General features: G+C 33.4%; 61 protein-coding genes (1 of these 61 running past the window's edge). 27 read left to right on the top strand and 34 right to left on the bottom strand.

The genetic code is table 11. The features are described from left to right. Positions 1 to 224 precede the first annotated feature (224 nt). From BKH45_RS07890 to BKH45_RS07960, 15 genes are all read right to left on the bottom strand, one after another. Positions 225 to 1,139: a lipid A biosynthesis lauroyl acyltransferase gene (locus tag BKH45_RS07890; protein WP_095274940.1), complete on the bottom strand. Its 915-nt coding sequence runs from the start codon at positions 1,137 to 1,139 to the stop codon at positions 225 to 227. After that, the gene (gene waaC / locus BKH45_RS07895; RefSeq protein WP_095274941.1) at positions 1,136 to 2,149 is read right to left on the bottom strand and encodes a lipopolysaccharide heptosyltransferase I; all 1,014 of its coding nucleotides are present in this window, start codon (positions 2,147 to 2,149) and stop codon (positions 1,136 to 1,138) included. Before waaC ends, BKH45_RS07890 begins: the two co-directional genes overlap by 4 nt. Further along, entirely contained in the window at positions 2,146 to 3,624 is a 1,479-nt protein-coding gene (locus BKH45_RS07900) for a Ppx/GppA phosphatase family protein (protein WP_095274942.1), read from the bottom strand. The genes waaC and BKH45_RS07900 overlap by 4 nt, the downstream gene beginning before the upstream one ends. Then, entirely contained in the window at positions 3,624 to 3,875 is a 252-nt protein-coding gene (locus BKH45_RS07905) for a YfhL family 4Fe-4S dicluster ferredoxin (protein WP_095274943.1), read from the bottom strand. Before BKH45_RS07905 ends, BKH45_RS07900 begins: the two co-directional genes overlap by 1 nt. Positions 3,876 to 3,935: 60 nt before the next feature. Further along, positions 3,936 to 4,562, bottom strand: coding sequence for an indole-3-glycerol phosphate synthase (locus BKH45_RS07910; RefSeq protein ID WP_180675710.1), 627 nt, complete (start codon positions 4,560 to 4,562; stop codon positions 3,936 to 3,938). Positions 4,563 to 4,624: 62 nt separating this feature from the next. Further along, a complete protein-coding gene (locus tag BKH45_RS07915; RefSeq protein WP_095274945.1) occupies positions 4,625 to 5,896 on the bottom strand; it encodes an ATP-dependent nuclease subunit B in 1,272 nt (423 codons plus the stop codon). Then, positions 5,884 to 6,264 (bottom strand): YkgJ family cysteine cluster protein, encoded by a 381-nt coding sequence (locus BKH45_RS07920; protein ID WP_095274946.1) that lies wholly within the window; start codon positions 6,262 to 6,264, stop codon positions 5,884 to 5,886. Before BKH45_RS07920 ends, BKH45_RS07915 begins: the two co-directional genes overlap by 13 nt. A gap of 30 nt (positions 6,265 to 6,294) precedes the next feature. Beyond that, positions 6,295 to 7,710 carry a hypothetical protein gene (locus BKH45_RS07925; protein ID WP_095274947.1) on the bottom strand — a complete coding sequence of 472 codons (1,416 nt, stop codon included), beginning with the start codon at positions 7,708 to 7,710 and terminating at the stop codon, positions 6,295 to 6,297. A gap of 105 nt (positions 7,711 to 7,815) precedes the next feature. Next, positions 7,816 to 9,225, bottom strand: a complete 1,410-nt coding sequence (locus BKH45_RS07930) for a major outer membrane protein (RefSeq protein WP_180675712.1) — start codon at positions 9,223 to 9,225, stop codon at positions 7,816 to 7,818. 260 nt (positions 9,226 to 9,485) lie between these two features. Next, a complete protein-coding gene (locus tag BKH45_RS07935) occupies positions 9,486 to 10,064 on the bottom strand; it encodes a hypothetical protein (RefSeq protein ID WP_095274949.1) in 579 nt (192 codons plus the stop codon). Further along, positions 10,054 to 10,596: a hypothetical protein gene (locus BKH45_RS07940; protein WP_095274950.1), complete on the bottom strand. Its 543-nt coding sequence runs from the start codon at positions 10,594 to 10,596 to the stop codon at positions 10,054 to 10,056. The genes BKH45_RS07935 and BKH45_RS07940 overlap by 11 nt, the downstream gene beginning before the upstream one ends. Then, the gene (locus BKH45_RS07945) at positions 10,593 to 11,603 is read right to left on the bottom strand and encodes a hypothetical protein (protein ID WP_095274951.1); all 1,011 of its coding nucleotides are present in this window, start codon (positions 11,601 to 11,603) and stop codon (positions 10,593 to 10,595) included. The genes BKH45_RS07940 and BKH45_RS07945 overlap by 4 nt, the downstream gene beginning before the upstream one ends. 52 nt (positions 11,604 to 11,655) lie before the next feature. Continuing rightward, positions 11,656 to 12,282, bottom strand: a complete 627-nt coding sequence (locus BKH45_RS07950; protein ID WP_095274999.1) for a lysophospholipid acyltransferase family protein — start codon at positions 12,280 to 12,282, stop codon at positions 11,656 to 11,658. Next, a complete protein-coding gene (gene miaB / locus BKH45_RS07955; RefSeq protein ID WP_095274952.1) occupies positions 12,279 to 13,586 on the bottom strand; it encodes a tRNA (N6-isopentenyl adenosine(37)-C2)-methylthiotransferase MiaB in 1,308 nt (435 codons plus the stop codon). Before miaB ends, BKH45_RS07950 begins: the two co-directional genes overlap by 4 nt. Positions 13,587 to 13,603: 17 nt before the next feature. Beyond that, complete coding sequence (locus BKH45_RS07960) at positions 13,604 to 13,846, bottom strand: HP0268 family nuclease (RefSeq protein ID WP_095274953.1); 243 nt, start codon at positions 13,844 to 13,846, stop codon at positions 13,604 to 13,606. Positions 13,847 to 14,044: 198 nt separating this feature from the next. Here BKH45_RS07960 and nusA point away from each other — a divergent pair, with 198 nt between their 5' ends. Together nusA and BKH45_RS07970 are read left to right on the top strand one after the other, a co-directional pair. Beyond that, positions 14,045 to 15,181, top strand: a complete 1,137-nt coding sequence (gene nusA / locus BKH45_RS07965) for a transcription termination factor NusA (RefSeq protein ID WP_095274954.1) — start codon at positions 14,045 to 14,047, stop codon at positions 15,179 to 15,181. Between the two features lie 25 nt (positions 15,182 to 15,206). Further along, the gene (locus tag BKH45_RS07970) at positions 15,207 to 15,746 is read left to right on the top strand and encodes a phospholipase D-like domain-containing protein (protein ID WP_095274955.1); all 540 of its coding nucleotides are present in this window, start codon (positions 15,207 to 15,209) and stop codon (positions 15,744 to 15,746) included. Here BKH45_RS07970 and BKH45_RS07975 read toward each other — a convergent pair. Next, entirely contained in the window at positions 15,740 to 16,186 is a 447-nt protein-coding gene (locus tag BKH45_RS07975; RefSeq protein ID WP_095274956.1) for a GatB/YqeY domain-containing protein, read from the bottom strand. The two genes, BKH45_RS07970 and BKH45_RS07975, sit on opposite strands and share 7 nt — an antisense overlap. Before the next feature lie 88 nt (positions 16,187 to 16,274). On the opposite strand from BKH45_RS07975, the gene flgH reads away from it, so the two are divergent. The 5 genes from flgH to pseI are packed head-to-tail and all read left to right on the top strand — an operon-like array spanning position 16,275 to position 20,104. Continuing rightward, complete coding sequence (gene flgH / locus BKH45_RS07980; RefSeq protein ID WP_095275000.1) at positions 16,275 to 16,970, top strand: flagellar basal body L-ring protein FlgH; 696 nt, start codon at positions 16,275 to 16,277, stop codon at positions 16,968 to 16,970. Beyond that, a complete protein-coding gene (gene pseF, locus BKH45_RS07985; RefSeq protein ID WP_095274957.1) occupies positions 16,971 to 17,657 on the top strand; it encodes a pseudaminic acid cytidylyltransferase in 687 nt (228 codons plus the stop codon). A gap of 1 nt (position 17,658) precedes the next feature. Beyond that, positions 17,659 to 18,582: a glycosyltransferase gene (locus tag BKH45_RS07990; protein ID WP_095274958.1), complete on the top strand. Its 924-nt coding sequence runs from the start codon at positions 17,659 to 17,661 to the stop codon at positions 18,580 to 18,582. 3 nt (positions 18,583 to 18,585) lie between these two features. After that, a complete protein-coding gene (gene pseH / locus BKH45_RS07995) occupies positions 18,586 to 19,098 on the top strand; it encodes a UDP-4-amino-4,6-dideoxy-N-acetyl-beta-L-altrosamine N-acetyltransferase (protein WP_095274959.1) in 513 nt (170 codons plus the stop codon). Next, the gene (gene pseI / locus BKH45_RS08000) at positions 19,091 to 20,104 is read left to right on the top strand and encodes a pseudaminic acid synthase (protein ID WP_257874539.1); all 1,014 of its coding nucleotides are present in this window, start codon (positions 19,091 to 19,093) and stop codon (positions 20,102 to 20,104) included. The genes pseH and pseI overlap by 8 nt, the downstream gene beginning before the upstream one ends. Here the strand turns inward: pseI and BKH45_RS08005 are convergent. Continuing rightward, positions 20,101 to 20,556 (bottom strand): transcriptional repressor, encoded by a 456-nt coding sequence (locus BKH45_RS08005; protein ID WP_095274960.1) that lies wholly within the window; start codon positions 20,554 to 20,556, stop codon positions 20,101 to 20,103. The genes pseI and BKH45_RS08005 overlap by 4 nt on opposite strands. 194 nt (positions 20,557 to 20,750) lie before the next feature. Here BKH45_RS08005 and BKH45_RS08010 point away from each other — a divergent pair, with 194 nt between their 5' ends. From BKH45_RS08010 to carA, 5 genes are all read left to right on the top strand, one after another. Then, positions 20,751 to 22,064 carry a methyl-accepting chemotaxis protein gene (locus BKH45_RS08010; protein WP_095274961.1) on the top strand — a complete coding sequence of 438 codons (1,314 nt, stop codon included), beginning with the start codon at positions 20,751 to 20,753 and terminating at the stop codon, positions 22,062 to 22,064. Further along, on the top strand, positions 22,065 to 23,168 hold the full coding sequence (locus BKH45_RS08015; RefSeq protein ID WP_095274962.1) for a pyridoxal phosphate-dependent aminotransferase family protein: 1,104 nt from the start codon (positions 22,065 to 22,067) through the stop codon (positions 23,166 to 23,168). Next, a complete protein-coding gene (locus BKH45_RS08020) occupies positions 23,162 to 25,165 on the top strand; it encodes a PBP1A family penicillin-binding protein (RefSeq protein ID WP_095274963.1) in 2,004 nt (667 codons plus the stop codon). The genes BKH45_RS08015 and BKH45_RS08020 overlap by 7 nt, the downstream gene beginning before the upstream one ends. A gap of 78 nt (positions 25,166 to 25,243) precedes the next feature. Next, entirely contained in the window at positions 25,244 to 25,795 is a 552-nt protein-coding gene (locus tag BKH45_RS08025; protein WP_095274964.1) for a DUF507 family protein, read from the top strand. Further along, positions 25,795 to 26,916: a glutamine-hydrolyzing carbamoyl-phosphate synthase small subunit gene (gene carA, locus BKH45_RS08030; protein ID WP_095274965.1), complete on the top strand. Its 1,122-nt coding sequence runs from the start codon at positions 25,795 to 25,797 to the stop codon at positions 26,914 to 26,916. Before BKH45_RS08025 ends, carA begins: the two co-directional genes overlap by 1 nt. Positions 26,917 to 26,955: 39 nt before the next feature. Here the strand turns inward: carA and murG are convergent, their stop codons facing one another. Together murG and fliW are read right to left on the bottom strand one after the other, a co-directional pair. Next, positions 26,956 to 28,011, bottom strand: a complete 1,056-nt coding sequence (gene murG, locus BKH45_RS08035) for an undecaprenyldiphospho-muramoylpentapeptide beta-N-acetylglucosaminyltransferase (protein WP_095274966.1) — start codon at positions 28,009 to 28,011, stop codon at positions 26,956 to 26,958. 22 nt (positions 28,012 to 28,033) lie between these two features. Continuing rightward, positions 28,034 to 28,429: a flagellar assembly protein FliW gene (gene fliW, locus BKH45_RS08040; RefSeq protein ID WP_095274967.1), complete on the bottom strand. Its 396-nt coding sequence runs from the start codon at positions 28,427 to 28,429 to the stop codon at positions 28,034 to 28,036. 78 nt (positions 28,430 to 28,507) lie between these two features. Here fliW and BKH45_RS08045 point away from each other — a divergent pair, with 78 nt between their 5' ends. The 8 genes from BKH45_RS08045 (at position 28,508) to BKH45_RS08080 (ending at position 38,100) form a co-directional block, all read left to right on the top strand. Beyond that, a complete protein-coding gene (locus BKH45_RS08045) occupies positions 28,508 to 31,174 on the top strand; it encodes a valine--tRNA ligase (RefSeq protein ID WP_095274968.1) in 2,667 nt (888 codons plus the stop codon). Positions 31,175 to 31,250: 76 nt separating this feature from the next. Next, positions 31,251 to 32,489, top strand: coding sequence for a hypothetical protein (locus BKH45_RS08050; RefSeq protein WP_180675716.1), 1,239 nt, complete (start codon positions 31,251 to 31,253; stop codon positions 32,487 to 32,489). After that, positions 32,479 to 33,030, top strand: a complete 552-nt coding sequence (locus BKH45_RS08055) for a hypothetical protein (RefSeq protein ID WP_095274970.1) — start codon at positions 32,479 to 32,481, stop codon at positions 33,028 to 33,030. Before BKH45_RS08050 ends, BKH45_RS08055 begins: the two co-directional genes overlap by 11 nt. Next, a complete protein-coding gene (locus tag BKH45_RS08060) occupies positions 33,030 to 33,332 on the top strand; it encodes a hypothetical protein (RefSeq protein WP_095274971.1) in 303 nt (100 codons plus the stop codon). Before BKH45_RS08055 ends, BKH45_RS08060 begins: the two co-directional genes overlap by 1 nt. Beyond that, positions 33,329 to 34,852 (top strand): pilus (MSHA type) biogenesis protein MshL, encoded by a 1,524-nt coding sequence (gene mshL / locus BKH45_RS08065; protein WP_095274972.1) that lies wholly within the window; start codon positions 33,329 to 33,331, stop codon positions 34,850 to 34,852. Before BKH45_RS08060 ends, mshL begins: the two co-directional genes overlap by 4 nt. After that, positions 34,839 to 35,312 carry a hypothetical protein gene (locus BKH45_RS08070; protein ID WP_095274973.1) on the top strand — a complete coding sequence of 158 codons (474 nt, stop codon included), beginning with the start codon at positions 34,839 to 34,841 and terminating at the stop codon, positions 35,310 to 35,312. Before mshL ends, BKH45_RS08070 begins: the two co-directional genes overlap by 14 nt. Further along, positions 35,309 to 36,907 (top strand): GspE/PulE family protein, encoded by a 1,599-nt coding sequence (locus BKH45_RS08075; RefSeq protein ID WP_095274974.1) that lies wholly within the window; start codon positions 35,309 to 35,311, stop codon positions 36,905 to 36,907. The genes BKH45_RS08070 and BKH45_RS08075 overlap by 4 nt, the downstream gene beginning before the upstream one ends. Beyond that, entirely contained in the window at positions 36,904 to 38,100 is a 1,197-nt protein-coding gene (locus BKH45_RS08080) for a type II secretion system F family protein (RefSeq protein WP_095274975.1), read from the top strand. Before BKH45_RS08075 ends, BKH45_RS08080 begins: the two co-directional genes overlap by 4 nt. Position 38,101: 1 nt before the next feature. Here BKH45_RS08080 and BKH45_RS08085 read toward each other — a convergent pair whose 3' ends face one another. Next, complete coding sequence (locus BKH45_RS08085; protein WP_095274976.1) at positions 38,102 to 38,518, bottom strand: Fur family transcriptional regulator; 417 nt, start codon at positions 38,516 to 38,518, stop codon at positions 38,102 to 38,104. A 262-nt stretch (positions 38,519 to 38,780) separates the two neighbouring features. On the opposite strand from BKH45_RS08085, the gene ffh reads away from it, so the two are divergent. Next, positions 38,781 to 40,112: a signal recognition particle protein gene (ffh, locus tag BKH45_RS08090; protein ID WP_095274977.1), complete on the top strand. Its 1,332-nt coding sequence runs from the start codon at positions 38,781 to 38,783 to the stop codon at positions 40,110 to 40,112. A 54-nt stretch (positions 40,113 to 40,166) separates the two neighbouring features. On the opposite strand, the gene BKH45_RS08095 is transcribed toward ffh, so the two are convergent. Together BKH45_RS08095 and BKH45_RS08100 are read right to left on the bottom strand one after the other, a co-directional pair. After that, the gene (locus tag BKH45_RS08095; protein ID WP_095274978.1) at positions 40,167 to 40,769 is read right to left on the bottom strand and encodes a type II restriction endonuclease; all 603 of its coding nucleotides are present in this window, start codon (positions 40,767 to 40,769) and stop codon (positions 40,167 to 40,169) included. Positions 40,770 to 40,772: 3 nt separating this feature from the next. After that, complete coding sequence (locus BKH45_RS08100; RefSeq protein ID WP_095274979.1) at positions 40,773 to 41,741, bottom strand: DNA adenine methylase; 969 nt, start codon at positions 41,739 to 41,741, stop codon at positions 40,773 to 40,775. A 226-nt stretch (positions 41,742 to 41,967) separates the two neighbouring features. On the opposite strand from BKH45_RS08100, the gene rpsP reads away from it, so the two are divergent. From rpsP to rplS, 5 genes are read left to right on the top strand one after another with little or no spacing between them, the layout of a single operon-like run. Continuing rightward, complete coding sequence (gene rpsP / locus BKH45_RS08105) at positions 41,968 to 42,198, top strand: 30S ribosomal protein S16 (RefSeq protein ID WP_095274980.1); 231 nt, start codon at positions 41,968 to 41,970, stop codon at positions 42,196 to 42,198. Positions 42,199 to 42,210: 12 nt separating this feature from the next. Further along, positions 42,211 to 42,459 carry a KH domain-containing protein gene (locus BKH45_RS08110; protein ID WP_095274981.1) on the top strand — a complete coding sequence of 83 codons (249 nt, stop codon included), beginning with the start codon at positions 42,211 to 42,213 and terminating at the stop codon, positions 42,457 to 42,459. Further along, positions 42,449 to 43,012 carry a ribosome maturation factor RimM gene (rimM, locus tag BKH45_RS08115; protein WP_095274982.1) on the top strand — a complete coding sequence of 188 codons (564 nt, stop codon included), beginning with the start codon at positions 42,449 to 42,451 and terminating at the stop codon, positions 43,010 to 43,012. The genes BKH45_RS08110 and rimM overlap by 11 nt, the downstream gene beginning before the upstream one ends. Next, positions 43,012 to 43,725 carry a tRNA (guanosine(37)-N1)-methyltransferase TrmD gene (gene trmD / locus BKH45_RS08120; protein ID WP_095274983.1) on the top strand — a complete coding sequence of 238 codons (714 nt, stop codon included), beginning with the start codon at positions 43,012 to 43,014 and terminating at the stop codon, positions 43,723 to 43,725. The genes rimM and trmD overlap by 1 nt, the downstream gene beginning before the upstream one ends. Next, on the top strand, positions 43,715 to 44,071 hold the full coding sequence (gene rplS, locus BKH45_RS08125; protein WP_095274984.1) for a 50S ribosomal protein L19: 357 nt from the start codon (positions 43,715 to 43,717) through the stop codon (positions 44,069 to 44,071). Before trmD ends, rplS begins: the two co-directional genes overlap by 11 nt. A gap of 24 nt (positions 44,072 to 44,095) precedes the next feature. Here the strand turns inward: rplS and traF are convergent, their stop codons facing one another. From traF to flgB, 12 genes are all read right to left on the bottom strand, one after another. Continuing rightward, a complete protein-coding gene (traF, locus tag BKH45_RS08130) occupies positions 44,096 to 45,361 on the bottom strand; it encodes a conjugal transfer protein TraF (RefSeq protein ID WP_257874540.1) in 1,266 nt (421 codons plus the stop codon). A gap of 39 nt (positions 45,362 to 45,400) precedes the next feature. After that, complete coding sequence (locus BKH45_RS08135) at positions 45,401 to 45,817, bottom strand: universal stress protein (protein ID WP_095275003.1); 417 nt, start codon at positions 45,815 to 45,817, stop codon at positions 45,401 to 45,403. Positions 45,818 to 45,827: 10 nt separating this feature from the next. Continuing rightward, positions 45,828 to 47,054, bottom strand: a complete 1,227-nt coding sequence (locus BKH45_RS08140; protein WP_095274985.1) for a molybdopterin molybdotransferase MoeA — start codon at positions 47,052 to 47,054, stop codon at positions 45,828 to 45,830. Positions 47,055 to 47,063: 9 nt separating this feature from the next. Further along, positions 47,064 to 47,828, bottom strand: a complete 765-nt coding sequence (gene fliR, locus BKH45_RS08145) for a flagellar biosynthetic protein FliR (RefSeq protein WP_095274986.1) — start codon at positions 47,826 to 47,828, stop codon at positions 47,064 to 47,066. Further along, positions 47,829 to 49,061: an HD domain-containing protein gene (locus BKH45_RS08150; RefSeq protein WP_257874541.1), complete on the bottom strand. Its 1,233-nt coding sequence runs from the start codon at positions 49,059 to 49,061 to the stop codon at positions 47,829 to 47,831. A gap of 40 nt (positions 49,062 to 49,101) precedes the next feature. Then, positions 49,102 to 51,228, bottom strand: coding sequence for a TonB-dependent receptor (locus BKH45_RS08155; RefSeq protein ID WP_095274988.1), 2,127 nt, complete (start codon positions 51,226 to 51,228; stop codon positions 49,102 to 49,104). A 77-nt stretch (positions 51,229 to 51,305) separates the two neighbouring features. Beyond that, positions 51,306 to 53,441 carry a TonB-dependent receptor gene (locus BKH45_RS08160; protein ID WP_095274989.1) on the bottom strand — a complete coding sequence of 712 codons (2,136 nt, stop codon included), beginning with the start codon at positions 53,439 to 53,441 and terminating at the stop codon, positions 51,306 to 51,308. A gap of 146 nt (positions 53,442 to 53,587) precedes the next feature. After that, positions 53,588 to 54,301 (bottom strand): hypothetical protein, encoded by a 714-nt coding sequence (locus BKH45_RS08165; RefSeq protein ID WP_095274990.1) that lies wholly within the window; start codon positions 54,299 to 54,301, stop codon positions 53,588 to 53,590. Between the two features lie 53 nt (positions 54,302 to 54,354). Beyond that, complete coding sequence (locus BKH45_RS08170; RefSeq protein WP_095274991.1) at positions 54,355 to 56,118, bottom strand: penicillin-binding protein 2; 1,764 nt, start codon at positions 56,116 to 56,118, stop codon at positions 54,355 to 54,357. An 8-nt stretch (positions 56,119 to 56,126) separates the two neighbouring features. Beyond that, positions 56,127 to 56,432: a flagellar hook-basal body complex protein FliE gene (gene fliE / locus BKH45_RS08175; protein WP_095274992.1), complete on the bottom strand. Its 306-nt coding sequence runs from the start codon at positions 56,430 to 56,432 to the stop codon at positions 56,127 to 56,129. Between the two features lie 22 nt (positions 56,433 to 56,454). Next, on the bottom strand, positions 56,455 to 56,949 hold the full coding sequence (flgC, locus tag BKH45_RS08180; RefSeq protein WP_095274993.1) for a flagellar basal body rod protein FlgC: 495 nt from the start codon (positions 56,947 to 56,949) through the stop codon (positions 56,455 to 56,457). Positions 56,950 to 56,962: 13 nt separating this feature from the next. Beyond that, entirely contained in the window at positions 56,963 to 57,400 is a 438-nt protein-coding gene (gene flgB / locus BKH45_RS08185; protein ID WP_095274994.1) for a flagellar basal body rod protein FlgB, read from the bottom strand. A gap of 150 nt (positions 57,401 to 57,550) precedes the next feature. Between flgB and BKH45_RS08190 the strand changes: the two genes are divergently transcribed. Continuing rightward, on the top strand, positions 57,551 to 57,671 hold the 5' portion of the coding sequence (locus BKH45_RS08190) for a putative peptidoglycan glycosyltransferase FtsW (protein ID WP_095274995.1). The gene runs 1,040 nt beyond the window's last position; 121 of the gene's 1,161 nt are visible here — the first part of the coding sequence; its start codon is at positions 57,551 to 57,553; its stop codon lies beyond the right edge, outside the window.

A 57,671-nucleotide genomic window follows, 5' to 3' on the forward strand; every position in this document is an offset into this window, starting at 1 on the left:
ACTATGAAGTAATCAAACTGCCATATAACCCAAGAGATAAAATTGAATCAACCGGAGAGTTTTTATGAGGCTCACCTGAATGGGAGTGGAATATTACATGTATCTAGCTTAAGGTTGGCTTAGGAGAAAAGGGAATAGAAAAAATAAAGCAATTTTAAACATTCAAAAATCATCTTTTAAGCATGTAACCAACCTCTAGGCTTCCTCCGGAAGTTATCATTTAATCAATGCTGATAAATATCGCTATATTTTGCCTTCCACCTTTTATGAAACCAAAACCAACTTGAAGGATTCTTTCTAATAACTTCTTGGGTTAAATCTGCTTGAGCTTGTGTAGCCTCATAAATATCTGCTTGAGAATTTTGTGTTATTTTGGTGCGGATTGGAGGATAAAATCGAATTTGAAATTTTGAATAATCTTTATTGAAATCAATGAAAACAGGGACAATATTGACTTCAAACCTTCTTGAGAGAATAGAAGTAATCGTAGTATGGGTAGCTTCTTTACCAAAAAATTTTATCCATATCCCTTCATTTGATCCAATATTTTGATCTACCAATATTCCGGCCATTGCATTTCCCTTGGTATACATTTTGAGTAAATGTTTAAAAGCACCTTTTTTATCAATCAATTTTACACCACAAGCCTCTCTACGATTAATAATCAATTGATTGATAGCCTCATAATCTGTCAATCTCCCCAAAGATGCCAAATGGAATGAAGCATATCTTTCGGGCAATATAGTTGCCATCGCTTCCCAATATCCAAAATGCCCTCCCATCAGCACTGCCCCCTTATCTGCATCTAAAGAATCAAGAATATAGTGCTCATCAATAATTTCAAATTTTTGTTTGTATTTTTGCTTTGGTAAATAAATCACACGAATCCCTTCAAGAAGAATAAATGCAAAATTCCTGTAACACTGCTTGATAATCTGATATTTTTGAATTTTGGGCATATCCTCACCATAGACAAAATCTAAGTTTGCCATCGCATCTTTGAAGCGTTTTTTATCTAATTTTCTCATCACAAATGCGACAAAATCAATCGAGGCTAAAAACATTTTGTGGGGCATTTTGGCTAAAAAAAATCCAAAAAAATTAACAACCCATTCAATAAGCTTAGCAACAACTTTCATAACAATCCTCTGATTTCTTTATCAATAGTTTTTGGTTGAATTTTACTAATTGAAAAATCATTTTTATGATAATTAGCGCAGATATTGCCACTAAGTGAAATATTTTTAGTGCCAAATAATTTAAAACGTTCCATTGGAGTATTTCCGTATAAAGTAATAGAAGCCCTCTGCATAGCCCATGCTAAATGTGTTACACCCGTATCGCCTCCAATAACTATATCTACTTTTTTTATTAAAGCTTTCAGCTCATCTAAATTTAATTGGGGCAACAAAAAAACATCATTAGATGTGTTGATAGCATTAAAAATTTGTTGTGCTTTTTGAGGGTAGGCATGCCAAAGCAAAAGGATTTTTACATTTTCATCTCGCATTAGTTTTGCAAGCTCTATGTATTGTTGTACAGGATAGGTTTTGTTCTCTTTGGAAGCCTCCAAAACAAATAAGATTGTTTTTTTGTTCCCTTCAAAACAATCCAAAGCATCAATTTTGTTTTTTCCATTTTGAGTGCAACCAAAAACACTTTTTCTATCTTGCAAACAAACTTCAAGTCCGGCTTGTTCCCCAAATGCTCCATAAAGCAAACTTGCATTGCGTTCTAAAATATTTCTTTCATAAGGGATACAAATACCTTGATCATAGAATATTGAAGCCATTTTTTCACGAATAGAATTTTTATCAAACCCTACAAACTTGTCTTTTTTTAACAAACTTCCAATAACACTGGATTTTACAAGACCTTGCATATCAATAAGAATATCATATTTTTCATGAGATTTTAAATCCTGGTAAAGCCGATAAATATTAAAGGGATTAAAAGATTTTAACAATTTTTTCAAGGGTATTTTATGTAGTTTTTTGATACAAGGAGAATCATCTAAAATACCTCCAAATCTCTCATCCACAAACCAATCAATCTCGCAATTCGGATATAAAGTCTTCAAATAAGGCAAAAAAACTGCGCTAACAATAATATCTCCTAATGCAGAAAATCTAAGAATGCCTATTTTCAAATACAACCCTTATGAAAAAATTTAATCTCCAAAGCTATAGGCTTCACTAAACGCATCACAACCTCCTTGGATAAATAAATCTCATCAGGACTTGTGATTTGAAGTTGATTATTTTTATAGCAATAATCAATATGTCCGGAACTATCTGCAATGCACATAGCCTCTGCCATGCCTAAAATAAAGCTTAACCATTGCAATGTCAAAATAGGAGGCATAATATCACTGATGTGGGCGATAGAAATATCTTTTGGAATTTTTTTATTACTAAATTGCGCTAAAAGACAAATGATTGCTTTATCTTGATGAGAAAATCCATAATCTAATGCGTGGAGCAAAAAATAAGCGCTATGTTCATGAGCATCAAAAAAACTTAAAGTTCTCCCGATACTGGAAAATTGTCCGGCAATAGCTAAATGATATTGATATTTATCATCGATCTTATGTAAGGGTTTGAGAGCATCAAAAATTTTAAGACATTGAATCTTTACGTTTTTTCCATGTTTTGGGTGAAATAAAAATCTGTCTTTTAAGGAACTCAAAGAAGGATTTAAATTTGAAGGGAATGAATAGTTTTGATGGCGTAACAAATCACTCAAAAATACTCCTTCTCGCACACCTACACCGCTTGTAGTAAGCATATTAGACTCAAATTTATCAAGCAACATAGACAAAATCAACGCCCCACTGCGAATATTGTCTTTTCTATCCTCTGTAACTCCAAGCAAAACAAGCTTGTCTTCTTTGGTATTATAAATTTTTTCTATAAAATTAAAATGTTTTTTTATATCAACCTCATAACCATGAAGGACATCAATAGGGTATTTGGTATTTTTCATAATCATTTTTGAAATAGCACGAATCGTTCCCCCTACTCCAAAAACATTCTCATGCTTATAAAATTCAGGAATTTTTTCAAGTTCTTTTTTGATAAATTCTTTTGCATATTTTATATCTTGTTTTTTATCAAAAAAAAGCTCTTTTAATCGTATTGTCCCAATATCTAAAGAAATCAAATCAATAATTTTGCCCCCTTGGATAAAAGCGCATTCTGTGCTCCCTCCTCCAATGTCAATTGTAATCCCATCTTTTCTATGTGAAAGATTAGCACAAGCAATGCCTCCATAAAATGCCTCTTTCTTCCCATCAATAACTTTTATTCCGATCCCGCAAGCCTCTCTTACACGTTTAATAAAATCTCCGGCATTTGGTGCATCTCTAATAGCGCTTGTTGCTACACACAAAAGCTTCCTACTACCATACTTTTGCGAAATCTGCTTAAATTCTATCAGAGTTTTTAAGGCCCTTTGCATAGGAATTTCTTGTAACATTCCATCAAATTGATAACTACCTTCTGAAATTCTAACTTTGGATTTAATCTCAGATAAAAGATAAAATCCAAAACGGCTTGTCTTTTGAAAAATAGCCATTCTTGCAGAATTAGAACCTATGTCGATCACGGTAGTTATTTTAGCCATTATTCACCTTCTTGAAGCTGTTCGTATTTGTATTTTAACTCTTCAAAGCTTTCAATATTATCCGGATCAGGAATAATCGCATCAACAGGACATACACCTACGCAATTAGGCTCATCATCATAACCAACACATTCTGTGCATCTATCCGGATCTATCAAATAAATCGGATCGCCCTCATCGATAGCTTCATTGGGGCATTCCTCTCTGCAAGCATCACAAGCAATACATTCATCATTTATTAGCAAAGACATTTTTGACTCCCTAAGTTTTGAATTCTAAGGGATATCTTTTAACCAAAATATTCTTAACATTTATTTAATTCTTGATAAAGACATAAAAAATATATCCACACCATAAGAAATTTTTTCATCCAAAGAAGTTATATTTGAAGATAAATCACAAAAAATAATTTTAGAATTTGGTACATAAGAAATAAGATTTGAAAAATCTTGCGCAATATAAATCATTTGCGCTTTTGCAAGGATTGCTTTTTTTAACTCTTGTAGTGAATAAATTTTGACAATAGGCAAAAGCCCTAATCTCAAAGCAAATGCACACATATTTTTAAGCTCTTTATTGAGAACATTTACTTCCAAAATAACACAATCGCTTCCATAAATAACTGATTCAAGCAATTGATAAGGACTGATAAAAATATCATTATGGATAATTAATTTTTTGGTATAGCGGCGTAAAAGTGTGAGTGAATCAAATATATTTTTATCCGGTATATTTTGCTCATATATTGAAGTAAAATCAATCATAATAGCTTTTGCATCTAATGTATCTATCAAAAAAAGTTCTTCTTCAACCAAAGGAGGAGAAATAATTGCTTTTTTGGCAATTAATTCGTTTTTTTTTCTTGCAAAATCATGCGCTTGCGCTCTTGGAATATAAGGATTATAAGACAAACTTCTCCCCAAAAGATCAAAAGACAAAAAATCTTCTCTAAGCCGGATGCTTTCATTTAGATTTTTAAGACTTTTTGAAGAATATTGCATTATTTTGTGCAAGAATTAATGCTATCAAAATGGGATTTTAATTCAGTCTCTATTTCTATTTGTTCTTTAGGAATAGTAGCAAATATTTTTTTAGCTTCAATACATTTACCTAACTTATAATATCCCCATGCAAGTGAATCCACATAAGAAACCGACCCGGGATCAACCTCTAGGGCAATTTTTACATAATGGATACCTTTTTTTACATCTAAATTATAATCAATAAGCATATAACCCAAAAAATTATAAAAAAATGCATCTTGAGAATTCAAGTTCTCTTTAATAGAGACAATTTCTTTTTGACGCTCACTTAAAGAGTGTTCAAGTTTTTTGATGATCTCTTCAATAGTCTGTTTTTTAGGAGTTTCCATAGATTGATAAAGATAAATAGCTTCCAAAGCTAAATATTTAGGGTTTTTTTGTTCTTTGTAGATAAGGCTAGCTTGCTTGGATGCAGCAGAAAATTCCTTTTGTGCGACATATAATTCTAACAAAAGATGCCTATTGAGAGGAAAAGTTTGAGCAATTTCTTGGGCTTGTTTATACTTTTTTTGATAAGCAAGAATACGGATCAAATATCTGGCATTTTCAATTGTAGGGGATTTGTTATATATCATTTGAAAAACCTCTTGAGCATCGCTTAAATCATTAAGCCGGACAAAAGCATCAAAACTCTTTTGGCATAAATCCTTTGAGCAGCCATATTTTTCCAAATGCGATTTAAGCAAACCGGTAGCTGCCGGTTTGTCATTTTTAGCTAAATAAATCATTAAAATCTTACTCAAAGCCTCTTCATCATGAGTTTGATTATAAACATTATCTAACAACCCAAATGCTTTATCAAAATTTTTTTCACTCAAATAAAGTGTTCCCAAAACATTATCTACAGGCAAAGAATCCTCTTCTTTTTTGATAGACTCAAGCAAAGAAATAGCCTTTTTGATATCTCCCATACGAATGTAACTATCAGCCAAAATCTTACTTGTGGGTAAGTCTTTAGTATTCTTGGTTACATTTTGATAAAGCAAGGCAAGTTTAGCTGCTGTCTGCATATCTCCCATATTAGCAGCAGATAGGGCTGCTTCTTTGGCATAAGCAATATTTTTTGTCTCTTCATATAATGTTAAATATCCATCCTTAGCACCCTTAAAATCACCTCTATTAAATGCATCCGAACTCAACATCAAATAATAATCTTCAGAAAAAGTATTTGCATCCAAGATAGCACACACCATCAATCCACAAATAATTCCAAGAATTACTTTAAACATTTTATACCTTCGCACAATTTGCATAAATTCTCCAACTCCTTATTATTAATATTATTTCTTTTAAAGCTCTCCCAAAATGGAAAATTCACACATTGCTTAGGTCTTACCTGATAAATCAGACATTTTTTAGCTACATCATCAAAAAATATACAAGCAACCCCATCCTCACTTGGCTTTTCTAAAAATGAAAATTTATACCCTACCTTTTTAACATATTTTTGTGTAAATTCATTAAACGCCATAGCCAAAAAATCACTGATTTGAGATAATTCATTTATACTTGCAAAAATATACCCGCTCTCTCCGGTACAACATTTTCCCCCGCATGTTTTACAAGCATTCCCATCAAATCCAAAATCAAAGTCCATTTTAACTCCTCAATGATGGGAAATATAAGATTAAAAAGTATATTTTAAAGTAACTACCATTCTACCCATCAACATATCCCCAACCATTTGCGAATAAGTTAGCGAACCATTAAAATCTTTTGTAAAAGCATAGCTAATTTGTGGAGAGATTTCAACAAGTTCGGAATCAGCTGTTAGATTAGTCTTTCTGGCAGGAATAACCGGTCCTCGATTATGCCCTTCATGGTAACCATTATTAACAGGATCAGGATACTTATCGCCAATTCGTTTTGATCCTTTTTTCATATAAGGGTATCGATTTTTACCTCCTACCCATGCTACATCAAGTCCAACCCCAAGCCCATTATGCCATTTGTATCTATGAGTAAAATAAACAACCTTGAGGCTTGTATTTTTCACCCCACCTGCTCCTGTCCAGCCAAATCCCATAATCCCCCCTGCAATAATCCCATTCCAAAGTTGTCCCCCTACATCAAAACCACCTTTGCTATCAAGCATTGTGCCATACCCTTGTCCAAAACTACCGACATAACCCAGCTTAGAACTATAACCACCTGCTTTTAGATTAACTTGTAAGTTATAAATCCCTCTTGTTTTTGCCATACCCCCAAATTCAGGAGCATTAAGATCGGCAAAATAAGCGGCCAGATTTGAACCACCTGTATGGAATCTTGCCTTGCCATTCATGATAGTCCCGGCAATTTGCCCCAATACACCCAGACTAAGCCCATTATCAAATTCGTATTTATAATGAATATCCCCAAACAACATCATATCATAAAGTTGTTGCGCCCAACTATAATAAAGTTTAAACCCTAATCCTTTGGGTGCAAAATCTTTATTGCTTTCAATCCCTAAAATCACAAGGTTGTTTCCAATCCCATAAGTTTTAACTTGATTCATTGCAAGCATAATGTTATCAGTCATCCAGCTATCATAAGCAGAGGCATAAAGTCTAATCCCCTTAATATCTTCATTGCTAATCATTCCTCCCAAACCTCTATCCCCATAAGAAGTCCCTGCATTGAGGGCTGAAACAATATTCATTTGCCCTAAACGAACTGTTGTCTTGCTGCCTAAGGCTTCAAAATTTTTATTGATATACAAATTACTGATGTTAAATACATCCGGAGCAGAATGTTGATCAATTCTTGGCGCTCTGGATCCTCCAATGGAATCATCTGTATTTACAGCATCCGGAACACCCGGACCATAAGCAGCAAAAACGCCTACTGTCAAACTATATCCATTCACTTCTCCGGAATGAATATTGGGCAAGAAAAACATTTGGTAGCCCTGACCTGAACCATCTCTACCATCACTATAAAAATACTTTCCTCTCAGCCAACCATCCAGGGTAGCATTTTCTACCATCTCTTTCAGAGAAGAGGCACCTAAAATCCCTGTGACCACGAAAGTTAAAAACGCAATCTTTAAAATTTTCATTAAACACTCCTAAGTTTTTATCAGTTTGCAATCTGATTTACCATAGATTATAGCTATAAAAATATAAAAACTTAATAGAAAAATCTTTGTTCATGCATTAAGATATTAAAAATTATAAGTTATCTGAAATCTTGTCCGATTAAGGGATATATCTCCAAATATACTTGCATAATAAAGTTGAGCTGATATTTTCTTGCTAATTTTATAAACAACACCCGGAGTAATCTCCACAAAAGAAGCATCCATGGTTTTTTTGTTTGGATAAGCAGAGACTTTTCCGCGATAGTGGTAATTTGGATTATTTGATCCTGCCACCAATAGAGGATAATTATTTTTTCCACTCACCCATGCGCCCTCAAGAGACAAAATAAATGAACCTATACGATAATCTGCTCCCCAATAGAGTGCTGTAATATTTGTATTTTTAGTTGCTCCGGACCCCAAAAATCCAAACCCATCTGCGCCATGCCCTTGCGATCCATTCCAAAGCTTACCTGCTGTATTAAAGCCTCCTATATTATCTAACAACACCCCATACCCATCGCCAAAACTCCCTGCAAACCCTAGCTTGGCATAAAACTTATGTACCTCAAAGCTTGCTTGAATATTATAAAGTCCCCGATTCTTGGCTAATTCCTGAGGATTATTTGCATTTAAAGTCTCATTTTTTACCTTATCTTGGAAATAATTCTTTAAATAAAGACTCCGACTCTGAAACCCCGCAACATCACTGACACCACTAACACCTACTTGCCCCATAAGCTTGAAAAATATATGTTCTGCAAAGCTATATTTATAGCCTAGCTCACCAAAAACCATGTAGTCAATCAAATGATATGCCCATAAATCATAAAGTTTAAAATTCAAAGAATGCAAATTGCCTTCATCCAAATGATAATTTCCCATAACTCCTGCGATAAATAAATTATTCCCAATGCCTGAACCTTGCTTTTTTTTGTCATCGGGATTTTTGCTCGCTTGAGCAGCGATATAAATATCATCGGTTATCCAACTATCATAACCGGAAACAAAAAATTGCAAACTTTCTATATCAGAATTTAGCACAGATACCCCAATCCCTCTATCTACACTCTTGTCTGTAAAAGGCGAAATTAAATTCATTTGCCCTACTTGAATACTTGTTTTTGTAGATGAAAAAATCTTATTCATATACAAATTACTGATATTAAACACATCAGAACCACTCATATCTGTATGAACACCACGACTCCCTTGAATATCACTATCTGTAATGCTTCCTTTATCCGGCGTGCCTGAACCTTGAGAAAAGAATATCCCTCCGGTGAGAGAATAACCATTTACTTCTCCTGAGGTTACATCAATCTTAGCTCGAAATTGATATCTATTGCCTGCACCATCTTTGCCACCCATCAGCGTATAACGTCCAAAAGTAAATCCCTTGATAGAAGCATTTTCGAAAGCTTCTTTTAAATCACTCCCTTCCCCAATTCCAAATCCTAACATCAAAACAATTCCCAAAATTTTATACTTCATCATCGATCCTCCATAACTTAAATCTATTCCTAATTAACTTGATTTGACAATAAACAACTATGAAATGCAATTTCTATTTATCATGAATGATTGATTACATGTTGTTTATGCAAAAATACTACGCAAAAAAAACTTTAATAATTCTGAATTTTATTTACCATTTGTTATTGATTTGTAATCAAAAAACTTTAAAAGTAGTATAAATAAATAAAGAAGATATAAGAATATAAAACAGACAAAAAATCATTTATAACTTAAAACTACAAGGATACTTTTGGTTTATAGCTACTTTTTTCCACATTCATATAAAACTCTAAAATCAATTTATCGACGTCATTGGCTTTTTTAACAATTACAGGCAATAAGATTTTGATACTCATGGGAGTATCTTTTAATTCAGTAAAAAAATTATTCATCGTTTGGACACTTTGGATCTCCCCACGCACAAAATACACATCTGTTATCATTTGGTTTTGCACATCATCTTGAGAGGATTTTTTAATAATTTCTACATTTTTAAAATACTTTTTCAGGTTATCTTTTAATCCGGGCATTGAAGATTGATAGGACATAATATCGAGTATTTTTTGATTAGCATTTTTAGTATTTTTAAGCAATGCTTGTGTGCTGTTAAAATCCTTTTGGACTTGCAAAAACACTGTTTTGATCTTTTTTTCTTCAATATATTGAAGCTTATACATTCCAATCATGGGCCACAAAAAATAATTAATACTGATCCCTACAGCTAAACAAAAAATAACAAAAAAAATCATATTTCTAATAACAAGTTCAGGATCTACATTGATATAAAATAAATTTTTAGAGTTTTTAATTTTCATTAGTCCCTCCCTTTGGTGATTCAACGATAGAAGTTTTAGATTGACTTGTAGAAACAAAATGATACCAACCATTTGAAAGCGCAAAAAATGTTACATGGCTTTTGCCAAAAATTGCCTTGAGAGGATCTTGCAAAAGAAATTTAAATACTTCTTTTGAAGGGACAGAGCCTTTTAAACTCAAAGAATCATTGCCAATCTCAATATAATTAATCGTAATTTGATCAGGAATAATATTAAAAAGATTAATAATAGCATCTCTAACCATAAGATTATGAATTTGTCTATTTTTTGCCAAATCAATTTCAGAAAGTATCCGTTCTTGATAAGAATTAAGTTTGGTAATTTCATCTTGATAGAAAACTTGCTTTACTTGATAATTCTTAATTCGTTCATGCGAAAGAAAAATCTGGTATTTAAGCAGACTCAAAAAACCAAATACAATCACCATAGATAAAAAAATATAAAAAACCCATATCTTAGTAATTTTAGCTAGAATATATTTGGGTTGAGGATTAAGAAAACTAAACTTCATAAATTGCCCTTCTTAAACTCAATTTTTGATAACCCAACCAATTCATCCACAATACAAACGGATATTTTTGATGTCTCAATCATCGTATTTTCTCCCAGATAATTCAAAGCCCCATCAGATATACCATAAGCATCTAAAATAACAATTTCCTCAATAAATTTACTTTCATACAGCTCATTTGAATAAAATTCTCTCAAAGAATTTTGAATAATATTAGATACAATAGATATTTTTGTAAGATCATTAACTTTGTCTTTTGAAGAATCTTCTTCTTGGTTGTCTAATAGAAGTTTTTCATTCAATTTATCAATAAAAAATTCAGAATCCAAATCTACTAAATCATCAATCTCATCATCTAAATCTTCATCTTTATAATCCATAGTAGGCAAATCGGTATGGAAATCCTTTTTTTCTAAAGACTCTTGTTCAATTTCCATATCCTCCACTTCACCTTCTACCATAAAATACCCACCAAAATAAATCCCTTCTAAATCAGCTACCAACAAAGAAACACTACTCCTCTCTTGCAACACATAAAGGCTTGTTTTAGAACCTATTTTATTTTTAATCCGGTGATAGATGACAATAAAAGGCGAAAATAAAAAATCAATTCCGTTGATTTTTGAAAACCTGGCTGCATTCTCTTGAATAGCTGAATTTTTAATATAAACTTTCCAAGTATTGAAGTCCAAAATATTGCATTCTTTAGGATTGATGCCGTATTTTGATAAATCTTCTTTTTTTTCTTTATTGATAATTCCTTGATTATAATTCTTAGACATAGCACTCAGATAAGTAAAAGGGTATTTCTCTTGATAACTCCTAATCAATTTTATAGCATCCATAGACACTTCATTGTCAATAGTTTTAAACTCTCTATTAAAATCTTCAATGACCTTGCCATCTTTAATACGCATAACTTTAAGTGAACAAATTTTACTATCGACATTCACTCCGATAAACACATTTGAAAAAAAATTTCTTATCAGTCTGGAAAAAATATTCATTATAGCCCTATCTGTTGATGATGGATTATTTTATCAAAAGCCAAATACTCTGTCATAAAGGATGCTCCATTCGTTCATATACCATTTTTTTTGCTGCCAACATATCCATATCTTTGGGGATATAAAAAGGATCTAACATATAATAATCAATTTTCGAAAAAGGCTTTGGAATTTTAAATTTATCCCAAGTGGAGAGTTCATAGCAACGATTAAAAACAACCTTTGATACGCTTATGCCGATACCTGTTTTTTGCGCCATTGCCACTACACCATCAGCAATATGGTGATAAGGACCTTTAGGACCATCAGGAGTAATCCCCATATCCCACCCATCTCTCAAGCATTGAAATGACTTTACAAGCACGCGCGTACCATTTTTGCTCGTCGATCCTCGAATGGTGCGAAATCCAAAAAAACTATAAAACTTAACCATCAGCTCTCCATCAAAATGATTACTTGAAATCACATATATTTTAGGTTTTTTGCGAACTTTGAGATAAGCAAAAGGAAGCATCAGAAATTCTCCATGCCAAAAACTTGCAATAAAATTTGTCTCTTTCAAAGATTCTGATAAATGAAACCGATTCTTGCAACTCCAATAAAGTACCCACAAAATTATCCAAACAATACGAGGCAATATCGCCAAAATAATCTTTTGTTTAAACTTTTTTAGATTCATTTTATACATCGCCCTATCAAACTTCCGCCTTCATTTTGACTTATCTGTACATTTACAATATCGCCAATTTTTAAAACTTCTTGGGGAATCTTAATGAGTTTTCCTGTATCACTCCTTCCTTCAGAAAAACTATCCTCCCCATGTTTGATATTTTCAATCAATACTTCATGAAGATGTCCTATTTCCTTTTTTGCTTTATCTCTTAGAATTGTTTTATGTTTGTCTTGAAGTATAGCAAGCCTTTTTGAAGCTACTTCTTTAGATACTATGCTTTCTTTACCCCACTGATAAGATTCTGTATGGGGACGAGGTGAGTATATGAAGCTATACATCGTATCAAATTGCACACTCTCAAGGACATCCATTGTATGAGCAAAATCTTCTTCACTCTCACCCGGAAAAGCCACAATAATATCTGTGCCAATACCCACATGAGGAACAAGAGACTTGAGTTTAGCCACGCGATTGAGATACCATTCTTTGGTATAACCTCTCCTCATTGATTTGAGAATTTTACTTGATCCGCTTTGTAAGGGCATATGAATACATTTGCATATTTTGGGGTTAGATGCAAACTCTTCCAGGAACTCATCATCCATATGCAAAGGATGGGGAGAAGTAAAACGAATTCTTTTTATCCCTTCAATTTTGCTAATCTCTCTCAATAACCCTGCAAAATTAATCATCTTGTGGTTAGAAGAAAAACGAACTCCATAGTTATTTACATTTTGTCCTAAAAGCATCAATTCTTTCACGCCATTTTGAGCAAGCTTTTCGGCTTCAGATAAAATCAAATCCAATGGAATAGAAATTTCTTTACCGCGAGTGTGGGGGACAATACAATAAGCGCATCTCTTATCGCAGCCAATAGAAATATTTAATAATGCCTTTATCCCTATATTTCCGGCAGTATCGAATACATAAGTGCTATCATCATAATCCACTCCAACTTCAACAGCTTTATCCCTATGGATAACTTCAGAAATTTTAGAAATATTTCTTGCTCCTAATACAAAATTCACACTCGGGGCTTTTTTGATGATTTCTTCCCCCATATGGCTGGCAGTGCAACCACAAATTCCAATTTTTGCATGAGGTTTTTTAATGAGGGCAAACTGACCAATTTCTGAAAAAAGCTTACGTTCAGGTTTTTCTCTCACACTACAAGTATTGATAAGAATCAAATCTGCCTCTTTGGCATCTTCTGTGAGGGTATAGCCTTCTTTTGTTTTTAATTCTGCAATCATATGCTCGCTATCTCGCATATTCATGGCACAACCTAAAGTTTCTATATATAATTTCATTCCATGCCTACTTAAACCTAAATAATATGCAACTCATAAATGTAATCTTTTTCATCTAATCCAAATTTCACTTCTGATAAATAAGCACTTTTTCCTTTATTTTGAAAAAAACTTACGACCTTTAATAAATCCTTATGATTATTACTTTTATCAAAATAAATCATATGGTTGTATTCAGGATTTAATTTCTCTGCTAATTTTTCTAAAGTAATTTTTTGTGTTTTATCTTCAAGTTTGGTTTTTGCAAGTATCAATTCCATTTTGGACTCCGTTTTTTTAAAATCATATGAGTATATTCTAACCAGATTTGGCTTATAGAAAGTTTGAGTAAAATTATTTCTAATCATTTTGGATAAATTTTTAGGTATAATACCCTTTCTGCAAAACTTCCCCTGCTTCACAAGTATTCAAACTCAAGCAAATTTCGGGATAATCTTAAAAAACAAAAAAGGAATTAAATGGAAAAAATATTAGATATTATTGAACTCATTGCCTATGAAAAAGGTCTTCAAGTTTCGATGGTTTCTCAAGTAGTCAAAGACTCTATTATCAAAATGGCAAAAAAAGAAATTGATGAAAATACAAATTATAGCGTTGAGGAAGATCCCAAAGAAAGAACGCTTAAACTCATTCAAACTCTTATAGTCTGTGAAGATAATGATACCGGAGTTATCCAAGATCCCAATAATTTTATCCCACTCCAAAAAGCCAAAGAAATGGCGCAAGATGTTAATATTGGCGATGAAATCAAATATGAGTTGAGTCTGGAAGATATGAGTAGAAATGCTGTGAATTCGCTTTTTAGAGATTTAGAATTTAATATCCAACGCACAATCGAAGATCAATTATTTGAAAAATTTAAATCCAATACGGGTAAAATCATTACCGGCGTTGTTGTAAGGGTAGATGAAGCGCAAAATACTTTTATTGAAATTGATGAAATACGAGCTATTCTTTCTATCAAAAATCGTATTAAGGGCGAAAAATTTGTTGTAGGCGATACTGTTTCTTCTATCCTCAAACATGTAAGCATTGATAGAAATGGCATTCGTCTGGAACTTTCACGCACTACTCCAAAAATGCTTGAAGAACTTTTAAAGCTTGAAGTCCCCGAAATTAAAGATGGTGAAGTTGTAATTGCAAAAAGTGCGAGAATTCCGGGAGATCGGGCAAAAATCGCTGTTTATTCTAACAATCCCAAAATTGACCCTATTGGCTCAAGTGTAGGGGTTAAGGGTGTAAGAATCAATGCGGTAAGCAAAGAATTAAATGGTGAAAATATTGATTGTATTGAATACTCTGAAGTGCCTGAAATATTTATTTCCAAAGCCCTCTCCCCTGCCAATATTATTAGCATCAAAATCCAACCCTCCGGCGATCCAACCCTCCCCCCAAAAGCTATCGTCAATATCATGAGTGATCAAAAAAGCAAAGCTATTGGCAAAAATGGGATTAATATCCGCCTTGCTTCCATGCTTACAGGACATGATATTGAACTTATTGAAATTGTTTCACAAAAAGAATCTCAAAATACACAAGACCAAGCTGTCTCAAAAGTCGGTATAGATGCTCTGGAATCACTCTTTAGACAATAATTCTTAAAAATACTCCGGAAAAAAAATGAAAAATATAATTTTTAGATTTCTTTTGATTTTTCTCTTGTTCAATACCCTCTATGCAGATAAAATGCTTTATTTTATGCCTTATGAACAAAAAAATGCTTTGAATTCTTTGATAAAGTCTATTCAATCTTCTCATAAAAATATTGATATTTCTATTTATAGTTTTACCCATAGAGAAATCGCCAAAGCTCTTAAAAATGCAGCAAAAAGAGGAGTTAATATCCGTATTATTTATGATTATGAATCCAATATCAACAACCCTTACTCCACCATCGGTTATCTTAGCAAATATAATCACATCCAAACTTGTCTCCTACAAGGACAAAAGAAACAAAATAAACACAAGCAATATTTTGGAATCATGCACCAAAAATTAGCCATTATAGATAATCACACCCTCATTCTCGGATCAGCAAACTGGAGTAAAAATGCTTTTGAAAATAACTATGAAGTCCTTTTGCTAAGTGATGATACAACACTGATTGCTAAAGCTAAAAACTATTACAACAAAATGTTTAAACGCTGCACGCCCTATTGATTTAAATGTTTTTTAACCATTGCTGAAATTCTGTGCCCATTAGCGACTTCATTGAGATGTTTAAGCGCTCCCATTACTTTGCCCATATCTTTGGAAGATATCCCCCCAACTGCCTTGATAGTCTTGATAACTTCTTTTTCAAGCTCTTCATCGCTTAATTGTTTGGGCAAATATTCCAGAATAATCTGCATTTCTTTATTTTCTTTGTCAAACAGATCTTTCCTGTCTGCTTTCTTATAAGCATCTGCAGCATCAAGCCTTTGTTTATAAGCGCTTTTCAAAATCCCAATCACATCTGTGTCGCTCAAGACAATTCTTTTATCAACTTCAACTTGCTTCAAAGAACTATTCAGCATACGTATTGTATCACGCCTAAAATTATCTCCATTTTTCATGGCTATTTTTAAGTCTTGCACCATTTTTTCTTTAATTGCACTCATGGCATTTTCCTTTGGAATAAACTTTGCTTTGTATTATACAGTTAGTTTGCAAAAGGATTTAGAAATGCAAAAATTCTCTTTTAAAAATATGTTTATTTTGCTTTGGGCAATGGGAATTATAAGTGTTTACGCTTATGAACCTGAAATAGACCTCAACCCTCCTGCGTATGTTGAAGAAATGCCCTCTAAAGAATTTATCCCGGAATTTAGCAAACCCGGAAGTCTTTTTGGGCAAGGTGAGCGTCCTTTATTTGCAGATAGGCGTGCAATGAAACCTGATGATTTAATTACTATCATCATCAATGAAACTTCTAATGCTAATTACACCACTTCAAAAGCTTATAATACAGCTTCCGGAGGTAATTCCACGCCTCCAAGACTTGCCTATAACGGAAAGGATGCAAACAAACAAAAATCAGCAGAATTCCTGGATGATCAAACCAATTATAGTCTCACCAAACCTTCTAATAATACAAATTTTAAAGGAGGAGGGGCTCAAAGTAAAAATGAGAATCTTACTCTTACAATCACAGCTAGAATCATCAAAGTGTTGGAGAATGGAAATTATTTTATTTATGGGAATAAGGAAATTCTTGTAGATGGAGAAAAACAAATCCTCAAAATTAGTGGCGTCATCAGACCTTATGATATAAGCAGAAACAATACTATTGAATCTAAATTTATCTCTGATGCTAAAATTCAGTATGCTAATATTGGCTCTCTAAGCAACACAGATAAGAAAAAATTTGCTAGTGATGCCCTAGAGAGTGAGTGGCCATACTAAATGAAAAAGGTTGCTATTATCCCTGCAAGAGGAGGGAGCAAAAGAATCCCTAAAAAAAATATTAAACTTTTTTGCGATAAACCTATTATCAGCTATTCAATTCAAAATGCTATTCAGAGTGGGGTTTTTGATGAGATTATTGTAAGTACTGATGATGAAGAAATCGCAACAACAGCCATACAATATAATGCCAAAGTCCCTTTTTATCGTCCCAAAGAATTAAGCCTTGATACAACCCCTACCCTCCCTGTTATCGCTCACGCCATTAAAGAACTTCAACTTCACTCAAATGATTTGGTTTGTTGTATTTATCCCACAGCCCCTCTTTTGCAACCCCAACATATTACACTTGCTCTAAAAAAACTTTTAGAAAATCCTCAAAAGCTTTATGTATTTTCTTGTGCTGCATTTGACTTTAGTCCTTGGAGAAGTTTTGTTATTAATGAAGAAAATGATATTTCTATGCTTTTTCCTCAATATGCCCTAAAACGTTCTCAAGATCTACAAAAAATTTATCATGATGCAGGCGCTTTTTATTGGGGAAAAGTCCATGCTTTTTGCGAAGAAAAAATGATTTTTGATTCCCATTCAATTGCTTTTATTTTACCCGGAATATTCGCGCAAGATATTGATACCCTTGATGATTGGTGTATTGCTGAAATAAAATACAAACTCAAGCACCCTTGAAATGAAAATTAAAATATTCTGTGAAGCAGGATACTCTTATGGTCTGGGACATTTGAAACGATGTGTGCGTCTTAAAAATCTCTTGCTCCCTTTCTACCCGGATATCAGTATTTATTATGATGGAGAAAAAATACCCCATGAGAGACAACATTGCCAATGGAGCAATCAAGCAATATTTTTTGATCTACTCACAGACACAGATATTGCCATTATTGACAGCTATCAAGCCGGTTTGGATTTCTACCGACAAGCCTCTGAAAAGACCAAAAGACTCATTATTTTAGATGACAATTGTCGTCTTCATTACCCCCAAAATGCCATTATTCTCAATGGCGCCCTCAATGCCCAAACCCTTTATCCAACGACAAAAAATCATCTTTGCGGTATTGAATTTGCCATCATAGATAAGCAATTCTTTTGCATCAAAACCCCTCAAAAAAATGTTCAAAATATACTCATCACTTTTGGAGGGAGCGATTGTGGGCAAATGAGTCAAAAAGTGGTTCATCTCATTGAGAATAGACCTTATACAAACCATATTGTTCTCCCCTTGAATCACAAACAACACATTCCACCATTAAACAAGAACAAAATTTATCAAAACATCTCTTCATCGAAAATGGCAGATTTAATGAAACAATGTGATATAGCCATATCAGCAGGAGGGGGTACGCTCAATGAATTAGCCATGTCCCATGTCCCCACTCTTATTATCCCAACAGCTTCCAATCAAATATTTCAAAGCCAACAATGGGCATTAAAAGGTGTGATGAAAATAACAAGTTTAAAAAATTTGAATATAGATTTAGATACAATTATACCTATGCAAACAAGAAAAGAAATGATTCTAAAATCTCACTCAATTATTTTTGGCAATTTGCTTCTGGAGAATTTATTGGCTATTATTTCTGCAAGCAAGAGTTAGTGAATGAATTTTTTTATTCAAGATATTTATGCGCTTGATTTTACACAAATGACTCTTGAGGATTCTATGGCTGTTTTGGAATTCAGGAATCATTTAGATGTTGCAAAATGGATGTATTCAAAAAATATCTCTAAAAAATCTCATTTAAAATTTATTTCAGAACTCAAGCAAAATCCTTCAAACCATTACTGGTTATTTAAAAAAAATCAAACATACCTTGGTGTAGGATCTATTACACGCATTAACCTCACTCATAAACATGCTTATCTGGGAATTTATAAAAATCCTCATCTTTTAAACGTAGGCAAAGATATTCTTAAATGCCTGGAACAAATTGGATTCAAAGAATTCAAATTGCATTCATTACATTTGGAAGTTATTCAAACCAATCAAAAAGCTATTGCCTTTTATAAAAAACATCATTATACCTATGAGGGCAAACTCATTGATTTTGTTTATCAAAACAATAATTATCAAAATGTCCTTATTTATGGCAAAAGGAATCCTAATGCATAGACCTATGATCATTGCAGAACTCAGCGCTAACCATAATCAAAATTTAGAAATTGCCAAAGAATCTATCCTGGCTATCAAAGAATGTGGGGCTGATGGTGTCAAACTCCAAACTTATACCCCAAAATGTCTTACCCTCAATTCTCAAAATAAAGATTTTCAAATCAACTCCGGCACTCCATGGGATGGAAAAACACTTTATGAACTCTATGAAGAGGCTTATATGCCTTGGCAATGGCATGAAGAACTCTTTAGACTTGCTCGAGATATAGGGATTGAAATCTTTAGCTCTCCTTTTAGTTTAGAGGCTTTGGATCTTTTAGAATCTCTAGATTGTCCTATGTATAAAATCGCAAGTTTTGAAATTACTGATATTGACCTTATTTACCATGTAGCCAAAACCAAAAAGCCTATTATCCTTTCTACAGGTATTGCCGGTGATGATGAGATTAAAGATGCTCTTCTTGCTTGCAAAGAGGCTCAAAATAATGATATTACCCTTTTAAAATGCACAAGCTCTTATCCTGCCCCCATTCAAGAAGCTAATCTTCTATCCATGCCTGAATTAGGCAAAAAATATGGGGTTAAATATGGATTATCTGATCATACAAAAGGATATCTGTCTCCTATTATCGCCACAAGCTTAGGGGCAGTAATGATAGAAAAACATTTTATTCTTGATAAATCATTCAATACTCCTGATAGTGCTTTTAGTATGGACAAAAAAGAATTTCAAGAAATGGTAGAAAAAGTCCGTCAATGCACACTTGCACTTGGAGAAAAAAATCCCCAACCTGACATGATTAAACTCCACAATCAACGAAAATTTGCCCGTAGCTTATTTGTCTGTGAAAATATCAAAAAAGGACAGCCCCTTACTTATCAAAATATCCGATCGCTAAGACCCAATAATGGCATAGCACCCAAATACCTCAAAAAAATATTAGGCAAAAAAGCCCTCAAAGACTTGCCTTTTGGGAAGCCTCTTGAATTTGGAGATTTTATTTAAGTTTTAAGTTTTTGACATTTTGCGCAAAGCACAAAAAGCTTCATATTGTGGCTAATAAGCTTTGCATTATATTTTTTGGCAACTTTTATTTGTCTATCTTCAATATCAGGATCGACGAATTCAATAATATCCCCACAATTAAGGCAAATAATATGATCATGATGCTCTTTGGCAGCAATTTCGTATCTTCTCCCGCTTTTATCTGCTTCTAAAGCAGTAATAAATTTTTCTTTTTCTAAAAAACTAAGAATCCTATAAACTGAAGAAATACTTGTTGTCTTATCTTTAATTTTGATCTCAGAAGCAATTTCTTCAGGACTTAAATGTGTCCCGCTTTTATATAATACAGAAAGAATCTCTTCCCTTTGTTTAGAGTTTTTTAAACCATTTTTTTTGATAGATATCCGCAATCTATCTAATATAGATTCTAATGTTTCTAATCTATTTTGCATCATAAAAACCTCAATTTTTAAATATTTAAAATACACATTTATAAGAATATCTTAGAATTGCTAAGTATTTGTAAAAATCCAATAAATTTCATTTAATTTTAATAAAATTTAAATAAATTGTTTGACAAAAATCATTATAATCATTTCATACAAAAAAATACAAAAAACTTAAGGCAAGGAAGGTATATAAAATTATGTTTGGAAATAATAAAAATTTGCAATTGCAAATAACGCAACAGAATGTCCAAATAGAACATCTTCAAAAAGAAATTGAAACCTATAAATCGGTGGCAAATTTTGCTTTGGCAGAAATTGTTGTGGGGATTAAAAATGCAAAAATAGTGTATAAAAATGAAAATGCTTCAAAAATTTCTAATCTTGAAGAAATCATTCCTCATCTAAGAGAAGACATAAAAACGCTCTCCGTTAAAGGTCATGACTTTAAAGTAAAAAGCAAAAATATTAATAATATTGCTTACTATTCCTTATTGGAAATTAATTTTTTATTTGAGAAAAATGATGGGTTAGATATTTTTCAAACTTACCATAAAAGCATTAAAGATGGTGTGCTCGAAGCTCAAAGTTCATTCCAAAGTATTTTAACTGAAAGCAAGGGCATTTTAGAAAAAGCCACACAAGCAGAGCAAGAAGGCATACAAGGACTGAATATAAGCACCAAAGCATCACAAAATGTCAATCATCTTTATGAAAAAATGCAAAATGCCACAATGCTTGTAAATTCTCTGACGCAACGGAGTAATGAAATCACCAATGTTATCTCACTCATTGATGATATTGCGGAACAAACCAATCTTTTGGCACTCAATGCAGCAATTGAAGCAGCACGGGCAGGCGATCACGGTAGAGGGTTTGCCGTTGTAGCTGATGAAGTAAGGAAACTTGCTGAAAAAACTCAAAAAGCCACCAAAGAAATAGCTATAGTTGTGAAATCTATGCAACAAGAAGCTAGCGATATTCAAACCAGCACAGATGAGACAAACCATATCACTGAAAATGTTAAAGCAAGTATTGATGAAATTTATCAAATGGTAGATAACCTCAAAAGTGGGGCACAACTTGCCAAATATGCAATATATAATTCAAACAATCAAATATTTTGTTCTTTAGCAAAGCTTGATCATACCGTTTATAAAAACAATCTCTATGCCCTTTTATTTAGAATATCTGATTCTTTCAATCAAGTCCAACATCAAAATTGCCGTTTGGGCAAATGGTATTTTGAAGGAGATGGAAAGAAATATTTCTCATCAACATCAGGGTATAAAAATCTTGATGGCTTCCATATTGTTGTCCATACTGAAGCCAACGCACTTGCTAAATCTTTGACGGAAGACACTACCTTGCCATCCAAAGAATTTATTGATCAAAAAATCACCATGATGGAAAATGCAAGCGCGGGAGTAATGAAAAGCATTAATGAAATGCTTCATGAGAAAAAAGAAGATATTGATAGAATTATAGAGAATCTTTTAAGCCAACAGAAATAAATGTTTGAAAAAGAATTAAGCGCTATTAAACACGCTCATCTTTATCGCGAACGCAAAATCTTTTCTGACAGACTTAAAGATTTTGCATCTAATGACTATCTGGGATTATCACAAAAAAAGAAACTTGCCAAAAAAGCCTATCACCTTGTGATGTCCCAATCAAATCATTCTCCTAAAGCCTCTCTTTTAGTCAATGGTTACTCTTTGATCCATAAAGAATTAGAAACCAGACTTTGTGCTTTGAATAATTTTGAGAATGGCATTATCCTCGGAAGTGGATTTTTGGCTAATCTCGCACTTTTTGATTCACTTGTGCGCAAAAATGACAAAATTTATATTGATGAAAAATATCATGCTAGCGGGATATATCCCGCAAAAATACTTCAAGAAAGGGCAGTGTATTTTAAACACAACGATCCCGCAGATCTTCTTAAAAATATCAACTCTTCTGCGCCCAAAGGCAGAATTATTATCGCTATTGAGGGGGTGTATTCAATGGATGGAGATATTGCGCACAAAGATTTTGCTCAAATTGCTTGTGAAAAAAATGCTCTTTTAATTGTTGATGAAGCCCATAGCAGCGGTAGTATAGGCAAAAATTTATTAGGATATTTTGATTACCACCATATCCCTATCCAACCTAATTTCATCAAAATGGGCACACTATCAAAAGCTTATGCAAGTTATGGCGCTTACATATTAGCAGACAATTCTGTTATTGAATTTTTGTGTAATCGTGCTAAAAGCATCATTTATACGACTGCTCTTTCTATATTTGATACCGCACTTGCTCTTATCAATCTGGATTATATTCAAAAAAATAAGCATATTTTGACCCAACAAATCGATCGCCTAAAATCTATAGTCAAAAACTCATTAGACATATCCCCTCAAGCTCAGATTCTTATCCTTCCTTATAAAAATACCCAAGAAATGCAAGCACTTCATCAAAAACTCCAAAATAAAGGATTTTTAGTTGGAGCAATCCGACAACCTACAGTCCGCCATCCCATATTGCGCATCACTTTATGTGTCAAAAATTCACCCAAACAAACAAAAAAATTATGTAAAATAATCAAAAAATCTCAAGGTTATCTATGCTAAAAAAAATTATTCTTTTGATTTTAGGTGTTTTTATCTTCTGTATTGTTGTTTATATAGGAATATTGTGGGTGGATCTAAAAGATGATGTAGCAAAAATCAAAAACTATCACCCTCAACTTGCTACCCAAATGTTTGATAGAAAAAATCACTTAGTAGTTAATATCTATGATAGAGAATTTAGATTTTATGCAAGATATGATGAGATACCTCCCAAAATGGTTGAAGCTCTTTTAGCCGTTGAAGATACTCTGTATTTTGAACATGGAGGGATCAATTATGATGCTATTATTCGTGCCATGATCAAAAATATCAAAAATGGAAAATATCTGGAAGGAGGAAGCACTCTTACCCAACAACTTATCAAAAATATGCTCCTCACTCGAGATAAAACAATATCTAGAAAAATCAAAGAAGCCCTTTTATCCATACAAGTAGAGCATATTCTGACAAAAGAAGAAATTCTTGAGAGATATTTTAATCAAACCTTTTTTGGTCATGGTTATTATGGGGTAAAAACAGCCTCTATGGGGTATTTCAAAAAACCTCTCAATCACTTAACACTCAAAGAAATTGCTATGATTGTAGCTCTTCCAAGAGCTCCAAGTTTTTATGATCCAACAAAAAATCTGGATTTTTCACTCAGTCGTGCCAATAATATTGTTACTCGCATGTATACGCTTGGGTGGATTAGCAAAGAAGAATATGACAAAGCAATAGTAGAAGTCCCTCAAGTGTATAATCAAACTCTCACTCAAAATGCCGCACCTTATGTTGTTGATGAAGTTTTAAAACAATTAAGCTACATCAAAGATCTCAAAACCGGAGGTTATAAAATCAAGCTAAATATTGACTTAGACTATCAAAAAATTGCTCAAAATGCCCTAAAATATGGCTATGACAATATTAATAAAAGATTAAAAAAAGAAAAAGCGCTTGTTGTGGAAAAATCTTCTCAAGAGGGCATAGACGATTATGACTCCCTCAATGGGGCAATGGTGGTCACAGATACAAGGACAGGAAAAATTTTGGCGCTTGTGGGGGGGATTGATCACACTAAAAGTGCCTTTAACCGGGCTACACAAATCAAACGACAATTTGGAAGCAGCATCAAACCTTTTATTTATCAAATTGCATTTGATAGCGGGTATTCAACAGCAACAACCGTCCCCGATGTGGCTAGAAGTTTCAACAAAAGCTATAATACAGATATTGAACAAAATGAGTCATCAGATGAAAAAGATGAATACTGGAGACCCAATAATTTTTCTAAAAGTTTTAAGGGACTTGTTACACTTAAAGAAGCACTTGCCCATTCTCTTAATCTGGCTACTATCAACCTTGTAGAAATGGTGGGATTTAACAAAATTTATACTCAACTTAAAGATTATGGTTTCAAAAATGCTCCAAAAGACATGTCCATAATTTTGGGAAGTTTTGGAATTTCTCCCTTAGAAGCTGCCAAAGAATATTCAATTTTTTCAAATTATGGCATGATGGTTGATCCTTCCTTAATTGAAAGCATTACAGATAGAGAAGGTAATATTGAGATTCTTGATGATAATGACGATCAAAAAATCACCTCACCCCAACAAGCTTTTCTCACTCTCTCAATCCTCAAAGATGTCGTTATGCAAGGCACAGGGAGACGTGCAAAGGTTAAAGGAATAGAAGTCGCAGGCAAAACCGGTACAACAAATAACAATGTAGATGGTTGGTTTTGCGGTTTTACCCCTTCTATCCAAGCAATCATTTGGTATGGCAGAGATGATAATACCCCTATTGGTCCCAGAGAATCCGGAGGTGTAGTTTCTCCACCGGTATTTTCATATTTTATGAGCAATGTTTTAAAAATCGATCCGGGATTGAAGCGAAAGTTTGACATTCCTGAAGGTGTTAGCAAAAAAACAATCAATGGAAGTATCTACTACTACACTCCAACATCAAAACTTCCTGATAATAAACCTCAAGATACCATTGACGAAAAACTTTTGTTTTAAAAAGTTTCCTTTATATTTCAATAGAAATTTACCTAAAACTAGCTAGAATTCAAGCAATTTAATATCAAGAGGTGAGCAATGAAATTAAAACTAACCCATATCCCCCATGTAGCCAATAAAATAGCACTAGACATTGCCAACTCCAGTCTTTTGGAGATCAAAGCCCCCATAGAAAATATAGCAAATTTATCTAAAACCATTTTAGAAGAAGATATTAAAAAAGAATTAGAAATTGATCAAAAAGCCAAAAACTTACTGGAAGAAAATCTTGATGAAATTGAATTTATGCGCGCAGATGAAAGGCAACTTTTTTGGATGATCAAACGTCAAATTGCCGAGCAAGAAAATTTTTTACTTTCTTGGGAAGATCGATATAATGAAATCTCTCACAAAATTCTTGACGAACTAAGTCTTGAAGGTTTTATCCAATTTCATATATCTGAAAACCTTATCAAAAACCTTATTTTTAAATCAATTGATACTTATTCTAAGATGTATGAGGAAATTGAAGAAGAAGTCATCGAAAAAATCAAAAACTATAAAAGAAAACTTTTGGTGGGGACAGATGAATATGAGCTTGTTTTTGAGAAACTATATGAAGAAGAACTCAAGAAAAAAGGGTTTTTATAATGCAAGATGTTTATATTTATTTTGAAAATGATCTTTTTATAAAAGGGAAAAGTTTTGGAGCACAAGGAAGTTGCGTTGGCGAAGTTGTTTTTAATACTTCTATAACAGGCTATCAAGAAATTATTACAGATCCAAGCTATGCAGGGCAATTTATTGTTTTGAGTATGCCGGAAATTGGGATTGTAGGTGCTAATCCTCAAGATATGGAATCAAGAAAAGGCTTTTGTAAAGGTATCATCACAAGACATTATAATGATTTTTATTCAAATTTTAGAGCACAAGAAAGTTTGGGGACATTTTTGAAATCTCAAAATATTCTTGGCATCACCAATATTGACACAAGATCCTTGATCAAAACAATTCGCAATAATGGATCAATGATGATGGTAGCCTCAACGCAAATTTCATCTCCAAACGAACTTAAAAATCTCCTTGAAAAATCTCAAAAGATTCAAGAAATCAATCTTATTCCTGAGGTCTCAACCAAAAATACTTATACCCACAAAAATGGCACTTTTGATTTTGATACTCTTGAGTATTCTTCTCCAAGATTATCTCAAAAAATTATCGCTATTGATTTTGGTATCAAAAAAAATATCCTTAATGAATTAGCTGCGCTTGGGCTTGAAGTAGAGGTAATACCGCATTCTTTTGAAGCAAATTCAATTATTCAAAGATACAAAGACAATCAAATCAAGGGTATATTTTTATCCAATGGACCTGGGGATCCTCAAATGCTTTCTCATGAAATAAATCAAATCAAACTCCTCATAGAAGCTAAAATACCAATGTTTGGGATTTGTCTGGGACATCAACTTCTATCCATCGCTCACGGATACAATACCTATAAACTAAAATTTGGTCATCATGGAGGGAATCATCCGGTCAAAAATCTCCTCACTCAAAGTGTAGAAATTACTGCTCAAAACCATAACTACTCTATCCCGGAAGAAATAGAACAAATCGCGGAAATTACCCATAGAAATTTGTTTGATAATACAATTGAGGGACTTAAATATAAAAATTCTCCTATTTTTTCTGTCCAACATCACCCCGAAGCAAGCCCTGGTCCAAAAGAATCTAACCATCTTTTCAAGCAATTTTTAAAGATGCTTACATAAGCCCGGCTTAACAAACATCTCATCAAAATCTAATCTCTATCACACAATATATTTTACGATCCGGCTTGCTCCATTTGGCATAATCTTCTCCCTTAATCTCTTGCTTATTTGTGCGATACCTTTTATCCCTTCTTTATCAACACTATTAAGTTTATCCATAAAATCAAATAAAATTTCAGGATAAAGCCCATCCTCTTGTCTGGCTATAATTCCAAGCCCATCTTGGGCAAACTCTAAGGCGTTATAATATTGATGATTGCTTGCTGCATAAGGATAAGGAATAAAGATGGCAGGCAAACCATTTGCTGCTATCTCCCATACACTACTAGCTCCCGCCCTACCCACACAAATATCTGCTTGAGTAATTTTATCTACCAGATTTTTATCAAAACTAAAAAGATCAACTTGATCTAAAAGATCTAACTTTGCATATAAATCTTTTACGCGCTCAAAATCTATTTTTCCACATTGATGGATTACCTTTATTCCTTTACTCAAAAGCTTTTTTGCTACCAAAATGGCAAAATCATTAATAGCTCTGGCTCCTTGTGAACCTCCCAAAAAAATCACACATTTTATTTCTTCTCGAATCCTGGATTTTAAAAAAAATTCATTTCTAAGAGGATAAGAAGTTTTGATATAATTCTTTCCTTTTTGAGTAAAACTCCCGAATACAGCTTTGGCAAAAGGACTTAAAAGTTTATTTAAACTCCCCTTAATAGCATTTTGTTCGTGAATAAAAAGTGTTTTATTGCATAACAAAGCTCCTAAGCTTGCAGGTCCGCCGGAAAATCCACCCACACTAAATACAGTTTGAATTTTGTAAATCTTAAAAATCTTGCATGCTTGAAAAGTTGCGAATACTTGCTTCCATAATGATTTAAAAATTCCCGGACCTTTTTTATTCACCACACCCAAAGTATTTAGAAAATAGCATTTCTCAAACAAATCACTACTTTCAAACCACTCTCTATCTTGCCCATTAAGAGAACCAATATATACCAATACGTGATCATTTTTTTGAAACTCTTGGGCTAAAGCCTTAGCAATAGCCAAATGCCCTCCTGTTCCTCCTCCTGTGATAACAATATTCATCAATATCCCTCAAAAATAAAATTTAAGCGCCCACTTCTTGCTTGATAAAAGATTTGAGCGTATCTCTAAATCCAAAATCCGGATAATCCATCATCGAAAGCGCAACCTGGGCTGCACTATGATTTTTGGGATTAAAAATCAAAGGAGCTAAGAAATTTACCATGGAATCTTGCAAATCTTTTTGCAAAACAATCACACAATAAACCTCAACTTGAGAATCCTTATCTAACTCTAAAAGCAATTCTATATATTTAGGCACACTAAAAGAATATTCTCTAAGCATATAGGGATTGACCAATATCATACTCAAAGAGTTATCAAGAGTACTTATTTTACTAAAGATTGTATCAATTTTTTCAAATCGCACCTGTGAAACATTTTCAAAACCCAAAATGGGAGCTTTTAAATCATAAAGCATATTTTCTCCTGTAATTATTTGCTTTCTTGTATAATTCAAAAAGCAAAACCTATACCAAAAACTTAACAAGGAAATCTAATGAATCCAAATTCCGGAGTAAAATCTTACCAACCCAAAGAAATTGAATCAAAGATTTATCAGATCTGTAAAGAAAGAGGATATTTTGAAATAAATGGGAATCTTCCTATCCAACAAAAGGGCAAAACATTTGCAATTATGATGCCCCCGCCTAATGTAACGGGAGTTTTGCATATCGGTCATGCCCTCACGCTTACACTTCAAGATATCATCACACGATACAAACGAATGGATGGCTATAAAACTTTATACCAACCCGGACTCGATCATGCAGGTATTGCTACACAAAACATTGTAGAAAAGCAACTTTTAGCACAAGGAATTAAGAAAGAAGAAATCGGAAGAGAAGCATTTATCCAAAAAGTATGGGAATGGAAAGAAAAAAGCGGAGGAGAGATTTTTTCTCAAATGCATCATCTTGGTATCACTCCTGCATGGTCTAGAGAAAGATTTACAATGGATGAGGGGTTGAGAAATGCTGTAAAAAAAGCTTTTATAAATTGGTATGAAAAGGGATTGATTGTTCAAGATAATTACATGGTTAATTGGTGTACACATGATGGAGCACTTTCAGACATTGAAGTAGAATATGAAGAAAACCAAGGCAAACTTTATCACCTCAAATACCCTATCAAAAATTCTAAAGATTATCTTATTGTAGCAACTACTCGTCCGGAGACTTATTTTGGCGATACTGCAGTCATGGTACATCCTGATGATAAACGCTACAAACATCTTATAGGACAAAAAGTCATTCTTCCTCTTATCCATAAAGAAATCCCTATTATTGAGGATAGTTATGTAGATATGGAGTTTGGAACAGGTTGTGTAAAAGTTACACCTGCTCACGATATAAACGACTATGAAGTGGGTAAAAGACATCATTTAGAATTTATCGTTGTATTTGATAAAAATGGCTTCCTCAATGAAAATGCTCGAGAATTTTGCGGACTTGAGAGATTAGAGGCCAGAGAGAAAATTATAGAAAAATTATCCCTTGAGGGTTTTGTAGAAAAAATACAAGATTATACCAATCAAATAGGCAAATGTTATCGATGTGGTAATATTATTGAACCCTATATATCTAAACAATGGTTTGTCAAAGCTGAGGTTGCCAAAGGGGCAATACAAAAAGTTAATGCTAACCTCACTAACTTCTACCCTGCTCAATGGAAAAATAATTATAATGCTTGGATGAGAGATTTGAAAGATTGGTGTATCTCACGACAATTATGGTGGGGGCATAGAATCCCTATATGGACTTGCGAATGCTCCCACACATTTGCAAGCCAAGAAGACATGCCAAGTCATTGCCCACAATGTGGGAGTAAAAATCTCACGCAAGATCCTGATGTGCTTGATACATGGTTTAGTTCAGGATTATGGGCTTTTAGCACTCTTGGATGGGGGAATAATCATTGGGGAGAAGGAGAAAAATGGCAAAAAGATGATTTGGAGGAATTCTATCCCAATTCTTTGCTTATCACCGGGTTTGATATTTTATTTTTCTGGGTAGCCAGAATGCTTCTAAGTGGAGAATCCCTATTGGGCAAACTTCCCTTTAAAGACATCTATTTGCACGCATTAGTCCGAGATGAAAATGGACAAAAAATGAGTAAAAGCAAGGGAAATGTTATTGATCCTTTAAAAATGATAGAAATTTATGGCGCAGATAGTCTCCGATTCAGTTTGGCAATTTTATGTGCTCAAGGCAGAGATATCAGACTCTCCACCTCACAACTTGAAATTTCAAAAAATTTCGCAAACAAACTTTTTAACGCTGTAAATTTTTTAATGCTGTATCTAGAACAAATAAACACTCAAGAAGCGTTAAATAAAGGATTTGGAGATAAAGAAAAATTGCAAGATTTTACAACCCCCTTGGGTCGATATGCCAAATCAAGACTCAATCTTGCCACTCAAGAAATAAGAATAGCTCTTGATTCTTATCGATTCAATGATGGGGCAAGTATTTTATATCGATTTTTATGGGGAGAGTTTTGCGATTGGTTTATTGAATTTTGCAAAGCTGATAAGCCCTCTGTATATGAACTTGGCAGTATTCTTAAAGAAGCCCTCAAACTCTTACACCCTTATATGCCTTTTTTAAGCGAAGATTTGTGGCATAAACTCAATGCTTCTTCTTTGGAAAATTCTCCATCCATCATGGTAACCTCTTATCCTGCACAAACGCTGCGTGATGAAGAGATTGAAAATGAATTTATGATTTTAAAAGATGCCATTATTTCTATCAGGAGAGTTAAAATAGCCCTAGATATTGGGAATAAACAAATTTCAAAAGTCTTTTTGCGCCTAAATCAAACGCCTAAAGATCTAAAACTTCTTCAAAAATTTATCCCCAAACTTGCCAAAGTTCAAGATGTAGAAATTATTACTTATAAACCTCAAAATGTTGTCTCTGATATTAGCGATTATTGTGAAAGTTATTTGAGTCTGGAAGGAATTGACTTAAGCGGGATTCTTAAGCGTCTCTATTCCCAAAGAGATAAATTAGAAAAAGAAATTTCTAAGCTCCAATCTATGCTTCATAATGAAAAATTTATTCAAAATGCGCCTAAGGAAGTTTTAGCTACAAATCAAAAAAACCTCCAAGAATGTGAAGATAAACTATTAAAAGTGAAAAATGAATTAAAAGCATTTTTATGATTTAAATTATTTTTAACTAAATATTTGTAATAATAATGTTTTTGATTTTTTGGAGGCATTATTTAGAATGATAAGTATGAAAAAACAAAATAAAATTATTTATTTTGATAATAAAACACAAGTTTTTTTAGATACACATTTAACCCCGATAAAACCATCAAAATCAGATACCATCATTGAATGTATCCATGGGGCAAAACTTATCAAACATCAAATTCGTATCGACAAAAATTCTCCTATTCCTTCTGCTTTTGCAATAAGTGATTGGCTTTATGCTCAGTGCATTCAAGAAGGTATTTTTGATTTAAATATTCAATATGCCCTCACTTATCTTCATGAAGAAACATCTGTTGAAGAAATTTTTCAAATCTATGCCTACAAACTAGAGCTTGCATTTTCAAACTATCAAGTTTTTATCCCGGATATTTTCCTCCCTATGGCTCTAGACTCCAAATATTTACAATCAAGTTTATTTTTATTTGATGACAATCTTGTTTTTTACCATCATGATAAACTTCTCTATCATTCGCCCTTTCCGGATACAGATGCTATTTTTAAGGCACTCCATTATATCCGGGCAATCTACACTATGCCTTCCGCACTCTATACTTGCACTCAAAAAAGTTTTGACTTAAATATTCCTGTCGTTCCTATAAATACACTTATTGAGAATACCCCTGAACCTATGGTCACGCTCGCATTTGTCTATTTTTCTAAACTCCAAAATACACCCTTGCCTATTTTAAAATCAAATGAAAAATTTTACATCACCAAAAGTAAAAGCTTCAATATGCTGCTTCAAATTGCCCTCATGGCTATATTAATGCTTTTATACCCAACATTTTTATTTATTCATGGTCTTTATTTGAAAAAACACTCCGAAAATCTCGCTTATCAAAATATTCAAATACTTCAAAACAACACTTCTGCCCACACACAAACTCATGCATCTCTTGCTCGGCTGGAAAATATAAAAAATCAAAACAACTCTATAGAAGAACATTTAAATTTATTAAATAAAATTCAAATTTCTTATACCCCTAGATATAATTTTATTGCTAAATTAGCTAAAATTATTCAAGATAAAAATATTTTTATTGAAGATTTTTATTTTGTAAGTGATATTTTTGAAAATATTTTAAGCTTCAAAATCAGACTAAAAGCTTCTTGCGAACAAGAAATTCTCCATTTTATACAAGATTTGAAAAACACTTCTTTAATTGCAAATAACCATCAAGAGATTTTTCATCATAAAATCTACACATCGCAAAAAGAATTTTCAACTGAAGTTATTTGGGTTAGCAATGCTTACTAAAACCTTTTATTCCATTGATAAATACCTCTCTACAAAAACAATAAGAGAAATTTTTATGATTTATATCCTGTCTTTAGGGCTAGTCTTTTTTATTATTTATTTTTGGATATTGCCTCCTATAAACACAACCCTAAAAGAACACAAAAAAATTTATAAACAAACAGAACTTGCATTCAAAGCAAATTTAGCTAATTCTAAAAAACTCTCACATACCCTGGAAAAGTCCTCTTCTAAAGAAATTTTATTACAAAATCAAAGCTTAACTCAAGATATTGAAACTTTGAAAAAACTTTCAAAATCAAATTATGACTTGCTTGAAAATATAACAACCCTCACAAAGAATTTAAACCTTAAAATTATTTCAGACATACAAGCAGATCAAAAAAGTATAAAATTCACTCTGATAGGAGATTTTGAAAATATTATGGAATGGATACGCAATCTTGAAGAAAACCATTTTGTCTTTATTCAAGATTTTCATTTTTTACTCAAAAACAACAAGCTAACTTGCCAAATAACAATTAAAAATTTAGGTCTGTAATGATAAGATATTTATTTGCAATATTTTTTACTCTTGCATATGGAAATGATTTACAAACACTTAAAACACCTATTTCTATCCCCAAACAAAATATTTTCAATATATTTAGTCCATTCATAATTCAAAAACCAAAACTCGAAATTATCATTAATCAAAGAGCAAAAATCAATGGCAAATGGTATAAACTCCATCAAAAATTTTTAGAATACTCCATCAATGAAATTGGAAAAAACTTTGTTGTATTAGAAAATTCACACCAAACCCTTACGCTCTATACCCACCCTCCAAAGGAACAAAAATGAAAAAAATTTTTGTGTTTATGTGTTATTTTTTCATAGCACAAGGAATGGATTTGTGTAATGACAAGAAATTTAATATATCTATCCATCAAGATGTGCCCCTCCAAGAAGTCCTTGAGGAAATAGCCAATGAATGTTCTTTTAGTATTATTTATGCAGATGTTAAAACCAAAGAATTGCTTAATTCTCAAAAATTAACCCTCAATCTTAAGAATAAGAAAATAGATTATTTATTCAATATTATCGCCGAAGGGGCTGATTTGGATTATCAAATCAAAGATAGTCATATCAAAATTCAAAGATTTCTTACCAAAACTTTTAATATTGATTATGTCGCTACTGCACGTGTTGGATCAAGCAATACAGATGTCATCTTTTCTCAAGATACCCAAAACAATCTCTATCCGAACCAATTTTATTCTTATAATGACTCACAAAATGATGCTCATCAAAAAGCTATGTCTTTAGGAAGCGATCAAACTAAACTCAACGTTGGACGTAGCGGGACAAAAATCTATTCCATTGATGAGTTAAATTTTTGGGGAGAACTCAAAAATGAACTTTATGCCATTACTTACCGCCCCGGCGATAAAAATCAGCCCCAAAAATCTACAGAAAATAAAAAATCCATTGTTATCAACAAAGTAGCCGGACTTGTTACTATTACAGCAACACCCTCTCAAATCAAACGTGTGCAAAATTATATCCATTGGCTTAATCAAAAAATGCAAGCTCAAGTTCTCATTGATGTCAATATCCTTACTATTTCACACAACAACACAGATACTGCGGGTGTCAATTGGGCAGAAATCTACAAACTGGGAATTCAAGCACAAGATCCTTCAGATGGTCTTATTTCTTTGAGTAAAGAAAATTTCAATTATGGGATTAATATCTTCCCTCAAGAGCTTAGTATTGCTAAAATCTTGCAATTTTTAAATACTTATGGAAAAGTTAGCTCTGTATCAAACCCTAAAGTCCTCACCCTTAACAACCAACCTGCCATTATTTCTGTAGGCAATGTATTGCGATACTCTCAAAATCTTGTTTATCAAAATAGCACCAATACAGCTGTCGTCCAAAATATCGGCGAACAATTCCCAACAATATTTTCCGGAGTTCTTCTGGATGTTACCCCCTCTATCAGTAAAGATTATGTCATTTTAAAAATTAACCCCTCCATCACAAGCGCCAAAGATACAATGATTGAAAACCAACCCAACGCCTTAAAATCACCCCCTAATCTATCTACGAACCAACTCTCTTCAATAGTCAAACTTCAAAATAATCAAAAAGTAATCCTCGGAGGACTTATCCACAAAACTCATTCTATTGTTGAAAAAAAGATCCCTTTATTGGGTTCAGTCCCTATCCTAAAATACCTTTTTTCTTATAAAAAAAATCTCAAGCAAACACAAGAAATGGTCATTATCATTACTCCTAAAATCATTGCTTCAAATACTCCTTCTATGCAAGATTTGGGGTATGAATATCTTCAGGAAAAGCATCATGAGACAAATTAAAATAACTCCACAAATCAAATTATCATCTATTATTATAAGCATTTCGATAACTTGTGGGGTAGTAATTTTTGGCATATATTTTTATCAAACAAAAATACAAATAAATAATACAAAAATCACCCAACCCCAACCAAAATATTCCCCACATGCCCTCACAAAAATACCACAAAAAGTAATTTCATCTGCTCCACATGCGATCATGATACCAAAGCCTACTTTTTATATGGGCACAATTTTGGGGACACTCACTTATAATCATGCCCTAAAAATTGCCAAAGATTATTATGAAAATCAATCCTATGAAAATGCTATGATATGGGCTTATAGGGCTAATCAAATCAATCACAAAGACTTAAAAAGTTGGGTTGTTTATACCCAAAGTCTCTCAAAAATAGGCAGACAAAAAGAAGCTCAAGAATTAATGCAACAAGCCCAAAAAGTTTTGAAGATAAAAAAATGAAACAAAAATTTCAAGCATTTATGCAAAAAAATCATATCCCGGAATTTTGCCCTCATCATCTTATTGAATACCTTCAAACAACTCAAGAATCCTTTGAGCAAGCCTTAAAAGAATTTTCAGAATATGCTCAAGATATTATACGAGCCTCCGGATTAAAATATGCCTGTCTTGATGAGTGGATGAGTGATGAGAAGTCTTGTATGCTCATTCATTATGATTTGGCTCTCAAACTCAAAACCTTTATTTACACCATTGAGACTCAAAAAATTAATCTTATCACCCTTGAACCTTATCATATTGAAAATATCAATCTCTTAGAAGAACTTATCAAACAAAAATACCCGACTTATAGTTTTGAATTTTATCTCACAAGCTTAAAATCCTTTTATGCTGCCCTTGATAACCTCAAAACCCAAGAACATATCTACCATATTAGCGCCCAAATTCAAGATCCCATTAAATATGAAGCAAGCATCACCCATCTTTATCATTATATTCTTGAGAATGCTATTACTCAAAAAGCAAGTGATTTACATTTAGAATCTAAAGCCACTTATGCAAGCCTTAGAATTCGTCAAGATGGCAAGATCAAAGAAATTTCCAGAATCAAAACAGACATTTTCGAATTATTATGCAACAAAATCAAACTGGAATCAAAGCTTGATATTAGCGAAAAAAGACTCCCTCAAGATGGTCGTTATACTTTGTCAATCAATCACAAAGAATATGATTTTAGGATTTCTTGTGTCCCTATTTATTATGGAGAAAGTATCGTCATTCGAATACTTTATAAACAAAACAATTCTTTAAGTCTCAAAAACCTTAATCTCACTCCCGATAATCTCTGTATAATCCAAAAAAGTATCCAAGCTCCTCATGGGATTATTTTGGTTACAGGACCTACAGGAAGTGGTAAATCCACCACATTATATGCCTTATTAGAAACTATCCAATCCAGAGATAAAAAACTCATCACCATTGAAGATCCCATCGAATATCAAATCAATCTTGCTGCACAAGTCCAAATCAATCCTGATTATGGATTTGGATTTTCTGATGCCCTAAGAGCTATCCTTCGCCAAGATCCCGATATTATTATGGTAGGAGAAATTCGCGATCAAGAAACTCTTCAACTTGCTATGCAAGCTTCTCTTACGGGACATCTTGTGTTTTCTACTATCCACACCAATGATTGCAAAAGTACAATTGAAAGACTTCTGGACATGGGCGCACAACCATATTTGCTTAACTCAAGTTTAATTGCAATTATTTCTCAAAGATTGGTAAGAAAACTTTGCCCTCATTGCAAAAAACCTCATACCCATACCCCCAAAATAACATCAAAATTTTTATCCTCTTCATCTGCATTTTTTATCTCTAATGGTTGTGAAAAATGCAATATGCAAGGATTTTTAGGTAGAGAGGCGATTGTTGAAGTTCTGGAAATTACCCCTGAAATCAAAAATATTTTGTTAGATAAACCCAAACTTCAAGAATATCTCAAAGATTTTAAAACACTCTTTGATGATGGAATTCATAAAGCCTCACAAGGAATTACAAGCTATGAAGAAATCTGCAGGGTCATAAGAGAATGAAATTTTTTATCAAAGGACTTAGAAATTCTCAAACCCAACAAATCTGTTTAAATGCCAAAAATGTAGATCAACTCAAGAAAAAAGCATATGCTTTGGGCATTGTTCCTATTGAAATCACCCCCTTAGATTCAAAAAAATTCTCTTTAAAATCTTTTTTACCTTATCATCAAGAGCTTCTTTTGAGCTTTCGACAAATTTCTTTCATGATTAATGCTGCCCTCCCTATTGATGAAATTCTCACACACATGATTACAAGCACACACCATCCAAAAATAAAATCCATGTATGAAGGTATTTTAAAAGAACTTTCACTGGGATCTTCTTTGGCAAAAGCATTTTCAAAGTTTAAGCATATTGTTGGAGAAATGAGAATCTCAATGATTGAAGTTGGACAAAATAGCGGGAGTCTTGCTGAAATTTTTAGTCTTCTAAGTGATGAGATAGAGCAATCCATAAAAGATATTGCAAGCTTTAAAAAGAAATTATTTTACCCTTGTATTGTTTTTATCTGCATTTTTATAGCATTTGGAATACTAAATGCCACCGTGATACCGGAATTTATAGCCTTATTTCAAGATATTGGTCTTGCTTTGCCTTTTGCTACAAAAACACTTATCATTGCAGCAGATGTATTTCAAAAATGGGGAATTTCTATTCTTATTTTTATGTTTTTATTTGGTTTTTTCTTGCAATATCCCCTTAAAAAATACAAATCTATTGCGCAAAAATTCCACCAATATATCTTAAAAATCCCTCTTATAGGCAAAATTTTTTTATACAGAGATTTACATCATTATTTGCTCACATTTTATCTCTCCCAAAAAACAGGGCTTGATATAAAAATTTGCCTAAAAAATGCTCATACTTCAATCAAAAACACTTACTTAAAAAACATCCTCAATCAAGTTCATTTTTCTATCCAAAAAGGAGAGAATCTCTCAAAGGCAATCTCTCAAGCAAAAATTTTTAGTCCAATTGCCCAAGGGCTTATCCTTGCCGGAGAAAAAAGTGGTAACCTAGAAAAAATGCTTGAAATGTCTTCTTTTTATTACAAAGAACTCTACACCCAAAAGCTTGATAATTTTAGTCAATGGATAGAACCCGTCATGACACTCCTTATAGGCGCCCTAGTCTTATGGTTTGGACTAGGAGTGCTGATGCCAATGTGGAGTCTCAACTACTTTGAGTTTTAAACTATTTTTTCTCTTTATGGGCGCATTCAGGACAAATACCAATAAATACTGCCGATGTGTCATATAACTGATAGCCACTCATCTTGGCACATTTATTTGAAATATCTGAAATGTCTATTTTGATATCTTCCAGTTTGCCACATTTTTCACAAGCCACATGTATATGATGATCACAACTAAGCTCATAGCGTTGTTTTTGAGCAGGAGCTTTTATTTCACGCAAAATATTGACTTCATATAAGGCTGTGATATTTTTATAAACTGTAGCCAAAGAAATGGAGGGATAATCTTTTCGGATATTCTCATAAATATCATCAATGCTGATGTGCCCATTTTTCTCTATCTCCTTTAGAATGGCAATCCGTTGAGGAGTTACTTTAAGATTTTTGGCTTTTAAACTAACTTCAAAATTCATCATTTGGGTGGGTCCTCTTTTAAGTTTGATTAATCAAAATTTTTATTATATGAAAAATTATAACGAAAAAGTTTTAATGGATTTTTTATATAATTGCAAGTTGTTTTCTTGTAGAATATTTCATCTAAAAATCTAAAAAAGAATATCTATGATTTTAGAAACCTAAACCAATCTGAAATTTAGCTATTTACCTAAAAATAAGAAGTTTTATGTCAAAATTGGGCAAATCAAAAACAACATAAAAATATATAATCAGGAGTTTGTATTGTTTGATACATTGAGTGAATCTTTTAGAAGTGCTTTAAGCAAAATCCGTTTCAATGATGACGAAAAATCACTCGATAAGGCGCTTGAAGAACTCAAAAAATCACTTTTAAGAAATGATGTTTTTCATAAAGTTACAAAAGAATTACTCAAAAATATCCAGATACAAACTAAACAAACCGGCATTGGGAAACAAAATTTCTTAAATGCACTCCAAAATAGTCTTGCCCAAATTCTTGATACAAATGGCAATTATGGGTTTGTTTATGCTACAAAACCACCTACAATTGTGCTTATGACAGGACTACAAGGAAGTGGAAAAACAACTACTTCAGCCAAACTTGCCAATTATCTCAAAACAAGAAATAAAAAAGTCTTACTCGTAGCTTGTGATTTGGCACGTTTAGCAGCAGTAGAGCAACTAACCCAGCTTGCCAACCAAATTGAGGTTGATATTTTTACACTCCCAAATGTCTCTCCCCCGGAAGTCGCAAAAGCAGCCAAACAAAGAGCTATCACAGGGCAATATGATGTAATGATTGTCGATAGCGCAGGGAGATTAGCAATTGATGAAGCACTCATGGGAGAGCTTCTGTCTATCAGAAATGCACTAGAGCCCAATGAAATCTTCTATGTTGCTGATTCTCTAAGTGGTCAAGATGGGATTAGAAGTGCGGATACTTTTAACCAAAAAATAGGGATTACAGGAGTAATTTTAAGCAAGTTCGATAGCGATACCAAAGGAGGGATAGCCCTATCTATTGCTTATCAATTGGGTATCCCATTGCGTTTTATCGGGAATGGTGAAAAAATCCCTGATTTAGATATTTTTATCCCCGATCGTATTATCTCAAGGCTTATGGGGGCAGGCGATATTGCCTCTTTGGCAGAAAAAACGGCTAGCATTTTAGATGAGCAAGAAGCCAAAAATATCAGTAAAAAAATCAAAAAAGGACAATTTACTTTTAGTGATTTTATTGCTCAGATTGAAAATATCAAAAAACTTGGTTCCATGAGTTCTATTATGTCCATGATCCCGGGACTTGGAAATATGGCTGGGGCACTCAAAAATGTAGATTTGGACAATTCAGCTGAAGTGAAAAAAATCAAAGCAATGGTTAATTCCATGACCCTCAAAGAAAGAAATAACCCTGCATTGCTCAATGGAAGTCGCAGAAAAAGAATCGCATTAGGGAGTGGGCTGGAAGTCAGCGATATTAATCGTATTATCAAGCAATTTGACAATGCTTCCAAAATGGCTAAACGTCTTAGTTCCAAAGGTGGTATGCAAGAATTTATGGGTATGATGGGGCAGATGAAAGGAAAGATGTAAATTTTGATTATTTCAGTCTAAAACTTTAATATTTTAATTCACTTGCAATATCTGTTATCTTTTAACCTCTTTTCTCTTGATTGTTTTTTTTCCGGTTGCACTTGATTTTAAAAGCCCTGCATGTTCATTTTTAATCATCAAAGGCCAATCCATTCCTTGTTCTTGAACATTCCATTCAGGATATTGAGCATTTTCAAATTCTAAATAATCTTCAATACAGCACTGTTCAATAAGTTTATAACTAATATAGGCATTCTCAATAACTTTTTCTCCAAAAAGCCCTTTAATTTCTTTTTTAAAATTTTCTTGATAGATCATATAAAATTCAATTTTTTTTCCTTCTAAGATTGTATGATACAAAAAATACCATATCCCAAAGCTTCTAATACTTGGTCTGCCTTTTATACCACCATCTTGATAGATTGTCAAAGTATTTTTTATCCCACCCTCAGATTGAGAACCTCCTATCTTTTTAATCTCACCATCTACAACTATTAAATATACCCTTGCAATATTTTGGGTAAGAATTTTTTGAGACAAAAAATCGCCTTTTTCATTTTTTAGCGCTTTTAAATAATTAAATTTTAGTTTAGTGCTTCCCGGCACAAATTCAACATCAGCGATTTTAAAAGCCGTCTTTACCTGAGATATTTTCAAAATTCATTCCTTAATAATCAATAATTCATGAGAAGTTTTAATATTATGAGTATCTCCTCTTTGTATTCTGTTTTTGCCTATACGAGTTTCACCCTGTCCCATCGTATATTGCCACTTAGGTTCTAAAATCTTAAAATCTTTGTATGTTTCCCTCACCCATTGGCAATCATTATAACTTAATATAAATTTTCCATTATGCTTCTGAAGTAATCCGGCTAAAAGTTGATGATCAAATCCATTGTGATGAATAGGAAAATTCCTTTGAGGATAAATGCCTTTGAACATCTTAGAATCTCCATCTAAAAAATAAGGCGGATCAAGATAAAAAAAGTCATTTGGATACTTTTGGAAAGCTATTTCAAAACTCGCACATTCTACACTCAAACGAGGTAAATAAAAGTCTTTAATCTTCTCTAGAGCTTTGAGATAACGATTTTTATCTTCATAAATACTGCTCATCCATCCTAAAAATCCCGGTCCATAACTAAGATTAAAATTAAAATAATAATCCCTTGCCAACCTCATGGGATCTAAAACAATCTCTTTATTCCAATGATTTTTAAGCTCTGTTTTTATTTGCTGATATACGTCCTTTGTAGGTTGTAATTGATTCAATGCCTCATAAAGTCTTCCCGAATCTTGAAGCAATACTTGCCAAAAATTTACCAAAATATCAAAAATATCAAAAGCCTTCACCTCAAGTCCAAGATCTAATGCACAAGCAATCTCTATACTACCTCCACCCATAAAAGGACTTATAACCCTATCTAAATCATCAGGAAAATGTTCAATTATAAATCCCACTGCCAGTGATTTTCCTCCACCATACCGAATAGGACTAACACAGTAGCGTTTATAAGGAGTTGCTTTTCCCTTAAGAAGTTTTAATAATTTTTCTTTACGTTCAAAATAGGTTAACTTTGTTTCATCAAAAAATAAACTGTCTTTATGTGATTTTATGAGTGCATTCATTTAATATCTTTAAAAATTCTTTTTTGAGATATTATAACATAACATGGTCTTAAGGGGATTTTTAGGATATTTTTATAAAAATTTACTCTTTATCAACTTAAAAAATATTTTTTAGTGTATAATTATCGCTCTTTAAAAGCATTCAAACTTGAGAAAAATCAATATCTCAATAATTAAAATATTCGCTTTTACTTTAAAAATTAAGAAATCAAAAGGAGTAAATACAATGGCAACAGTAATTAGATTAACAAGAATGGGAAGAAAGAAAAAACCTTTTTATCGGGTTGTCGTTACAGATTCTCGCAAAAGAAGAGATGGGGGCTGGATCGAATCAATCGGCTATTACAACCCTTTAACAGAACCCATTGTTGTAAAAATCGACACAGATAGATTGAATTACTGGAAAAGTGTGGGGGCAAAAATGAGCCAAAGAGTAGCCAAACTCTCTCAAAAATAAGTAATTTTAAAAATGATAGAACAGTTTTTACAAGATTATGTCAAAAAAATAGTCCAACAGCCTGAGAAAGTAAGCGTCTCTATGGAAACTTCCCAAGAAGATGGGTATAGAAATATTATCATTTATACTTCTCCTATTGATATAGGACGTATTATTGGCAAAGACGGCAAAATGATTAGCGCACTCAAAACATTTGTATCCGGAGCAAAAGCAAAAGATGGTTTCACATACAAAATAGTTGTTCAAGCAAATGACACTTAAAAATGATATTTCCTTAATACAAATTGGTAAAATCGGTAGAACCATTGGTCTTCATGGAGGGCTAAAGTTTCATTTGATTACTGATTTTCCACAAAGTATTCAAAAAAATCTCATCTTAACCCTTGAAATTTCTCATATTGGACACTCCAAAACCGACAACTATACAATCAAAAGTTTTGACACTCAAAATTCTATTATTTTTTTTGAAGAAATCACAGATATAATCCAAGCAAAATCATTAATAAATGCCTATGCGTATGCAAGTTTGGAAGATACCAAAAAACTATGTCCTTTGAAAAAAAATGAATTTTTTTGGTTTGATCTCTTTGATTGTGAAATTATTGAAGAAGAAGAAATATTGGGCAGAGTGAGCGACATTCAACGTATTGGGGCTACTGATTATCTCCTGGTGGCAACCTCAGAAAAATTGATCTCACAAAAATTACCAAGAATCTTCATGATACCCTATATCCAACACTTTATTTTACAAACTTCTTTAGAACAAAAATCTATTTTTGTTAAAGGGGCTAGGGCTATTTTAGAGGCTAGCTAATGGAGTTTAGTTTTTTAACCTTATTCCCATCTCTTATTAATGCTTATTTTGAAGACTCTATTCTTAAAAAAGCTATCACAAAAAATCTTATAAAAATCAATACTATCAATATCCGAGATTATGCCAAAGACAAATATCAAAAAGCTGACTATGCCCAAATTGGAGGCGGAGCTGGTCAAGTATTAGACCCTGTTTTGATCCAAAAAGCGCTTGATTGCATCCAAGGAGAAAAATATACTCTCTTTCTTAGTCCTTGTGGCAAACCTTTTTTGCATAATGATTCCCTCCGACTTGCCTCAAAAAAACATATTGTCCTTGTATGCGGACGTTATGAAGGTTTTGATGAGCGATCTATTGAAACACAAGCAGATGAAGTGTTTTCAATTGGAGATTTTATTTTAACAGGAGGAGAACTCCCTGCATTATGCTTGTGTGATAGCATCTCCAGACAAATAAAAGGCGTAATTGGAAACCCTCAATCCCTCATTGGGGAAAGCTTTCAATCCCATCTTTTAGAAGCGCCAAATTTTTCAAGAATACTGCATCTGGAAAAAAAATTTGAAAAATTCTCTCCACCTTCAGAGTATTCAAAGGGAAATCATAGTAAAATCGCAGACTTAAAAAATAATCTGGCAGTTTTAAAAACACAATATTTTAGACCGGATTTATACCAAAAATGGAAGGTAACAAAAAGGGTATCCAATGAAAAATAGATATATTGAAAGTTTTGAAAAAGCTCAAATTGGCGATAAAAAAGTTCCTCATTTTAAAGCAGGGGATACAATCAAATTAGGTATCAAAATTAAAGAAGGCGAAAAAAGTCGTATCCAAAATTTTGAAGGTATTTGTATTTCTATCAGAGGAAATGGCGTGGATAGGACATTTAGCATTCGCAAAATGGGGGCAAATAATATCGGGGTGGAAAAAACATTCCCCATCTATAGTGAAAGCCTTGAAAGTATAGAAGTTTTGAGGATCGGGAGGGTTAGAAGGGCAAAGCTCTATTATCTGAGAGATAGAAAAGGAAAATCCGCCAGAATCAAAGAACTCAGAAAATAATCCGGTCTTTATTTTTTCATTCATCTAGAATGAAAAACTTCCTCCTATTTTGAGATTTAGATATCGCGGAATTTTGTAGCCTTTAGTTTGACCAAGCTTTGTCCCACTTTGAAGTGCAACATCAAATATGCCAAGTATATTGATGCCTCCGGTAAGAATCAAGCCATCATCTTGACGAATATCTTTCATCGCTCCTGTACGCAAATCAAAGTATTTCAAATCAAATTTAAATCCCCCTCCAATCATTTGGCTTTGTTGTTTTTTGTAATTAAAATTTAGCATATCATTGGGCAAAATATCTGCATCAAAGGCTAGAGTAAAATAGCGTTCATTATAAGCTATTCCAACGCGATATTGAGGTTTGATAACAATATTTCCAAAATCATATTTAAAAGTTGGAAAATTAAGATTTTTTGCCACTACCCCAAAACTCAAATAACGAAACTTAGGGAAATCAATCTCATACATCATTCCCAGATCAACTCCAAATGTACTATAAGATTGATAATTCCTTTTTGCTACAAAATTTTGAAGGTCATGGGCTATATTCATATGATCGCTTAAATAAATGTTTTGATTAGCGCTAATGCCATTCATAAATTTTGCGGCAACACCAATGTTAAAATTTGAATTTTTGAAATAAAATGTTTTTGCATAACCAATAGGTATTTCTGAAAGAATGAATGTTGATGTAACAATTTTATGCCCATCTCCTTGTTGGAGAGAATAAGAAAGCGAATGCTCCTTATAATCAGTCTCATTTGTAGTCTGTTCATCCCAACCGCCTGTATTATTTGGAACAAGTTTGTAATAATTAGCCCCATTTTGAACAATCAAGTCCATACGATTAGGATCGCCATTGAGTGAAATGCCTGCATACATTGACCCAAAATATCCTAATGCCACAGAACCAAATTCCTCTCGAATAATTGAGGAAGAGAGTTGTAACACAATCCCATTTTGACTATTTAAGCTTAGATGATTGTCTTTGAGGATTTGTTTAAGGGTTTCCATATTCCGGGGAGAAGAAGCGATATTTTTAAGATTCAAACCTGCAAGTTTATCAATATTTCTTTGACGATATTCCACCCCAATACTATAGCCAAACTTTGTTTTGTTATCTGCGCTCAATAATGCGGGGTTATAATACAAACCATAAGGAGAAGCGCTGAGGGCAACCCCTGCTCCGCCCATCCCGGACGAAACATTCCCAATGCCTCCAAACTCTAAAGCCCCTAGAGAAGATAAAAATATCAAGCACCCACTCATCCATGCCGGAATTTTTCTCACTTATGCTCCCTTATAGGTTTTTTGGACAAGACTTTATTACTATTTAGCTACCAAAACAGGGATTGGAGAAGAATTAATAAAGCTATTTTGATGAGAATTAAAAATTCGATGCAACAAAGAAGACTCACTTGCTCCGATAACTAATAAATCGTATTTATCAGCAATTTCAAGGACAACATCAATAGGGTTCCCGCTTTTAAGAATTTTTTTACAATTAATGCCTTCATCTTGAAATGTTTTTCCAAATTCATCTAAAATTTCATTAGATTTTTCTTTTTCTATGTTTTCAATTGTTCCATAATCCACAATACCACTTTCGGCATAAACCAATACTTCCGGGGTTACATGCAAAAGAGTAAGCTCAATTCCATCGCGATGACCAAACAAATTAATAATTGTTTTTATCGCTCTTCTACATTCTTCTGTATCACTCACACCAAATAATATTTTTGTCATTTTTTCTCCTTCATTCATTGATAAATTCACTTATTTTATCAGAAAATTCCATAACATAAGGCAAAATCTTTATATCTCCTGTAACAACAGATATTTTCTCTCCTATTAATGCAACACTATTGCATTGACTTACTATACTAATAGCATTTGAACTATATTTTCCCCCATCATAGGCTTCAAAAATTCCTTCTGCATATTTTCCCAAAATCATATTCACACGCCCATTTTTGACATGAAGAGGGGATTTTAATTTAGCTATAATGGGCTTGGGATAATAAGCATTCGCTCCTCTTAGCCTCTCTAATGCCGAAAGAACAATACTATGAAGATTTACCATTCCACTCAGAGGGTTCCCCGGAAGGGCAAAAATAATACTTTTTCCTAAAGTTGCAAGCATAATCGGGCGTCCGGGTTTGAGATTGATTTTATGATAGCTTATTTTTGCACCATAGGATAACAATGACTTTTCTAACAAATCTGCTTCACCAACACTTGCCCCCCCACTTGTAATCACAACATCATATTCTTCAAAATTCAAGATAGCCTTATGAAGCTCTTGTGTGCTATCATTTAAAATCCCTAAGTACTTTGAGTGATGTCCATAAACACTTAATAAAGAAATAATCCCTACCGCATTGATATTATAAACTTGATGTTGGCTTGCTTTTTCTCCAGGTTCAACAACCTCATCTCCTGTAGAATATACAGCTATTTTTAGTTTTTCATAAACTTCAATTTCTGCAATACCTTGAGAGGCAATCAAGGCAATCAACCCATGAGTAAGCTTATCTCCTCTCTTGGCGATCACGCTCCCTAATGCTCTCTCCTCCCCTTGAAAACGAATATTTTCGTTGTGTTTAAAATGTTTTTGAATTTGAATAAAACAATCTTGTAAGACCATGCTATCCTCAAAAGGAACAACCACATCTGCTCCTTTTGGGATCTTGCCGCCTGTCATGATTTTGATACATTCCCCATCTGACACCTCCAATCCTTCTGTATCTTCTCCTGCCAGAATTCTACCTTTGAGTTTAAGCTTTTTGTCCAAATCAGAAATTTTGAGGGCATAACCATCCATTGCAGAATGATCAAAAGCAGGCAATGGACGCGAACAAAATATATCAAACGCCAAAATATCACCCAAAACCTCATAAATATTTTTTCTCACAACTTCCAAATGAGGAAGTGGCAAATTAAAGTTAAAGTCTTGTGCCTCTTTTAGAGAAATTATATCCATCTTATTTCCTTAGAATAACTTTTTCAAAGCCAAAAATGCCAGATTCAATTCATCCTTAAAGCGAACCATTATCGCAGGGATAACCAAAATAATCACCACCAAAGCAATAGCAATTTTCACAGGAAATCCAATTGCTAAAAGATTAAATTGTGGGTGAGTTTTCATAATCATACCAAAAATAATATCGCTCAAAAGTATCAATCCTAAAATAGGAAATGCCATAGCAAAACCAATTAAAAACATATTCGCAAATGCCTTAGTCATATAGGCTACAATATCCCTACTCAAAACAAATTCCCCTAAAGGTAAGCTCAAAAATGTATGAGAAACAAATAACAATATAAAATGATGAAAATTTGCGCTCAAAGCTATCACAACTGCTAAAAGCGCAATTCCTTGTCCCACAATAGGTTTTTGAGATCCTGAAAGCGGATCATAAGCGCTTGCTATGGTAAAACCCATAGAAAAACTAATGCTATCTCCTGCAAATGCAATTGCCCCAAAAACAATTTGCAAAGCCAGCGAAGCTACAAATCCAAGCATAATTTCCATAGCTCCTGCTATCACAAACTGATCCGGAGTGAAGTCAAAAGAAACATGAGGGATCAGAGGGAAAAAAAGCACACTAACAAAAAAAGTTAGGGCTGCTCGGACTGAAATAGGCACAAGTTGGCTATCAAAAAAAGGGAAAAAAGCAAAAATCCCCCCAAAACGTAAAAGTAAAAGTAAGAAATACCCTACATTTCCATCTGTTAGGCTATTTAAAAGTTCCATCTAATCAAAGTCCCTAAAAATTGCCCCTACATCAATACCATTTACAACGTATAACTTACATTTTTCAAGTAAATTTTCTGCCCCTTGGCATAATTCTATACTTGAAATTCCATGGGAAATAGAAATTTTTGCCTCTAAAAAAGCACTGAGTTGATCACAAATTTTTAAGAACTCTCCATAAACAGGGCTATAGGTATCATAATTAAAATTTTCCATCAATTCTTCCCCGCTCTGTGCTACTCTTGTAAAACATTCTATTTTATAACGATTACTAAATTCATTTTGAGTAAAATAGACAATATCCTCAGCAATGTTAGAAGGAACTATAGAGAGAATCTTATTTTTGACTGCATCTTCTTCTATTTTTTTGATATGTTCATCAAGCCCCATTACACTACGTTTGATAGGCGAAATAATATCTCGAGTAAGTATTTCAGGAAGATCATGAAATAACCCACATAAAAAATGATTAATACGCATTTGTTTGCAAGCTTTAATATCCAAACTCAACAAATACGCACTGATTGCTACAAATAACGTATGTCCTAATACACTTGTAGCTGGAACACGCGGTGTTTGACTCCAACGTTTTTGAAACCGCAGTTGCCCAAACATTGTAACCAACTCACGCACATTTTTAAACATGACAATCTTTTGAATCCCACACAAATGATAATGCTCCTCAACTTCTTCATCAATGATTTTTTTAATATTTTCTACATCATACATATGGGGATTGAAATGATAGATAATATCAAATTCCCATTTTGAGGCGTAATAATGGGATGCTCGTAAGATCTCTACCTCAAGTCCAACTTGGGGGGAACGGAGGTAATCATGCATTTCTTCAATAAACCCATAACCCTTCAATTCTTCTTGCATTTCACCCATTACATACCGTGCAAGCTCATTTTGATGGTGTTTTTGAAGTTGGTGAAATACAGGGGGCTTAATATCTGTAAGCACAACACGAGAAAAAAATTCAAAACAAAAATATTTAATAAGTTTTTCCCAATCAATACATATGCCTTTTTCTTGCTCTTCATAACGAGCAAGTAAGTAAGCAATAACCATTTTATGGGCTTGTTTATCTAACTCTACAAACTCAACAGGGCAAGCTTGATCATTCCATCTTCGAATAGAGGCTGCAACAAAAATTCTTCGCAACAATTTAGCATTGAGTCTTGGCTTTGGCATTAGCCACCTCCAGTTAAATATGGGAAATTTTACCATACTTTTACCCTACCTTGCCAAAGCCAATTGTGCATAAAATCTAAAAATTATAACTTAAATAAGCGCTAAGGGATCTCCCCGGAGCAGGTTGTCTGCCTGCAGGTGAAGTGCCTATCCCTCTAAAATAATATTTCATATTGAAAATATTGTTCATCGCCAAACTGCCTTCAATTTTTTGACGTCCGGATTTCCATAATATTTGGCTTACTTGAGCATTCCATACCCAATACCATGGCAATTCTCCGGCTTTTTGGTCAGCAGTTTCTGCCTTTGTGTTGAGAATATCACTATAAGAAGGGCTATAATAATAGCTTGAAACCCCAAAAGTTGTTTTTCCCAGTGTTAATGTCCCATCTAAGACAAATTGATGGGGAGAGACATAAGGGAGTTGCTTCCCACGAACGCTATTACCTCCTCCATTAACACTATGAGTAGTAATCACTGCATCTGTATAAGTATAACCTGCATGGAGATTCAAATTTTCAATCGGAGAAAAATAAATTTCTAATTCTACCCCTTGAGATCGAGCTGAAATAGGAGTCTTTGAAAAAGAACTCACTTGCCAATTATCTCCAAAAATTGCAAAATAATTCGCATTGACACTTAATTGGTCATTCAAATAATATCTGCCTCCCCCCTCAAGAGTATTGAAATAAGTAAAATAGTTTTTCCCTTGCCCTGCAACATCTCCTGTTTGAGGAGGTAAAAAGCTTTTTTGGTAATTAAAATAAAATAACAAATCTTTAATGGGCTTATAACCAATATTGATTGCCGGATTCCATGTATTTACCAATCGATGTGATGTTTTGCCTTTATAAAGAGTATAGTTAAGAATCTCATAACGAATACCCGGGGTAATGGTAAAAATATCAAAAATATTAAATTCATCACTCAAATAAAGGGCTGTATAATTATTTTGGAGACTTTGGTTGTTTGTTGTCGTAGAAATATGGGTTGCTAGTGTGTCCTTGACCGCTTTAAACCAAATGTTCTCAGTCAAAAATCGAGCGCCAAAAATCAAATTTTGTTTGAAATTACCTGTTTGGATACTCATATTTACTTTGGGCTCAACGCCATTAATTACAAACCTTCTGGCATTATCGGTAATATCTGTCGGGCTGCTATCATAACCTGAAGTAACCTTATTATAATTACTATCAATAGTAAAATTTCGAGTCATATCATGTGTATAGTAAGAAAAACTAAAATTTCCGCCCACTTTTTCTGTATCGCCAAAATAATTATTATAAACAACCCCAAATCGTTTTGCTACTCCATCATTGTGATTATTGGGTCTTTTGTTTTGAAATCTGTCCTTTTTATAATCACTTGTACTCAAAGATCCCGGATCGCTGGCAAAATAACTATAATACTGATAATACATTTTGACATTATTTTCAGGATTGATTTTGTAAATCCCTTGAAGTAAATAATTTTGCACACTAGTGGGGCTATTTTCTCGAAAACTTTGTCCCCCTACATAGTTGGCTTGGGCTTGAATACCAAAATGTTCATTGATCATCCCACCGGTTTTTAAATAAGTATCATAAAGCATATTATTGGCTACAGTTTCTCCATTTTTTCTAAAAGGTACACCTGCATCTTTACCCCAAAAAGTAACTCTCTGGGCTACTTGATTTTCCCATTCTTGAGGAATTTCTTTTGAAATGATATTGATGACTCCTCCAAAAGTATTGGGTCCATATTGCACGCTTGCTCCTCCTTTGATTACATCAATACGATCTACTGCTTGGAATGTAATAGGAAAAATCGCAAGCTCAAGGTTAGAATAAGGACCTCCATAAATAGGGATGCCATCTAAGAGAATAAGCCCTGTATTGCTATGCCCATTTCCTGCCCCACCAAAACCTCTGAAACTAATCTTTGGCAATACGCCAGTCCCGGTATAATCTCTCACTTGCACACCTGTAACATTTTGAAGTGCTTCATCAATACTTTGATTGGCTGTATCTTTTAACTGCTTATTTGAAATTACTGTTCTTGAACCCTTGAAATCTTTGATTTCTTCTGAACGCCAACTGGTAGGCTCCCCTCCACTTCTTTGTGCAGAAGCTTCAACTTTTTGAAGTGTATAATCCTCTGTTTGCTCAGCGCCAAGTGTTGTAAATAAACCTATAAAAATAACAAATATGATTTTTGTTTTCATAATATTCCTTAAATATCATTTAATAATAATCTCAAACTCAAAAGAGAAACCTCTCTCCACCTTTTAAACCTAAAAAATTAAAAATTCATACTTAAATTAATCCAAAATCTTCTCCCTTCTTGTGCAATGTTATAACGATTGACAATAACATCATGCCCTTTATCTTGCTTGACATAAGTATAATCTTGAAAATTTTTATCAAATAAATTATAGACACCAAAACTCCCGCGTAAATTCTTGCTTAATTGATAACTTGCTACCAAATCAAATACCGCGTAGGGGTTATAATGTCCAATAGTATTTTTAATTTCAGAACCTTTAGCACCATTAATTACAGCACTTGTAGGCAAAATAGCTCTGGAAGATTTGTAATTTCCCATGATATAAATATCAAAGTCTTTGTAAGTGTAATCAAACTTGCCATATACTTGATGTTTTGGAGTATCTACAAGAGGTGATCCATGAAATATACCTTTAGTATAACGACTATCCAAAAATGTATAAGAACCCTCTAAAGAAAATCCGTAAAACTTTTGAGTATTTAAATAAATCTCAACCCCTTGGACATAAGCAGCATCTTGATTGGTAAACATATTGCAATAAGCATTACTTCCGGAGCTATCAAAAGGCACACATCTGGGAGTATCATTGGGATGGACAACAGCTTTAGCAATCTTATCAGCAAAATCATTGAAAAAATATGTAAAGCTCACTTCCCCAATATTTTCCCAATCAAATACAGCAGAAATTTCATAATTGACGCTATGTTCGGGCTTGAGATTTGGATTTCCTATATACGGAAATGCTCCTTGATTGCCATAACCATTGATTCCGGGAACAAGCTCATTAATATAAGGAGCCTTATACCCGGTAGAAATCCCCCCCTTTAAGGTAAAAAATTTCACAGGAGTATAAGCTAAATATACTCTGGGAGAAAAATTAGAACGATAAGTTTGATTGTAATCATAACGCAACCCCAGTGTGATAGATAACACCTCTAGAGGATCCCATTCGTCCTCTATGAACAAAGCTCCTGTATTCTGAGAAAATGTTGCAGGAGTTACCAGCAAATCACGCATCCACTCAAACCAATACCTTCCCCCTATGCTCAAATTATTACTATACCAACCTTCTCCAAGCGTGGAAACAAGCTTGGTATCTACAATCACATCACGACCTTCTAATTTTCTGTTGTCATAATTTTTTATCTTTCCGGGTTTATGCCCAATTACTCTGCCTTTATTGGCTGTATCGTTATACTGGATTGATGTATCCCATTTTCCAAAATCATAGCTTCCCTCATAAGCTAGGATAAAATTTGCCCTTGTGTTAATATAATTCTTTCTGGCACTCAATTCTCCCCCTAACTGCTGTTTAGAATTGTCATAATCATCATAAAAATATTGCGCATCTATATAAGTATAATTTTTGTCATCAATTTGCCATGCTAATCTCCCGCCCACATCATAAATATTAGCTTTTGTAGGCAATCCCAAATATACAGGAGTAGCAGGAGTTCGTATCAAAGTAACCCCATCTTTCTTATAAGACACTGAAGTATCCCAAGGGGTGCGAAAATATTCTCTGGTGCGCAATGAAAAAGCAAGTTTATCTTCTACAATAGGCATACTCAAATACATATCTTGAGAATATTGTGCCCCATATTTTTCCATATGCTGGTTTTGGATACTCGAAATATCTGCAGCACCTTCAAAATGCTTCATATTAGGCTTCTTGAGAATAATATTTACAATCCCTCCAATAGCATCGCTTCCATAAAGCGTGCTCATAGGACCTCGAATGATCTCAATTCTGTCAATCGCAGAGGAGGGAGGCATGAAACTTGAGAATGCTTGAGACCAACCAACATTGTCTGTAGCAATATTTCCCCCGGCATCTTGTCTATGCCCATCCATCATAATGAGTGTATAATCACTAGGCATACCCCGAATACTAATATTAAGCCCTCCTGTTTTGCCCATCTCTGTACCAATATCCACACCGGGGACTCCATTAACAGCGCCTGCTAAATCAAAAAATTGCTTTTGTCTAATTTGCTTACCGCTAATAATTGAGATACTCGCAGGAGCATCTTGTATATTTTGGGCAAAACCACTTGCAGACACAACAGATTTTTCTAAAGTATAAGTTTCTAGTGAATTATCTTGTGCAGTTAATAAAACCGGCAATAAGAACCATAATCTTTTTTTCATCACAATATTCCTCACTGATTTAATGCGTGGAATATTATGGTAATAATTCTTACAGCTAAATTAAATTATCAAGAAAATATGAATAAATAATAAAAATTTATAAAAAACTAAAACATATAAAAATAGGGATTTTTAAAACATAAAAATTATTTTCTAATAATATAAGGTACTCCTGTTACCCCCGCTTGCGCAAGCTCTTTGCCAATTTCAACAATTTGAGCAGTATTAACTTGTTTGGGTTGATAAGTCTTTTGGAATACTGATTTTAATAAAGTAATTTTATCTTTTTGAGATTTTTTTCCTTTGAGTTCATCATAAAAACTAGCTGCTTTTTGAATAGAATTCATTCCTAATGCCCCAACAACAAGAAGTTCAATATTGGACTTTTGCAAAGTATCCTCAAGTTTTTGAATTTCTTGATCACAATAAGGGCAATTTGGATCAACAACCATATAAGTCGTCTTAGATTTATCTTTTCCGCTTAATTTAACAACATTGCTTTTATCATATTTTTTAAATATTTCTAAAACCTGTTTGTCTGTGATTGTTTTGTTGTGTTTAAGGGATTCTTCATAGACTTTTCTAAGTGTATTTTTAAAATTTTCATCACTTGAAATCAAAAGTTCAGAAATACCAATAATTGTCTTGCCATCATCGCTTGCCAGTACCGGCATACGAAATCCATTAGGTTGCTCTAAAGAAATAATTTGTATCCCCTTAATATCTGTAGGTTTTGAATCAACCACTTTAACATCAATACCTTGGTTCTCTTTGATTGTTTTTTCCAAAATAGCATTATTAGCCATTAATAAAGACATACTCCAAGAAAATGTCATTGCAAACAAAATAATTTTTTTCATTCTTATCCTTAATTTTAGATTTTATATCATAATAAATCTTAGTAACAACCGGGTTATTTTGATTTTTTAAGATAGCCTTGCGCTTTTAACAATGAAACAATTTCTTTAAAAATTGGAGCTGCTGTTTGGCTTCCATAATAATCTTCATTTACATGCGATCCAAAAGCAACCACACCGATTGTATAAACATTCTCATTATCTTTTGCAAAACCAAAGAACGATCCATTATATAAATTATCATATTTCCCTTCTTTAGCAACCCTTGCTGTGCCTGTTTTCCCTCCTACTATCACCCCTTCAACCTTTGCAGAACGCCCTGTCCCGGAAGACACTACCTTGATGAGTAAATCTTGCATTTTTTGAGCTGTCAGCGCATCAATGACACGTTTCTTAGGAGGAAGTTTAGGAATATAAATATCTCCATTGGGGGCTTTAAGATTTTGAGTAAGATGAGGAGTAACTAAATAGCCACTATTAGAAAAAACGCTATACGCTCGTAATAATTGCATGAATGTTGTACGCAACCCATAGCCATAAGAAGCGCTCGCTTTATATATTTCCCCACTTAAAAGCTTGATACTTGGGAGAAGTCCATTCTTTTCATAGGGCAAATCAATCCCTGTAAATTCTGAGAGTCCAAAATTTTTTAATCCATCATAAAATTCTTTTCCACTTAAGCGTTGGGTAAGCTTAATCATCCCTACATTACTGGATCGTATAATCACATCTTCGATAACAGGATTTTTTGGTGGAGTAGAATCATCTCTAACAATGTATTTTCCTAGTCTATAAATACCATGGTTCAAATCAATACTTTGCATCGGGTTGATTAAATTCTTATCAAGCAATATAGAATAAATAATAGGCTTAATCGTACTGCCAGGCTCATAAGAAACTTCAATTGCATCAACATTTAAATGAGAATAATCTGATTTTTTAATATTTTTAGGATCAAAACGATTAGTTGTAGCCAAAGATAATATTTCACCTGTTCTGGGATTGATAATGCCCACAACTATCTCATCTGATTTATACTTTTTCTTAGCTATATCTAGAATTTCTTCAACCTTTTTTTGCAACTTTAAAGGAGTAGTTAAATATACATTAAAACCATCTTCTCTAGGTATATATTTAGAATCTTTATTTTCAATGATATTAAATCCTATATCGCGTTTTCCCTCAAGTTTGCCATTTTGTTTGGGCGATAAAATATCATCACGATATTTTTCTATCCCCTTTACCCCTTGCGTAGTAGTAATTTTACCTAATTCAACTTTTTTGGTATAGCCAATCACAGGTTCTAAAATATCTCCATATGTATAAACACGACTGATCCCGCTCACCTCAATATCAATACCCATCTTTTGGATAATCCGACCACTTTTGTCTTCATATTCTCTAAACACATCATAAGCTAAAAGTTTTGAATTAAGTTCTCTAAGATTGGCTGCAGTATTTGGACTAATGGTATAAGAAATAACGTTATAGCCTTTTGGAGCAATTTTTTCAAGAATAACCTGTTTGGGGATATTGCTATAAATAGAAAAAAGATTGACAAAAAGTTCTCTCTTCTCCGGATCAATAGATTGGGTATTGACACTGACTTTATAGAGTTTCTTACTTGCAGCCAAATCAAATCCATCTTGACTATAAATAGACCCCCTTAGGGCTACATCTGTTTTAGAAACAACAAGACCGGGCATCTTGCGTGGGATAACAATTTTGGTATAAACAATCCCTGCAAAAATAATAAGACACAAAACAAGTACGACAAATACTAAAAATATCTTTTCTGATTTTTTTAATGCTTCATCCATTAAAATACTTAAATTTGTGTCCTCAAAATCTCTTTGTAAGCGCTGATCGCTTTATTCCTTACTTCTAACATTAATTTCATGCTTGTTTCAGCCTTGCCAATAGCTATAGCAGCTTGATGTAAATCCTTAATCTGCCCACTTGCCATATCTGCCAAAGCTTTATCTGAAGTTTCTTGAGCAAGGTTAAGCTCATCAATAGATTTTTTTAAAAGTTCAGAAAATTCGCCTTTTGTGCCCCCTGTTTTTCCACCCGATACAGAAGAAGCACCTAAGTTTGGCTTAGTAAGCGTTATATCATTTTTGATATTTTCCATTTTAATTCCTTGATTAAGCTTCTTAAGCTTGCAGCATCACAATGGCATTATTTGCCATATTTTTTGCACTTTGAAAAGCAGCTACGTTTGCTTGATATGCCCTGGTCGCTTCAATCAAATCTGCCATTTCAACGACAGGATTCACATTGGGGTAAGCTACATAGCCCTCTGCATTTGCATCCGGATTGCCCGGTTCGTATTTCATCAAAGGCTCTCTATCATCACGAACAATTTTATCTACATACACACTCATTATAGCAGGTTTTGGTAATTTTCCGAAATCACCTTCATCAAGAGGATCTTCATAGATTGCATGATCGTTATTCTTTGCAAGTTTAGCATTCAAGACCTTATTAAAATCAAATGCCTTAAACACGACTTCTTGACGTCTGTAAGGACCTCCTTCATCTGTTCTGGTTGTATTGGCATTAGCAATATTTGAAGAGATAACATTGACTCGAAATCTTTGGGCAGATAAACCATAACCGCTAATATCAAAACCGGATAAAAAAGCCATTTGAATCTCCTATTTATAAATTTTTTCCTGAATCAATTGCATAAGCAAAAATACCCTTATGTTTCTTGATGGCGACAGTTAAGGCTTGATACATGACGCTATTTTTCCCCATTTCACTTGTCTCTACATCCAAATCTACGCTATTACCATCATTTCTAGCCAAATGCCCATCGCGAAAAAACATTGTAGCCCTGTTGTCTTCAAAATATTCTCCCTGAAGATGCTTGGGTGAAGTATGCGCCATTTTAAGCTCAAGATCAGGCTTATGATCCAAAATCTTTGCTTCTTCATGCGCAAGATAAGATTCAAAATCAATGTCCTTAGGACGATAAAATGGAGTATCCGCATTGGCAATATTGCTTGCTATCAAATCTTGCCTTATAGACCGATAATCAAGGGCTTGATAAACTAATGGATAAATTTTTGATGATTCAAAAAATGAAGAAACCACGCTGTCTCCCTGAAATTTTTATATCACAATCAGCAAAAACAAAGCAAAATTTATTCCAAAATATCTTAGAATTTTGAAGCAGGTGTCAGAAACTTTTTGGTAACATTGCGAAATAATTCTCCTGACAAAAATTCGATAAATTGAGGTTTTATGGCTGATAAACGATTATTTTTCTATACTACAATATTAATTGCTATTGGCGTGATTATGAGTTATTCGCTATCTGCATACATTATCATCATTTACAATTATGGTGAGTTTCATTTCCTTG

This window comes from Helicobacter sp. 11S03491-1 (assembly GCF_002272835.1).
In the GTDB taxonomy this organism is placed as follows: Bacteria; Campylobacterota; Campylobacteria; order Campylobacterales; family Helicobacteraceae; genus Helicobacter_J.

Excerpts from the sequence above, each read along its gene's own strand:
- BKH45_RS07890 (WP_095274940.1), bottom strand. The coding sequence starts at position 1,139 with ATGAAAGTTGTTGCTAAGCTTATTGAATGGGTTGTTAATTTTTTTGGA.
- BKH45_RS07900 (WP_095274942.1), bottom strand. The coding sequence starts at position 3,624 with ATGGCTAAAATAACTACCGTGATCGACATAGGTTCTAATTCTGCAAGA.
- BKH45_RS07905 (WP_095274943.1), bottom strand. The coding sequence starts at position 3,875 with ATGTCTTTGCTAATAAATGATGAATGTATTGCTTGTGATGCTTGCAGA.
- BKH45_RS07915 (WP_095274945.1), bottom strand. The coding sequence starts at position 5,896 with ATGTTTAAAGTAATTCTTGGAATTATTTGTGGATTGATGGTGTGTGCT.
- BKH45_RS07920 (WP_095274946.1), bottom strand. The coding sequence starts at position 6,264 with ATGGACTTTGATTTTGGATTTGATGGGAATGCTTGTAAAACATGCGGG.
- BKH45_RS07925 (WP_095274947.1), bottom strand. The coding sequence starts at position 7,710 with ATGAAAATTTTAAAGATTGCGTTTTTAACTTTCGTGGTCACAGGGATT.
- BKH45_RS07930 (WP_180675712.1), bottom strand. The coding sequence starts at position 9,225 with ATGAAGTATAAAATTTTGGGAATTGTTTTGATGTTAGGATTTGGAATT.
- BKH45_RS07935 (WP_095274949.1), bottom strand. The coding sequence starts at position 10,064 with ATGAAAATTAAAAACTCTAAAAATTTATTTTATATCAATGTAGATCCT.
- BKH45_RS07940 (WP_095274950.1), bottom strand. The coding sequence starts at position 10,596 with ATGAAGTTTAGTTTTCTTAATCCTCAACCCAAATATATTCTAGCTAAA.
- BKH45_RS07945 (WP_095274951.1), bottom strand. The coding sequence starts at position 11,603 with ATGAATATTTTTTCCAGACTGATAAGAAATTTTTTTTCAAATGTGTTT.
- BKH45_RS07950 (WP_095274999.1), bottom strand. The coding sequence starts at position 12,282 with ATGAATCTAAAAAAGTTTAAACAAAAGATTATTTTGGCGATATTGCCT.
- miaB (WP_095274952.1), bottom strand. The coding sequence starts at position 13,586 with ATGAAATTATATATAGAAACTTTAGGTTGTGCCATGAATATGCGAGAT.
- BKH45_RS07960 (WP_095274953.1), bottom strand. The coding sequence starts at position 13,846 with ATGGAATTGATACTTGCAAAAACCAAACTTGAAGATAAAACACAAAAA.
- nusA (WP_095274954.1), top strand. The coding sequence starts at position 14,045 with ATGGAAAAAATATTAGATATTATTGAACTCATTGCCTATGAAAAAGGT.
- BKH45_RS07970 (WP_095274955.1), top strand. The coding sequence starts at position 15,207 with ATGAAAAATATAATTTTTAGATTTCTTTTGATTTTTCTCTTGTTCAAT.
- BKH45_RS07975 (WP_095274956.1), bottom strand. The coding sequence starts at position 16,186 with ATGAGTGCAATTAAAGAAAAAATGGTGCAAGACTTAAAAATAGCCATG.
- flgH (WP_095275000.1), top strand. The coding sequence starts at position 16,275 with ATGTTTATTTTGCTTTGGGCAATGGGAATTATAAGTGTTTACGCTTAT.
- pseF (WP_095274957.1), top strand. The coding sequence starts at position 16,971 with ATGAAAAAGGTTGCTATTATCCCTGCAAGAGGAGGGAGCAAAAGAATC.
- BKH45_RS07990 (WP_095274958.1), top strand. The coding sequence starts at position 17,659 with ATGAAAATTAAAATATTCTGTGAAGCAGGATACTCTTATGGTCTGGGA.
- pseH (WP_095274959.1), top strand. The coding sequence starts at position 18,586 with ATGAATTTTTTTATTCAAGATATTTATGCGCTTGATTTTACACAAATG.
- pseI (WP_257874539.1), top strand. The coding sequence starts at position 19,091 with ATGCATAGACCTATGATCATTGCAGAACTCAGCGCTAACCATAATCAA.
- BKH45_RS08005 (WP_095274960.1), bottom strand. The coding sequence starts at position 20,556 with ATGCAAAATAGATTAGAAACATTAGAATCTATATTAGATAGATTGCGG.
- BKH45_RS08010 (WP_095274961.1), top strand. The coding sequence starts at position 20,751 with ATGTTTGGAAATAATAAAAATTTGCAATTGCAAATAACGCAACAGAAT.
- BKH45_RS08015 (WP_095274962.1), top strand. The coding sequence starts at position 22,065 with ATGTTTGAAAAAGAATTAAGCGCTATTAAACACGCTCATCTTTATCGC.
- BKH45_RS08020 (WP_095274963.1), top strand. The coding sequence starts at position 23,162 with ATGCTAAAAAAAATTATTCTTTTGATTTTAGGTGTTTTTATCTTCTGT.
- BKH45_RS08025 (WP_095274964.1), top strand. The coding sequence starts at position 25,244 with ATGAAATTAAAACTAACCCATATCCCCCATGTAGCCAATAAAATAGCA.
- carA (WP_095274965.1), top strand. The coding sequence starts at position 25,795 with ATGCAAGATGTTTATATTTATTTTGAAAATGATCTTTTTATAAAAGGG.
- murG (WP_095274966.1), bottom strand. The coding sequence starts at position 28,011 with ATGAATATTGTTATCACAGGAGGAGGAACAGGAGGGCATTTGGCTATT.
- fliW (WP_095274967.1), bottom strand. The coding sequence starts at position 28,429 with ATGCTTTATGATTTAAAAGCTCCCATTTTGGGTTTTGAAAATGTTTCA.
- BKH45_RS08045 (WP_095274968.1), top strand. The coding sequence starts at position 28,508 with ATGAATCCAAATTCCGGAGTAAAATCTTACCAACCCAAAGAAATTGAA.
- BKH45_RS08050 (WP_180675716.1), top strand. The coding sequence starts at position 31,251 with ATGAAAAAACAAAATAAAATTATTTATTTTGATAATAAAACACAAGTT.
- BKH45_RS08055 (WP_095274970.1), top strand. The coding sequence starts at position 32,479 with ATGCTTACTAAAACCTTTTATTCCATTGATAAATACCTCTCTACAAAA.
- BKH45_RS08060 (WP_095274971.1), top strand. The coding sequence starts at position 33,030 with ATGATAAGATATTTATTTGCAATATTTTTTACTCTTGCATATGGAAAT.
- mshL (WP_095274972.1), top strand. The coding sequence starts at position 33,329 with ATGAAAAAAATTTTTGTGTTTATGTGTTATTTTTTCATAGCACAAGGA.
- BKH45_RS08070 (WP_095274973.1), top strand. The coding sequence starts at position 34,839 with ATGAGACAAATTAAAATAACTCCACAAATCAAATTATCATCTATTATT.
- BKH45_RS08075 (WP_095274974.1), top strand. The coding sequence starts at position 35,309 with ATGAAACAAAAATTTCAAGCATTTATGCAAAAAAATCATATCCCGGAA.
- BKH45_RS08080 (WP_095274975.1), top strand. The coding sequence starts at position 36,904 with ATGAAATTTTTTATCAAAGGACTTAGAAATTCTCAAACCCAACAAATC.
- BKH45_RS08085 (WP_095274976.1), bottom strand. The coding sequence starts at position 38,518 with ATGATGAATTTTGAAGTTAGTTTAAAAGCCAAAAATCTTAAAGTAACT.
- BKH45_RS08100 (WP_095274979.1), bottom strand. The coding sequence starts at position 41,741 with ATGAATGCACTCATAAAATCACATAAAGACAGTTTATTTTTTGATGAA.
- rpsP (WP_095274980.1), top strand. The coding sequence starts at position 41,968 with ATGGCAACAGTAATTAGATTAACAAGAATGGGAAGAAAGAAAAAACCT.
- BKH45_RS08110 (WP_095274981.1), top strand. The coding sequence starts at position 42,211 with ATGATAGAACAGTTTTTACAAGATTATGTCAAAAAAATAGTCCAACAG.
- rimM (WP_095274982.1), top strand. The coding sequence starts at position 42,449 with ATGACACTTAAAAATGATATTTCCTTAATACAAATTGGTAAAATCGGT.
- trmD (WP_095274983.1), top strand. The coding sequence starts at position 43,012 with ATGGAGTTTAGTTTTTTAACCTTATTCCCATCTCTTATTAATGCTTAT.
- rplS (WP_095274984.1), top strand. The coding sequence starts at position 43,715 with ATGAAAAATAGATATATTGAAAGTTTTGAAAAAGCTCAAATTGGCGAT.
- BKH45_RS08135 (WP_095275003.1), bottom strand. The coding sequence starts at position 45,817 with ATGACAAAAATATTATTTGGTGTGAGTGATACAGAAGAATGTAGAAGA.
- BKH45_RS08140 (WP_095274985.1), bottom strand. The coding sequence starts at position 47,054 with ATGGATATAATTTCTCTAAAAGAGGCACAAGACTTTAACTTTAATTTG.
- fliR (WP_095274986.1), bottom strand. The coding sequence starts at position 47,828 with ATGGAACTTTTAAATAGCCTAACAGATGGAAATGTAGGGTATTTCTTA.
- BKH45_RS08150 (WP_257874541.1), bottom strand. The coding sequence starts at position 49,061 with ATGGTAAAATTTCCCATATTTAACTGGAGGTGGCTAATGCCAAAGCCA.
- BKH45_RS08155 (WP_095274988.1), bottom strand. The coding sequence starts at position 51,228 with ATGAAAACAAAAATCATATTTGTTATTTTTATAGGTTTATTTACAACA.
- BKH45_RS08160 (WP_095274989.1), bottom strand. The coding sequence starts at position 53,441 with ATGAAAAAAAGATTATGGTTCTTATTGCCGGTTTTATTAACTGCACAA.
- BKH45_RS08165 (WP_095274990.1), bottom strand. The coding sequence starts at position 54,301 with ATGAAAAAAATTATTTTGTTTGCAATGACATTTTCTTGGAGTATGTCT.
- BKH45_RS08170 (WP_095274991.1), bottom strand. The coding sequence starts at position 56,118 with ATGGATGAAGCATTAAAAAAATCAGAAAAGATATTTTTAGTATTTGTC.
- fliE (WP_095274992.1), bottom strand. The coding sequence starts at position 56,432 with ATGGAAAATATCAAAAATGATATAACGCTTACTAAGCCAAACTTAGGT.
- flgC (WP_095274993.1), bottom strand. The coding sequence starts at position 56,949 with ATGGCTTTTTTATCCGGTTTTGATATTAGCGGTTATGGTTTATCTGCC.